The following is a 57,671-nucleotide window of genomic DNA, read 5'->3' on the forward strand; positions in this document are numbered from 1 at the left end:
GTCATATTTGCTCCTTCAAATAGAACAGGTATTAAGTGAAATTGGTATTAACTGGTTTATCCAGAAGACACCGTTTTCCAAAAAGAAGAAAAGGCACTATTGCGCCTTTTCGTCCTTACTGTGTAGCAGTTTTATGATGGCCTTAAAGTTTCGCCGGGAGGTTTCACTTTGCAGCGCCTGACGCAGTATGGGCTTAATTCCCTCTTTATGCTGTTGAGTGGCTAAGGCATTAATCGCAGCCAGTCGAATCGCATCGTCCTGCTCATTGACCGCCATATTCAGCACGGTATCACTGGTTCTGGCACTCATCTGATAATGCCCTAACGCACTGAGCAGCGCTTTTTTATTGCGCTCTGGTGATTTAAAAAAGTGCTGCTCAAGATGTTTGTAGGCCGTGTCAGTTTGCATCATACCCAGTGCACGGATAGATGCTTTTTCAATACGGGCACTGGTGTCCGACAAATGGGTATTGATCAGGGTTTCATGCTGTGGATCGCGACTGTTCCCCAATGCGGTGATCAGACTGGCCGTTTTGCCTTCACTTTCACCCAGCGTGATCTGTTCAGTAATGGCCAGACTTAACTGTGTGGCGGTGTCAGATCCGCTACGATTGTTGAGCAAGATCCCCAATGTCATGTAGAAACTGGATTCGACTTCTGAGTCAAGAGTACTAAAGCCATCGGTCAGCATCCCCAATAGCATGTCCGCAGCCTGCTGTGACAAGGGGGCATTACCCTGAGTCAGCGCGCGCAGCGCACGAAACTGAGTTAAAGGTTGCTTTTCAGCCAGTAATAACTGGCTAAGTAATTGCTGGCTGGTATCCGAGTCGAGTTGTCCTAGTGCATTGAACAGGCGCATCTGAGCTTTATCGTTTAACTCCCCCGAGAGTATGAGCGGCGCCAGAGTGCCAATCACAGCATTGTATTTTTGCAGCAGAATAGACAGGGTATGGGCGTCTATCTGAGTAATATCTTGCGTGGTAATCAACTGGTTTAGCTCAGCCGCCAGCCGTGCTTTCTCAGCGTCACTGAGTTCTGCCTCAGTTGTCTGCCAAGCCGCCAGGTCGTTGTCCAGCTCGTATAAAGTACTCTTAAATGGCTGAGGGGCCAGTGTCAGCGTATAGCTTTGTTGTGAACCAAAGCGCAGATCTGTGCCTGTCAGAGCGAGGGCTTCCTGACCTTCTCTGTGTTTAATAAAGCAAGCTGAGGGCGTAATGAGGTGTGCGGAGTCGAGCACCTCAACACGGTTAAAAGTGGCAAGCTGAGTACGGTCAAAGTCGCTATAGTGCTGTTTGACCATTTTTAACTGTTTACCAGTTTGTTGATATGCTGGCTGATACTGCCCCAGAGTGTCGGGCTCTTTGCTTACCTGACTTATATCGTGTTGATATTGAAGATAATAAGCCAGCCCTTTTAGCTTGTCCTGGGTTTGTTGATCCAGTTTGGTCGCAAAGTAAAAATCACTGATGAGGCCATTTTCCGTCACTTTAAAAGCAAATGCATGCTCATAGCTGGGCAATGGCATGCGCTCTTTGCCCACAGCGGCGGTGACTTGATCCGCTTTAATCGCCCACCAGTTTTTTTCTTGTTCTTTTTTTGCAGGCTTCAGGGAGAGCAGCCCCTGCAAATGCACCATAGACGTTTGTGGGGCACTTTGTAACTTTATATAGTCGAAGGAAGTCTGGGTTTTAATATCAAAGGTGTATTGTGGCTGGCACTGAGTGCCAGCCATCACCTGAAAGCTTGTCAGCGCCGCAAAGGGCGCTGCAAGCAGAGTCAATCGACAAAGATTGATCATAGTTCGATTTCGTCCTCTTTGGAGTACAAAGTCCAGGACTTGTTGAACACGCTGGGTGTTTGATACAACCACAGGTCGTAACGGTGGGTTTTCTTGCCACAAGGGTACGGAATACCCCATTTCTTACACCATTTGACTCCAACGGTTTCCGCATACAAGCCAAACTTTCCAGAGATCACATCCAGATCGTTTTTCAATTCAAGTGCATAGTAAATATGAGGTTTGTTGTTACCAGTAGACACTAGCGCAAAACCAGCGTTAGATTCCATTGCAAAGGTATTATCAATCAAGGTCAAAATAGCCTGAATACCGGCTGATACCAGACCCAAATTAACACCACCGCGCCCAAATGCACCAAAGTCTACATGGAAGAGGTCGCCTTCTGCATATAACTCTGCGTTGTAACCGACAGTGAGTTCAAAACCCAGGTTACCAGTGACACCAGCTTCAACACTCATAGGGACCGGACCTATGGTAAAGCGAGCCTGGGCCAGTACTTTTTCCTCTTCCCAGGATTTTTCCCAGGATTTTTCATATTTCGTGGTGTACTTCTCATCCTCAAACGCAACGTTATTAAAGATGATCATTTCCGATGCATAGCCGGTATTTTGCCCACTGATATAGGCACTGCCGTCATAAGAAATACTGAATAAGGTATTCTGCGCGTTAAAGAAGTAGGCTTCAACCACACCTTCGCCGGCAATACGTCCGCCAGGATCGCCCGTTGGTACAATAAACAATTGACCACTTAAATCCACGCCGACGCTGAATTTAGACTTATCGCCGTAAGATTTATCAAACTCTTTTTCTAATTTGATATTTGCAAGGCCAACTGAGTACTGGGCATCACGTTTAGCCAGGCTTTGTTCAGTATCGGTGCTCTCGCCAGCAAAGAAATAGAAAGGAAGCTGAGCTTCGATCACGTTATTGTCTGTGATGGTTTCAGCATTTTGGGCCAGATCGGTTAACGTGAAACGCACCTGCAATGATTGCTCCTGCGTTGCATCGTATCCCTGATAAATCTGGGTGAGCAGGGCATCATCCAGCGCTATGTCAAAGCCAATGTGCTCATCATGCAAACCAGCTGTGAAGCTGTGAGTGATCTGTGCCTCGTAGGCTTTGGTTTCAGCATTCCAGAAGTGAGTGGTTTGCCAGTTACCATTCACCAAAACTTCTGCAGTAATAACCGTATTGCCCAGGTTGGCACCTTCGTAGTCTGCGGTCAGATAGCCGACCAGATCGGAATGATGTTCACTGGTACCATCGTTGGTGTTGGGCACATCCAGGATCAGTGCCTCCTGACCAAATGTTGCGCTTACCAGTTTGTAGTCGTGACTTTCCAGGACACGCACGTGCACATCGGCAAACGGGAAGTCACCATCTGCAAAGGGTTCATGATCTACCGATGGGTGGTTGTCTTCTTCGACGTCTTCAACATGGTCATCATGAGGGTCTATTTGTGCTATCAGATGATAGTGACCACCCAATAGTGTGTCTGGAATGGTAATGTCAGTTTGGAAGTTGTGGCTGCCCTGTGAGACCTGCGTTAATTCCAATGCGCCAACTTTGTGCACTTCTTCAATTTCGGTTTCTTCACCGTCAGAGGTGTCCAGCTCAGCTGCGTGTACCAGATAAAAGTGTACGTCGACGTCAATATCCTTAAAGCCGGTGATATCAACATCGTAGAAGACCGTCACCGTTGTGTTCGGTTCCAGCGTTTCAAGCGGACCTGTGGATACTTTGGTGATGGCAATATTGCTTTGTGCGTCGTTACTGCCGAGTTCACAACCCGACAGCATGGTTAGCATCGCTCCGGCTAACATAGCACGTGTAAAATGGCGCATTGTATTTCCTACTCTATTCTTACCCAATGTTCAGTATATCGCAAAAATATGGAGGAATAATGAGTTTGGATGGAGTTTAGTTACAAATGCCATCTTGAAGTACTAACCGGGGTGTAGTTGAAGGTGCGAAAGCCAGTCTGATTGAATTATTTGTGCTGATATTTTCAATTATCGAGTCGGGCTTGTTTGCTCTTTCAGGTATCAGGTCAACGGCCAGGCACCTGAGTGAACCGCTCGGGTGCCTGGGCGTCAATGTCCGTTATTGAGTTGATGCTTCTGAGTTTTGTCTGACAGGCACCTTAGCGGCACCGTACCAGTTAACATGCCGGGTTGCGAGCATGACAACTGCGAGTACAACAAAGCATACGAGGCTGCCCATGAGCAACGCATAGTGTTCGGCACTCAGCATAGCGTAGAGCATGGCATACAATGCACTGAGTCCGGCAAAATAACTGATACTCAGTCGTGCACTTTGCAGGATCCCCCAAATGTAGCTCACAAGCAATATAATTGCCGCCAGTGCGGATAGGGTATAAGCCCAACTAAATCCAAGGTGTTCGCTCAGAGAAATCAGCAACAAGTAAAAAACCGCCAAAGATAAGCCGACAAAGCCATATTGTACTGGGTGGATGGCTATGGATTTACTCAGTTCCAGCAAAAAGAAGCTCGACATCACCAAAATAATCACCAACAGGGCATAGTTGGTGGCGCGATGACTCTTAAGGTAATGATCGACCGGGTCCACCAGGCGTACGCCCATATTACGTGCTTCTAATGCTTCACATTGGTTGCCAAAGAGACAACGTGAGAAAAGCTCTTTCATATTGGTCGCAAAGTAGCTGGTTTCCCAGCTGGCACTAAAGTGAGTGTCACTGATATCAGAGCGAACGGGCAGATAATCCCCCTGAAAACTGGGGTGTGGCCAGTTGGCTTCGAGCGAGACCTGAGTGTGCACTCCCAGAGGCGCGACAGCCAAAGTGCTCATGCCTTGCAAGTGCAGTTGGATATCAAATGTCACAGCTGTCTGCTCCAGTTCTGCCAGAGTCAGTGGAATATGCACGCCCTCGTCAATTGAGTTAAGTGTGGTCCCCGGAATAAGTGTGTGTGTCTGGCCATTTATTGAGACCTGCGTGTTTTGGCCAATCCCCCGGATATCACTGATCCCCATTACCATGCTCAGGCGGGTCAACGGCAGCTGAGTTAAATCATGCAATTGTTGCTTATCAAAATGGCCTGTCAGCTTCAAGTCTGCGCGATATAGCTGTGCTTTGTAGATGCTGCGGTATTTTTCAAAGGTGTCTAGCGTGCCCGATACCGTCAACTGTTCAGGAAGTATGACATGGCGATGCTTTTGCGGTGTTTGCACGCCGTCGATCATCTTGGTTACTTCGTATTCGGCGTAAAGAAATGGTGCTATTAAAGATTGGGTGCCACTGGTGCTGCGGGCTATTTCCTGTTGCACCTTGTGCTGAGTGGATGATCGCTCGTCGATTAGGTCGCTGATCATGGCGATGGGGATCATCAGCAATACGATGATTGCGGCGATGATGGCTAATTTAATCCCGGTTTTTTCTGTAATTTGTTGTGTCATAAGTGTCTCGGTTAAACCTGATGCAGATACAGGCTAACCGAGCTGATTGGTGTTTAGATGGCGCTTATGTGGGGATCTTATGGTGTTTTTATGGTGAAGGTGGCCATGACTCCCTGCTCATGATTACCGATAGCCAGCTTCCCCTGATGCAGCCTGGCAATTCTTTCGACAAAGTTGAGGCCCAGCCCGGTACTTTTTGTTCCATTCGCGCGTGCCAGGGAATAAAACCGTTCACATAACCTGGGCAGGGCATAATCCGGAATTGCCGGGCCCGTGTTATAAATGCTGAATGTGCAGGTGTCGCTGCTGTGTGTGACGGACAGGCGGATCTCGCCCTGTGGTGTGACAAAGTCCAGTGCGTTTTCAAGCAGGTTGAGCAAGGCTTGCTGTAACAGGAATGGATCGCCATTGACGCTTGTTATTTGACTGCACGAGGTATTGAAGGTTGCTGACTTTTGCATTAGTCGGTTTGTAAGTATTTGCTCATATTTGTTGAGCAGGGGCGCAATCGGCACCGTTTGTCGAGTGTTCAGAGCAGGTAATTGCTCCAGCCGGGCCAGCTCGAGCAATCTATCAATCAGTTGCTGCATACGGAGCGTTTCTCGCTCTATATTACCTGCAAACTGCTGGCGCTTGTCCTCGCTCAGGGGCATCTGTAATAGTTCACTGGCGCCTTTGATACCAGAAAGCGGACTTTTCAGTTCGTGGGTGAGCGTTTCGATATACTGCTCGATATACACTTTGCCGTCGAGCTGGTTTCGCATCTGTTCTAAGGCGTCACTCAGTTGACGATATTCGTAGAAGATCCGAAACTGGGGTTTAGCAGCCTGTTCACCCAGGCCCATTTTTCTGGCGTATTCAGCCAGCTTTGTGACTGCGGAATTGACGCGCCAGGCGATCAGGGCACCTATCAACAGGGCCAGTAAACTCAGCAGGCCGAGCCATTTTAAGATCCGCTGCTGGCTGTGCTCAATAAATGGCTGAACAGAACGATTGGCTTTGGCAACGGTGAGGCTGCCGATGATCTTACTTTGATATATCACAGGTGCGGCAACATGCATGACGGTTGATAAAGGATCCTTTGGGTCGGTGGCACTTGAGCGCGCACCGTACTCACCACGCAATGTCAGATAGACATCATTCCACTGAGAAAAGTCACTGCCGACGTCTTTTTGCCACGAGTCGGCAACCACAATGCCGTTGTGATCGGTGAGGTAAATGCGGTGCGACATGTTGGTTTTTTCTATTCCCCAGATTGCGGCATCCACTTTGCGTTGCCCATATACCCGCATCAATTCCACTAACCGGCTATTGTCTGCACTTCCCCGGGCCAAATCTTCCGCCACAACAACAGATAATAAGTTGGCCATATCCACCAGGGTTTCTTCTGTGGCTTGTCGAATGGTGGGTTTAATTTCACGCAGCATGGTGTTGCTGATCACATAGGTCGTCAGTAGTACCATGATGAGGTATAAAAAGAAAAACCTCAGCCCCAGAGGGATGCGAGGCCAGTGTAGTGACTTCACACAAACTCCTCGAAGTAATACCCAAATCCGCGCTTAGTTTTTAACGATTCAGAACAGCCTAATTGTTTCATTTTTATTCGTATTGCTTTGATATGGCTGTCAATATTCCGCTCATATCCGCAATCTGCCGGGGCTTGAGTGGCATCCAATAGCTGTGCTCGGCTTAGCACATTCGGTGAGTGTGTGATCAGGGCATGAACCACTTTAAACTCCAGTGCCGTCAGGCCAAGCGCCATTCCCTGGTAGTAATAATCAAAGTTTTTAGCCTCCCATTTCTTTACCGATTGAACGGGTGTAGTCGCAGCAGCTGGCTGAGGCTTTCTTAATCTGAGCTTCACCCGCGCGAGCATTTCTCTTGGACTAAAAGGTTTAGTGACATAATCGTCAGCACCAATTTCAAGACCTACCACGCGATCGATTTCATCACCCCGCGCGGTTAAAAAGATAATAGGCACCGTAGAAAACTGGCGCAGTTGCTTGCACAAGTCAAAGCCATTGCCATCGGGTAAGCCAACATCCAGGATCACTAAGTCGGCGGTCTGCTGTTGCAAGTACGTCAGCCCGTCGCCGGCGGTGGTAAACCATTGCACGTCAAACCCGTCCATCTCCAGAATATGAACCAGCGTATCGGCAATCGCAGGTTCATCTTCAATTATCACTATGCTCATCTGTTGTCGTTGTCTGTTTGTGTAAAGAGTCGCTAAACATATTACCCGTAAAGCAAAAAACGGTAAAACACTGAAAAAGTCATTGCGCGTTCAGTTAAGTCTCTATATTATGCGCGGCGCTCACAGAGTCGTGAGCAATACCGCTTTACTATATGGAAATAAAGGGTTTTTATGAAAAAGCTACTCACACTTGCGGCACTCGCCGTTATTACCGCCACATCCGCTCATGCCACAGAGACCAAGCAATGGTTTAACAGTGCAACCTATACTGATCAGGACCGTACCTTTGATAACGATGCGTTGATGCTAAGCAGCCGTTATTTCTTTGCTCCGCAACAGAACTCAGGTGTTTGGGATGATTATGGTTACCTGGATACAGACAGCAATGTGGGCCTGAGTTACTACAACGATGAGTATATGAACCGCTTTTCTTTTGCCGGTGAGGGATATTTCAGCAAAGAAGTATTCGTGGTTGGTCAAGTCAGCGACCTGGGTGAAATAGATGACCATTACACTTACGGTATCGGGTATCTGTACAACGACAAGCTGAAGCTGAGTGTTCGTCGCAATGAGTCTGACCTGGGATCAGACAGCACCTGGTTAAAAGCTGAGTATAATCATCAGCTCAATGACACCGATTATTTAGGTGTGACTATCGATACAGATGACGAGATGGACAACTACACAGTATCTGGCCGCTACTTTATGCACCTGGATGCTGAGCGTTATATCAGCGTGGATGTATCTCACCATGAGATCGATTTAGGTTACACCGATGAGTCGTATACCAATGCTTTGGTAAACTATTACTTTAACCGCAACATTGCTGTAGGCGTTGGCTCTTATGACTCCGATTTGGCGTTGCAGGGTAAGTACTTTTTCAACGACAGCTACTATCTGACTGCCGAATACATTGACCGTGATGCCGGTGAAGAGACCAGCTTAAAGTTTGTCGCTCAGTTTTAATTCATTTATGAAGCCTGGGGTTGCAGTGAAGCCTGCAACCCTGGGTTGTTATTCCCCATCTGGTTTAAAGGCCAGCAGATCGCCAGGCTGACACTCTAAATAATGACAGATCTGTGCCAGTGTTTCGAAGCGCACACCTTTGACCTTGCCGCGCTTGAGCAAGGATAGATTCGCTTCGGTGATCCCTATGGCTTTAGCCAGCTCCTTTGATGACACTTTACGCATTGCCATTACTACGTCTAAGTTGACAACAATTTCCATGGCTTAAATAAACTCCTTGTTTTCGTCTTCTATTTCTTTTGCCGCTTTGAGCAGGTAAGCCACCACAGCAAATAGTCCGAGTGTCATGAGTTCACCAAAAGGGATTTTTAACACCACCTGATTGGAGTGGTAAAGCGTGTGATACCAGTAATCCAGCGAGAAAGTCAGGCCCGATGAATACAGTTCCAGTGCGATTTTTGTCCAGATAAAGCCCAGATAGCAAGTGTAACAACTATTGTGAAAGAACAGCCCCGTGCTAAATAGTTTCATCAGCCGAATGATCCAGTACACACTCAAAAGCATTCCTGCCAGCAGTGGGACAGTAAGAGCAAACAAAACGCCGTTACCTACTTGCTCACTTTGCCACAGTAAGTCGAACGACTCGCTATCTAGATAACGCACTTGCCCGTTGACGATAAGCTGATAAGCCAGAAACGAAATTACGATGCCACTGATACCCAGCACAGCAGCACGGAAGGTACCGCACCAGCGCTGAATTTTGTCTGTTGATTTGACCATAAAGATCCCTTCTTTCTATGTTGTTCTTGATAAGAATCATATCATACAGAAACTAATTTCTGAAAAAAGAAAATAAATTATCGTTTTACAATAATAATAAATCGTGTAATGATGTTTTTCAACAAGCAGAAGGAGTGACATGATGACGAATAAAAATAAATTAACCAGACTGACGCTAAGTGTTGCACTAAGCACCATACTTGGTACTACGGCTGCGTTGTCGGGTTGTACGCTGAGCGATAAGCAGCCTATCCGCGAGACAGAGTCGGTTCAGCATGTGTCGGCATTTGTGGATGTTGAGAGTTTATTCAGTACCAGTGAGAAAAAGTCGATATCGATGTCAAAGGATGGCAAATGGATAGCATTTCTGAAAATGCACAATGGCGCACATAACTTGTTTGTGGTTGCTGCCGATGAGCCTGATATGACACCAGTGCCAGTCACCAACCTTATCGACTCGGTTGATAGTTTTATCTGGTCTGTCAATCACAATGAAATTATTTTTTCTAAGGATCATCAGGGTAATGAGAATAGCCAGATTTACAAACTGGCGCTGAACGATAAGGCGCCGACAGCCAGTACCATGACCCGGCTCACCCATGATGATAAGGTTGATTACAGCCTGCTGGGGCAATCGGAGCTGAATGCAGATGTGCTCGTTGTTGCAGCGAATCACCTTACACCCGAGCGGATCGATTACTTTCATCTGAGCGTGGATACAGGCAAGCTGACCCAAACCCAGACCAACAGTGTGAGCCTGTTCGAGGCGCAGTTGAGTAAATCCGGCCAGGTAGCATTAGGATTGGCGCTTAATGCGGACAATTCCAGAAGTATGTACAGATTCACTGATGGACGCTGGCTCAAGGTGATGACAACTGAGCCGGGCGAGATACTGGAGCTCATCAGTTTCGATGAACAAACCAATACTGCATTTGTGGCAGGTAGCATCGAAGGTCGTGATAAGCAGGAGCTCATTAAAGTGGACCTGGAGAGCAAATCTATTGAAACGGTGCACCTTGATCCAGAAAATAGCTCTGATCTGCATCATGTTGTGTTTGATGAGCAAGGACAGCCACTGATCGTCTCGTATTATGGTGGTCGGTTGCGTAATTACCCACTGACAGACGCCGCGGCTAAAGCGCTGAAACAAATAAAAAGTCGCTTCACTCAGGATATTGAAGTAAAAGTAGACAAGATTAATCATAAGGAAGACCAGTGGCTCCTGACCGTGTCATTTGCCGACCAGCCAGATCAAAAATATGCTTATTATCCGGCTCAGGATGAGCTGACAGGTTTGTTGAATGAAGCGCCCGGATTTGACCCAACCCTTTTGGGAGACAGAAAGTCGATTACCTATACGGCATCTGATGGGGTTGAAATCCAGGCATATCTGACCTTACCTAAGAATTTAAATAAGAATCTGCCAACCATAGTGCTGCCACATGGCGGACCTTGGGCGAGAGATCAGTGGGGCTACAGTAGCGGTTATTTTGTACCCGTAGCTCATTATTTTGCAAACCGTGGTTATGCCGTGCTGCAACCTAACTTTCGCGGGTCTCTCGGGTTTGGTAAGCGCTTTGTTCAGCTTGGCGAGAAAAACTGGGGCACCGGCACCATGCAGCATGATCTGACAGATGGCGTAAATTATCTGATAGAGCAGGGCATTGCAGACAAACAGCGCGTTGGTATTATGGGGGCTTCGTATGGCGGGTATGCTGCGCTGGCCGGTGCGACATTTACGCCAGATGTATATAAAGCCGTGATTTCTTATGTTGGTCCATCCAGCCTGGTGACTTTGATGGAATCTTTCCCAGCGCATTACCGCCCTTATCTGGGCACCTGGTATGTTTCAGTGGGAGACCCAGAGGTAGCCCAGGACAGAGCCGATATGGAATCGCGCTCGCCGATTAACTTTGTCGACCAAATCAAAGCGCCTTTGATGTTGGTGCAAGGTGCAAATGACCCTCGAGTTACCCAGGTTGAGTCGGATAATATTGCCAGAGCGCTGGCAGCTAAAAACCATCCCGTCGAGTACATTCTCGCGAAAGATGAAGGTCACGGCTTTATGAAGCAAAGCAATAAACTGGCGTCGATTGTTGCGATGGAACGGTTTTTTGCCAAACACCTGGGTGGTGGTACTTCGAACAAGGTAGACCCGGCGATTAGTGCACATTTGGAAACACTGCGTGTTGATATCAAAAAACTATAGAAGCGCTAATCGGTTTTTATGAAAGTAAAACAGGGCGATTAAATCGCCCTGCTTTTTATGATCTTGTAAGTACTCGAAATTAAATAGAGATGGGCCCTTCAGACATAACTGAGAGCAGAAAAGGTGTATAGCCCACGATGCCGATTAGCATAAGTAAGGTCAATACACACAAAGTGATACTGACACCTAGTTTTACTGATGTCTTGCGGTTTGCCTGAGCATAAAAGTATAGCTGCGCTGTTAATAGCGGGATCAGAAAGCAGCCAAAAGTCCACATTGAGAAAAAGGGATCGCCAAATGCGGGGTTAAGGCCCAATGTGGTGCCTGTGATCAGGTAACTGAATACTCCCACTCTCAGAAACCATTGCGCATTAGAAACCAGAAACAAACAGATGGCCCACTTTCTGTGACTTGTCATGTCTTTCTTTATCGCACTGTGTACTGTTAAATAGGCGAACCCCAGGATCAACGACCCATTGATACTGGTGCCTATGTCGCCCAATTGGACAGGGCTTGTGTCTCTGAACCACACCAGATAATAACCTGAGAGGGCCAGCAAGATGACGGTAAACAGATAAACGTAACCATTGATTCTGTGGAAAACTGGAAAGCGGCTGCGCATTTTGGGAATAAGTTGAAATACACCACCAAACGCGACAATGCCTGCACCGATTGCGTGGGCAGCAAAAGCCAGGTTACCTGCAAAGTCTCCGGCATGATAGGGGGTCGCCCCCATCACCTCCCAGCGATTCCAGATCTCCATATTGTCGTTGATCACTGAAAATCCGTAGAACTTGATGATGTAATAAAAGAAAAACCATTGCCCGAGCAGCACGGATAGAAACCAGAATATCACACTGTAACTGAGTGCGTTCCGTGCGGCCTGTAATGACAGAGGCTGGCGCGACTTTATTGTGGTTGTTTTTTTAATCGCTTCTGCTGCAGAAGCATTTTCGAGTGTTTTGTCCATTTTGACGTCCCCTTAATTGTGAATATGTTGGCAAGTTTGCTGAAAGGGAAATGTTCTGTCGTTCGAATGGGCCTTTTAGAACCTAATTTATAAGACAAGGTACAAGAAAGCAGGCGCTTAAAGCGATGCTCAGTAGGCGAGGTGCCGGTTGGAAAACAGCTTTAAAAGAAGGGGGATGGTATCAAAATAAAAAATTATAACCATACTAATCAAATGATTAGTGTTTTTCTATCGTGTTTTTACTGATAGCAGGTAGCACCTCATCTACCTGCTTTTACATCGTCTAAATAAATTGCTTAGTGTACGTCGCCCAGCGATCAGTTAACCGGGTTTATAGTTATGAAATGGGCGTAGCTTGTTGCTGGGAGCGGGCTGTTTTAACCCTTTTTCCGTTGAGCAAGACACCTATCAAGGTGTGTCTGACCAGTAGTTGATAGCTTAGCAGACCGAGTGCCATGGTCGCAGACACGGCAACGAACATTTTAAGCCAGGGCGACAAAGTGGTATTACTCAGTGGGAACTGGATATAAATTAGTATCGGTACATGGATAAGGTATATCCAGTAAGAGGCATCCGATAAATACTTGTTTAGCTGACTGAATTGGTTGAGCCATTTATAGCCTGCCAAAAAGGCAACCCCAGTCCAGGCCACAATCGCAATCGACTGAGCAATAACAACAAAGATATCGATATGCTCAGGTGTTGTTACGCCTGTATTGGCCGCGCGAATTATGGCTTCCAACGAGGGGGAAGATGGCATGAGATAAAAATAAGGCACTAATGACAGGCATGCCATTATTAACAAAGGAATAAAGTAACGGGCATACTGCTGCACACGGATATGATGGTGGTAAAGTCCGGCACCGACCAGGAATAGGACACCGTAAAAGTCATAGGACCAAAGCTCCGGATAGAGTTTATCAGGTGCCGGAAACGGTACCAGCTGCTGATATAGTGCGACCGTAAGCAAAATGGGTAAAGCCACAAGCAGAAAAGCCGGGCGGACAACTACTGCCAATATCGACTGATAGAGACTGGCGTGTTTTTGCAACAGCCAACATAGTAAACAGAACTGGGTCAGATTCCATAAAAACCATAAATGCATGGTCGAGATAATCGGCTCTTTCACAGACTGAAAAACCGTAAACAGGGCTGGTTTTTCGTGAGCGATTTCAGCTCCCCAGCCAAGCGCATGGTACAGTACCAGCATGGTCAGAGGAAAAAACACCACAAATGGCAGCAATACGCGTTTAAGGCGATTAATAATAAAGCCATTGCCACCACGTTTGCTGATTAACAGGGCCGCACAAAATCCGGCGATGACAAAAAACAGCGGCATTCTGAATAAGTGTGACCAGATTGCAAAGTAGTCAAATGCGACGTGGTTGGTTGGATCGGCGGTAAACCAGATATTTGAAAAGTAAGGGCCATAGGCCAGCGCAGCATGAAACACGACACCCAGTAACAGAGCCAGACTACGCAGGTTGTCTATATAGTGAAAACGAGGAGATGATTGCATAACGTTTATCCTTAAAAACTGCAACTTTGCACAGATTATCACCAAATGTCTTGAGGGAACAACTATATGGGAACAATCGTGTGATTCTATCAACGCTGTAATTAAGTAAATTCGTTGCTTTGCTATTCAGCAGGGTGTCCGGCGCCTAAAAAAGCGCTCTTTAGTGTTTAGTTCACAACATTCTTTGCAATATTGCTCGTCCATCAAGCTGATGCTTTATCACTGCCACAATATGTAAAGTGATCATGGACAGCAACAGAACATTGCTGAGCACGTGCATTCGGGCAAATACGTCCTGCAGGCTCGTGTTACTGAGCAAAGGCGGCACAGTAAACAGGCCAAACACGCAGAACGAACGCTGCATCATTAATACACCGGAGCACATCACAATAGTCGTAAGCAAGTAAATGAATTTATGCGCTGCACAGGCGAGGTTTGCGTGGCGTAAGCTGAGTTGTTCGAGTTGGGTCGGTGGTGTGCAGGTAATTCTGTGTACCAGACGCCAGAGGAATAGCGGAAAATAGACGAAGGTCAAAGAGACATTGAAGGTACTGAGTGTTCTTTTGGTTGTGCTGTCGACTTCAAATAAAGCCATGTAAAAACCAGACAGCATCGCCCACAGGATCACGGCGGCTGAGATCCAGTGCAGCGCACGTGCCGTGCGGTCAAACTTATCTGTTGAAGTTGTGTACGTCATTTTTGCAGTCCTTTTTTTACTCACGCTACGCTGTGGAGAGTTAAAACACGGTTAACACTCCGATGCAGTGAACCTTTTACCTTGGCTGTCGAAACGGACAGTGTGTCTGTGTCACCATTACATCATCCATAGATCAGCCTGAGTCAGCATACTTGCCCTTTTCGTACTAAAGTTTAGAAGGTCACTGCGCGAAATTGGGATGTCTGAATATGAAAAAAAATAAAGTACTAAGTGTTATCGGATCAACGCCTTGCGCCACACTCGAAGCGTTCAAAACCGAGTGTCAGGCTGCAGTAAAAGTAGCAGGTGGCCGCGCATGACTGGCTATTTTATACAGGCCTTTGTTTATCTGGCAGCCGCCGTCATTATGGTGCCGCTGGCAAAAAAACTGGGGCTGGGCTCGGTACTTGGCTACCTCATTGCTGGGGTGATAATTGGCCCTTTGTCTGGCATGGTGGGCGAAGAAACTCTGACAATTCAGCATTTTGCCGAGTTTGGGGTGGTTATGATGTTGTTTCTGGTCGGACTGGAGCTGCATCCTCAAATGCTTTGGCAAATGCGCCATCGGCTACTAGGCTTGGGCGGGTTGCAGGTCACCGGCAGCGCAGTTCTTTTGGCGTTCATTGCCTGGTTACTGGGGCAGCCTGTGAGCGTTGCAGTGGCAATCGGCTTGGTATTCTCTTTATCTTCTACAGCGATTGTACTGCAAACCTTTAATGAAAAAGGCCTGACAAAGACAGAAGGCGGGCACAATGCCTTTTCAGTGTTGCTGATGCAAGATATTGCCGTGATCCCCATACTGGCATTTATTCCGGTTTTGGCACTGCCCGAGTTGGTCAGTGCTGCACAGACGATGCAAGCCACGGCGCAGCACCATGAATCACTGAGCTTAGTGGCTGGGTTGCCAACCTGGGCCTATGCCGGAGCGATTTTTGCCAGCATCGCAGGGGTTGTCGTGATAGGGCACTACCTGAGTCGCCCCTTGTTTCATTATGTTGCTAACTCAGGGTTACGGGAGATCTTTGTTGCAACCGCCTTGTTGCTTGTCATTGGTATTGCCGCTCTGATGAGCCTGGTGGGGTTATCTCCGGCTTTAGGCACCTTTCTGGCGGGGGTGGTACTGGCCAACAGTGAATTTCGTCATGAGCTGGAATCAAATATTGAGCCCTTCAAGGGCTTATTGCTGGGGCTGTTTTTCATTACGGTTGGGGCTGGTATTAACTTTGCCATACTGTCTGAGCACCTGCTTCTGATCATCACACTCACGCTGACGGTGATGCTGGTTAAAGCTGGCGTACTGTGGGCGCTGGCGATGCTGTTCAAAATCCACAACAGTGACCGTTGGTTATTTGCTCTGAGTTTGTCTCAGGCTGGCGAGTTTGGTTTTGTACTTTTGAGTTACGCATTGCAAAATCATGTTATTCCGGCCTCGACTGTGAGCTTGCTACAACTCGTTGTGGCCTTATCCATGTTCCTGACACCTATGCTGTTTATTCTCTACGACAAAGTCATATTACCGCGCTATCAGCAGACCACCAATCCACAGGCATATGATGATATCCAGGAGCAGGGTCAGGTGATTATTGCGGGAATTGGTCGGTTTGGTCAGATTGTCAATCGATTACTGATCGCCAATGGCGTACACACAGTGGTTATGGATCTCGATGTGAATCAGGTTGAGTCAATGCGTCGGATACAGGTCAAAGCCTACTTTGGAGATGCGACACGGCCTGAGCTATTGCACACAGCCGGTATTGAACAGGCCGCGTTACTGGTTGTCGCCATTGATGATAGGGAAAGTGCCAGAGCACTGGTGCATGCGGTTAAGCAAAGCCACCCGGGCGTAACCGTGCTGGCCAGGGCGTTCGACAGGGGGCATCACTATGAATTAAAACACGCTGGTGCCGATGTGATTGTCAGTGAGACGTATCATTCAGCATTGGATCTGGGTGCTAGTGCACTGACTTGCCTTGGTTTTGAGCCTGCACTTGCCGAGCAGAAAAAACAGGCTTTCTGGGAAACCGAAAAAGCAGCATCAGAGCAACTGTATGATACCTGGCAACATGGCAGTGAAGGACAGCAGTACGATCACGATTATCGTAAGCTCTTTATCCAGACTGAAGAGGCCATCAAACAAGCCATGCAATCCGACATCGCCGATGAACAGGGGCACGGAGGTAAAAGGCGCTGAGTAGGATCTACAGCACCAATACTGGCGCAGACAATGGCAGAGCTGATATGCTACGCGCTTTTAGCGACAACTGAGTAAAAAACATGATTGACGACAAAGAACTGATCAGCACGCTGGATGAACTGGAAGCCTTTTTGAGGTTGGTGGAAAGTGGCGGCCTGGGCCTGAATAATGCCGCAGGTGTTGCACTGGCGACCAATAATAGCAATGGCCGACCGTTTGTAGCGGTACTGGATGACAATCATCAGCTGATCCTCGGCCGCTGGGTCACTCAGGACGTGTTTGACAATGGTAAGGACCTGGTACGCCAGGGGCCGAAAAAAAGCCACTAAAATTCCACAGCTCAGATGTATCGGGTCGCTTTGATTTGTTTGTGACGAACTCAATACGGGTAAATTTGAGTATAGTTTTATTCGCGAATACCAACCGAGCAGCCGCTAAGATAAGCGGCTCTCATCCAGATGGAAAAATGCGACCTGATCGGTCAGTACTCGTGCCTGGTTTTCCATGGTTTTGCCCGACTTTGACGTGGTTTCCACCAAAGAGACATTTTGCTGGGTAATGCCATCCATTTGCGCAATGGTTGAACATACAGCGGCGATACCGGATGCTTGCTCCTTACTGGCATCGTCAATGTTGGCGACCATGTCGCTGACCTGTGCAATCGACTCCGTCAACTCATCGAAAGTTGTACCAGAATCGTAAACCAGTTTGCTGCCTTCGCTCACAGCATCGACGCTGTTTTTGATGAGTGTTTTTATCTCTTTGGCTGCGCTGGCACTGCGTTGTGCCAGGTTGCGCACTTCACTGGCCACGACGGCAAACCCTCTGCCTGCCTCACCCGCTCTGGCAGCTTCAACGGATGCATTCAGTGCCAGCAGGTTGGTTTGAAAGGCAATTTCATCAATCACGCCAACGATATCGGAGATTTTTCGGCTGTAGTCTTCAATATTGCCTACTGCACTGATGGCATCCTCAATGGTGTGCTTACCGCTGACGGCTTTTTCTCGGACAACCGCTGCCCGTTCAGATGCAGTGGTTGCGCTGATCGCATTGTTTTTCACGGTTGCGGTAAGTTGCTCCATGGTGGCCGCCGTCTCCTCCAGGCTGGCAGCCTGACTTTCAACACGGCTATTGAGCTCTTCATTATTGCTGGCGATTTGTCTGGCGATGTCAAACACTTGTGCAGCACCGTTGTTAATTGTCTGCACCAGCTCACTGAGTTTATCAAACAATCCATTCATCGCCTTGGTCAGGACAGAGAAATCCTCTCCCAGTTCTGCCGTGATACGGTGGGTTAAATCGCCTTGCTCAAGCGCAAAAATAGCATCTTTGATATGCTGTACGGCTTGCTTTTGCGCCGTGATATCCGTGGCATACTTAACGACTTTGACCGGGCGACCATGCTGGTCCAGGATGGGGTTATAGGTTGCCTGTATCCAGACCTCAGTCCCATCTTTGGCAATTCGCATGTACTGTCCTGAGTCAAATTCACCACGATTGAGCTGCGCCCAGAACCTTTGATATTCGTCACTTTGCGCCTGTTCCGCGGTGGCAAACATACGGTGATGCTGGCCTTTCACCTCGTCGAGTGCATACCCCATGGTGGCCAAAAACAGGTCATTGGCCCAGACAATAGTGCCGTCCATTTCAAACTCAATCACCGCCTGAGATTTATGAATAGCCTGTACTTGTCCCTCCAGATCTGCCGCTATCTGTTTCTGACGCGTGATATCCATGGCGTATTTAACGACTTTTAGGGGGTTACCTTCATCATCACGGATGAGATTATAAGTTGCGCTGATCCAGATTTCTTTGCCCCCTTTGCGATATCGACAAAACTCACCAGCGTTAAAGCGGCCAGCTCTCAATTCAGCCCAAAACTGCTGATACTCTTCGCTTTGCGCATATCCGGACTCAACAAACAGTCGGTGGTGTTGCCCGATGAGCTCCTCTTTTTGGTAGCCCATCGCTTCAAGAAAATTGTCATTGGCGTCTAAAATGGTGCCATCTAACTCGAACTGGATGACTGCCTGGGAGCGGTTTATGGCATCTATCTGGCCCTGGGCTTCAAAAGCCCTGAGTTTGTCTGCGGTGATGTCAGAGGCGAACTTCATGATCTTCCAGAGCCGGCCATTTTCATCGTAGAGAGGAGTATAGTGTGCCTGGATCCAGACGGGATCGCCGTGCTTATTGACTCTCTTGAATTCACCAGACTGCAGCTCGCCCCGTCCCAACGCTTGCCAAAAAGCGGTGTACTCTTCACTGGCAGCATCTGCCGCTGTGACAAACATACGATGGTGCTGCCCCTGGACCTCCGTCAGCTGATAGCCCATGACATCGAGAAAATTCTGGTTTGCGGTCACTATGGTGCCATCCAGGGTGAACTCAATAACCGCCTGTGCATGGTGGATCCCGTCAATCTGGCTGGTCAGGTTGATCAGGGTTTGGCGCTGCTTTGAAATATCGCTGGCATATAGCAGGATTTTCGATATCTGTTGCCGGCTGTTTGCCACGGGAACGAGCTTAGCATGTAACCAGGTGAACGTTTGTTCATCAATTTGCCAGTTAAGGTCACATTCAACATACTCGCCCGCACAAAGTGCTTCCCAGTGGGTTTCATCAAGCGGCTTGTTGACCACAAACTGCTGATAATGCTCATTGAGCAAATGCTGTTTTGGGGTTCCCACCAGGTTTGAAAAATGGTTATTGGCATTGAGTATGGTGCCCCGCAGGTCCAGCTCTGCTAAGGCTTGCGCGTCTGACAGCGCCTGAGTGATTAACGCGCTGTCCATCAAAGGCTGATACTGTGCGGTAACATCCTGTAGCACGGCAAAGGACTGTGCGTTATCTGCCAAACAAAATTGCACAGAGACATTGTACAGAGACCCTTCGGTATTGTGCATGGTACAAATCAGGGTTGTATGTTGTTGTTGGCTTTGCAGTGCTTCATAAAGTGTCTGATAGTCGCGTTGATCATTGCACAGAGCCGACAGCGTTTTAGGGACCGCGCTGTTTGCAAAGGCCAGCATAGTTCTGAAAGCCTGACTGGTAGCGAGTATATTGCCCTGCTGGTCGAGTTTTAGCCAAGGTAATGTTTGCGGTAAGGTGATTTGTGGTTCCGAAGTTTTTGTTTTAGCAAAGCCGAAGAGCGCCATATCACGTCCCAGTATGTTGTCATTTATCTATAAATACTATAGACAAGGAATAACAGTGCACCAAAGTTTGGCGGTTAGATTCTGTTTATATGGGGCAAGCATTTGGTATGCTGCCCCAGTACATGAGTCTCAGGCGTCACTTTCGTTGACCAGAATAACCTTACGATGGGGGAAGGGGATCTCGATGTTGGCCTCATCGAGTGCTTTTTTTATCTGTTCAGGCACGGAATAAAGTACATCAAAGTAATGTGCTCCTTGGCAAAATGGCCTGACCAAAAAGTCGACAGAGCTATTGTTGAGTGACTCCACTTCAACAAAAGGCGCAGGCTCCGATAAAATATGAGGATGAGCCTGCAATACGGATTGGATCACAGCTCTTGCATCATCAATACTCTCACTGTACGCAATGCCAAACCGCATATCGACACCACGGATACTGTGATGGGAATGATTAACAATTTTGCTGCCCCAGATATGACTGTTCGGGATCACTATCTGCTGGTTGTCAAAGGTCTGCAATATTGTAGTAAACATATCAATTTCAGTCACTTTACCAAACTGGCCTGCGGTGTCGATAAAGTCGTTGACCTTGTAGGGGCGGAAAATGAGCAGCATGACGCCCGCTGCGAGGTTGGATAAAGTGCCTTGCAGTGCCAGCCCTACTGCAAGCCCGGCGGCACCAAGCAATGCAATGATCGACGCGGTTTGCACGCCAAAACGGTTAAGCACTGCGATGCCGACAAAGGCCAGTACAGTGTATTTGGCGACACTACCAAAGAATTTAAATAATGTGTCATCCAGCTTATCGTAGCGGTTTGCAACAGACACCACGGCTTTATAAGCTTTGCCCGCCAGCCAGATGCCAATGAGCAGAATAAACAATGCCAGTACTAAGTTAGTCGCCCAGTCAACGGCCACAGGTAAATATTGATTGATATCGATTTTTTCTAGAAAGCTGTCCATAGACCAACCTCGGTATAAGAGTTTAATGAATCGCCTTTGTGCGCTTAAAAACTAGTTGCTGATCCGAGATTGTTCAACCTGAATGGGATTAGATTGCAAAGAAGGAGAGTATGCATCCCCTCCTGCGTAGCACTAAACCAGCCCCATAGTCACGCCAGCCAGCATAAAGGTGATCACCAGCCAGACAATATGCAGCTTCAGTTGTTTTAACAGGTAAAAACCCACCAGGACCAGGGCTATGTCCTGTGTTGATTGCACTGCACTGGTAAAAACTGGCTGATAGAGGGCAGCCACCAACAGGCCAACCACGGCGGCATTGACGCCGCTCAATGCGCCTGCAATAGCGGGGCGTGAGGACAGTAATTGCCAGTTTTTGAGCACCCCCAGCAATAACAAAAAGCCAGGCAGAAACACGGCCAAAGTTGCCAGTAGTGCACCTGTGATTGGGTTTGCAGGCATCAATGCATAGCCGAGGTAAGTCGCAAATGTGAACATCGGGCCGGGAACAGCCTGAGCAGCGGCATAGCCAGTTAAAAATGCATCCTGACTGAGGCCGTCGCCGAGGATATTTTGCAACAGTGGCAGAACCACATGACCGCCGCCAAATACCAGGCTGCCAGCCTGATAAAAATCATTAAACAGGGCAACAGACGGGGTCAGATGGGCAACAAAAGGCAGGCCTATGAATAAACCAACAAATATAGCCAAAGGCAGCCAGTTTGCCTTAAAAGGTGAACCGGGGTGTGTCGTCTGGGAGTTCCCTTTCAGGAAAAGCATACCAACCAGAGCCGCCACGATCAGTACACCCATTTGAGTCATAATCCCCGGCAGCAGCAACAGGGCTATTGCCGTGATCAGACACAGGCTGACTGTGAGCGTGCTTTTGCAAAAGTTTTTATACATTCCCCAGGCCGCATCAGCAACGACCACAACGGCAAGCAGTTTCAGACCATGCACCAGGTTCTGAAACACATCCGTGTCTGTGACATGGCTGGCCATCAGGGCAAGGAGCACCATGATAATGACCGAGGGTAAAGTGAAACCAACGAAGGCCGCACAGGCGCCTCCCAGACCACCGCGTTTGTAGCCAAGCGCAAAGCCGACCTGGCTTGAGCCCGGGCCAGGTAAGAACTGGCTTAATGCTACCAGCTGAGCATAGTCAGCATCATCCAGCCACTTGAGTTTCTCCACAAAGGTTTGGCGAAAATAACCAATGTGGGCAGCCGGGCCACCAAAGCTTATCCAGCCGAGTAAAAAGAAGGTTTTAAAAATAGCGAACATAGTAGCGTGTGCTCTGTTATCAGGACTGCCGATAGAGTAAAAAATGACGTAGAATGATTCAAATTAATAGTTTTGATTCACACTATGAACCATATAGGATTGAGAGTATGAGCTTCAATGATGTGCCATGGCGCCAGATAGATCTCAATTTACTGGTCGCATTTGCCTATTTATATCGTTGTCGCAGTGTCAGTCAGGCGGCCGAGCAAAGTTGTGTCAGTCAGTCGGCAATGAGCCACAGCCTGGCAAGACTAAGACGCTTGTTTGACGACGAGCTGTTTGAGCGCAAAGGACATGTCATGGAGCCCACCGAATATGCCCATCAGATCGCTCCTGCTCTGGAGCAACTGCTGGATACTTTGTCCGAGACGTTGCTCAATAAAGCTCAGTTTGTGCCGCAAAAGTATGACGGGGTTTGTCGCATCGGCCTGACTGATTATGCTGAACTAAACTTTGCGCCTGTGATTTACGATCGCATTCGTGCAGAGGCGCCTAAAGCGCAGATCAGTTTTGTCAACGTCAATCGCAGCAACTACATAACCCTGACCGAGAAAGAGAAGTTGGATCTGGTTATTGGCAGCATTACCGAACCAGACGAGTCTTTTGACAACCTTATCTTGTACACAGAGCGCCATGTTTGCCTGGTTGACCCCGCACAGTTTGCAACGCAAATGCCCTTGGAACTGGCGGCCTTCGCTGAGACTGAGCATGCCTTGGTCAGTCCGGATGGGCGTTTAACTACTCAGGTGGACCAGTTGCTGGCCAGAGCGGGATTAACTCGCCGGGTAACTGTGGCAAGCCGTAATTTCCTGACGATACAGCGCTTGCTCAGACAGCGCCGCCTGGTTGCCATTGTGCCACTAAAAATGGCGCAGCTGGCATGCGAAGATGCTGGCCTGAAGTATTTTACGCCACCATTACCGGTACCGGACTTCGATATAGCTATGTTGTGGCTGAAGAAACGTCAGCTGGATGACAAAAGTTTATGGCTCAGAGGGTTAATAGGGAATGTGCTGACAGAGCCGACTGTGGGTGATGACACAGGAAAGCAAGCGGGCTCTGGCTAGTACCTAATAACTAAGGTGGCTATGGCGCGAGTCCATAGCCTGGTCGGCTAACGGCCGTTGCACTCCTTGGTAGGGCAATCTTCCGTGTAGGAATCATCACATTCACCCGTCCCGCTGGTGTTTTGGCACTGATCTACAATGGAGAAATGACCTCCTGCAATCTGGCGAGTGGCGGCTTTGTTGAGATGCGTGCTGTCTAGCGTTAGTGACTTCAACTTTTTCTTAACTAAACTTATTTTCATTAAAATTTTCCTTATACAATTTAAAGCACATTAAAACTACAATCATAATCACACTAGAAACCCAAAAAAGAAACAATATTTCAATATATGTTACGTTTTTATGGCATTGCGCGATGTCATATCAAGAAATAACCTAAACTACGGGTGTATTAACGAGCCATGGCGACGGAATCCGACGAGGTTCCATCTGCACGACACGCCTCCAGCAAATGTTCACTGAAAACCCCTGCTGCAACGACTATCTCTGTAGTTTTATTCTGGATCTCCTTCAGGCGTTCGGCAAAGTGCTGCATGCGCTGTGTTGAGACGGATGGCCTGACTGTACAACTGCGAATAATCGCCAGGCTTATTTCATTGATGGCACTGGCTTGTGTCAGAGTTGTCTGCAGTCCATGCAACGTCGGAGTTTTGGCAATAAGAGGCGCTAATAAGCGGTAATCAGTATGCCAGGCTTTAAGCGTGGCGGTAATGTGCTGCAACGCGTTGCCATCGCCTTGTCTGAACTGTGCCAGTTTTTGATAGAGCATTAGCATGGTTTGATTCTCTACTGGCAGGAAGTCCACCAGCTGATCCAAGGGGGCATTCTGATGATACAGCCCCTGCTGATATTTTATGTGATGGCGGGTATAGTAGCTGGCAGGCTCCAGCTGTTCGGCAAAACGTGCCAGCACTGCCAGGTCTGCATCACTGGACTGGGAGCTGAGCAGTGATTGCAGACCCCGGCGAAATTGCTTGTCATGGTGCAAGCCAATGGCATCGGCAAAACTATATAATGCATAAAGGCGCTGATACATGGCCGCTTCATGACTCACTTTTCGCTCGGACCAGAGACGTTCAGCAATTGTAAACAGGCGCGGCCAGCTGCGTATATCGAGGTTTTGCTCCGTCACCAGCTCACTCCACAGCGTCGCCTCGCCGCCTAAAATATTGCCTTTCGCCTCTGCGTTCATGGCACTCAGGAAGGGCATATTTACAAAGTCAGCATGAGAAAAATGCGCAGCCAACTTACCTGTCACCGGATAGACTGCGTTACCAATGAGGATCCGTCCTGAAATACCCGTTTTCGCATCAAGCGTCAGCTCGGCGCGGGTCGGCCCCATCCAACTGTCAATAGTGGCATTGAGTCGCGACAGACCCGCATCGGGTGATATCAAGTGACTATCGAGTCGGGCTTGCTTAAACGGCCTGTCATTAAGTTGTATGTAGGCGTGGCGGACCGATTGCTGGTGTGCCACCAGTACCAGTTTACCCCTGACTGCACTGCCTTTGAGCCTTGGCATGGTAAAGTCCCAGGCCTGAATCGCGTCCTGAGTGTTTAACGCGTGTGGTTGCTGCAGATCAGTATCGAACGGTTCATTACGATAATGGTAGCTGGCAGGCTGTGGCTGGTCGATATAAAAGCCGGCTGATAACAACGCCGGGTATCCCTGAGCCGCAATTTGGCTGAGGCTGGCTTTACCACGCCAGGATTGAACCATTACATCTTTATCCAGCGCGGGATGAAATATCTCGTCCCAGCCCATCATTTTTTTGTTGTGACTACGCAAGATGACCTGTACTTTGTGGTTAAAATGAGCCTGAAGATCGGCACTTGTATTTAGCTTATGCTGGTGCATATATGACTGCACACGCTCACTGTCCTGCCAATGTTTTGGATTTACTTCATCGCCTCCAATATGTAAATAAGGGTCAGGAAAGAGTTCGGCCAGTTCAGCGACAATGGCGTTAATAAAGGCATAGACCTCAGGTTTACTGGGGTCCAGCAAGGGTTCAAACACGCCCCAACCATCTTCCATCTGATAGGGTTTCACTTCTGTCATCAGCTCGGGATAGGCCACCGCAATAGCGGAGGCATGCCCGGGCACGTCAAATTCAGGGACTACTCGGATCCCAAGGTTGCTGGCGTATTCAACAACCTGCCTGATTTCGGCCCCGGTATAATACTGACCATCCGAGGCAAGCTGGTGTAGCCTGGGATACGTTTTTGACGCGAAGCGCCAGCCCTGATCATCCGTCAGGTGCCAGTGGAAGACATTCAGCTTAGCTGCGGCCATACCACGCAACTGACGCTTAATTGCCGGAATCGAAATAAAATGGCGGACGCTGTCGAGCAGCAGTCCACGCCAGGGAAATCGGGGGCTATCTTCTATGTGCAGAAGCGCCAGTTCTCGGCTGTCGCGGGCAACATAGAGTAGCTGGCTGAGAGTGGCCAACGCGTGCAATGCGCCAAAATCATTCGGCGCGCTAATCGTTATGCCAGTTTGGGTGATACTGAGTTGATAGTGTTCATTCTGCCCGAGTTGTGGATGCTGATGAGAGGCACCTTGTGGAGTCTGTACAGTCACAACTAAGGGCAATGAGGGCTCGGAGGCGGCAGCCGACACCTGATAACCAAACTCAGTGAATTGCTCTCGATAGTAAGCCTGAACAAATGCGCTGCGCTGAGCTGACAGACCATTTAGCGACAGTACCAACGGCCGATCTAATGTAAGTGTTTGTGCCGACTGCACGAGCGAGGTGGGCGCAGGCATCAAAATTGGCGTGTGGTTATGCGCCTGAACCTGCCCAGTAGTAAGCACCATTAAGCAAATAAACACGCCATAAAGCAAAGCCTTAAGATGAGTCATCATAGTGATCATGTCCCTGAAAACATCGAGCAAAAAGAGGTCTATAAAATCGTGTTTATGGGAACAGTGCAAATGAGAGATTTTCAATCAGTCAGGTAATGCTGCCTAAGCGTTGTAATCCTGCGTACAGTTTTTTTGCACAAATCCGGATTAGTACCTGTAAAGCGTTTCACAAAGCCAGCTCAGGACTTTTGCAATGCCCGGACCTTAAGTGTTAACTGGCCATTGCCGAATTCAAAGAACCTGCACAAAAGCCGGAGCTGATTAACATGTCAAACAGCGGGGTGATCGAAAACCAAGATTATGACGGTAAAACTAATGTGTTAGAGGAAGCGACTCGCTACCCATGCCGATTCCCAGAGTAGGGTTGGTGTACCTCCAATGAGAACGCTGGTTGACCTGTTTAATAAACAGTGAGCCTCAGCCGGTATGACCACCGGCTGAGACCATGATTAGAGTTCATTAAAGACTTTGGCTCGCAGTGCTTCGCGAAACGCGTTAACCATATTGTGCTTGTCTTGCTCTGTTTGGCGGTTAAATACGCGGTTGTAGAATATGCTGATGCTGACGTCTTCTTTCGGGTAGTAATAGCTCCTTGATATATAGCCATTGTTGTAACCGCCATGCATATAAGCCACTTTACCTGACAAAGACGAAAAAGTGCTTTCTTCTGTTTTGCGCACAATCCCGGCACCGTACTCCCTGGTTGCATCCATGGTGTTCAGGTTTTCGAGCATTTGCGTTTTAATCGCCGCGTTAAACGGTGCCTGGGTTTTACCAAAGGCGCTGAAAAACAAGCTAAGATTTTTTGGTGTGCTCACCATTCCCCCATCTGCAGCGCGATACCCCAGCTTGATGTGGCGGTAGCTAGTGAGGCCGTCCTCTTCCATTTCATAGCCATGTACCAGTTCGCCACCCGAAGCTTCCCTCTGATTGTAATAGGTTTCGGTCATCCCCAGTGGCTCCAGGATCTGCTGGCGAATCGCAATAGCAAGATCGTAGCCCAGTAAGTCATCCAGTATTATCCCAAGCAACAGGTAGTTTGTGTTGGAGTAGTCGAAACGACTATCGACTTCAAACTGTGCTGGCTCATCATAAATATAGCTCAACATTTCAGTGACTTGCCAATCGTGATTAGGCTCTGCTTTGATTTTATGCCAGAACTGCGGAACACTCAGGTAGTCCTTCAGGCCGCTAGTATGACGCAGCAGGTGACGGACTCTGATGGTACTGGTATTAGGCAAACGAGCGTTAATCTCTTCGGGCAGGTAAGTGTTGATAGGGCTGTCCAGATTAATCTGGCCTTGCTGGGCCATGAGGTGTGCCAGCGTCGAGACAAAGCTCTTAGTATTACTAGCAATACGGAACAGATGCGCCGGTTTGAGTGGTTCATTGGTGTCTTTATTGGCCAGGCCACTGGTGTAGGTTGAAGACCACCCAGGTGTATCTATATAAACCGATACACCAGTTAATCCTGCCTCAACGACCTGATCAAGCAAGCTTTGATAATCAGCATGGATATCAAACTGAATAGGCTGACTGGAATCACTGGGCGTGATGGGTATATCAGCCGACTTAGGCTTTGAGGAATGGGTCACGTTATTATCACTGCCGCAGCCACTGAGCATCAGACAGGCGGTACAAACCATCATTGAAGGAACTTTCATAGCTTTGCCTCTTGTTGTTTTATTCCGGTTATATCAGCCGCTTTGCAGGTGAGTGTCCTGATCGATAAGGAAACACAAGCGTAAAGTTCAGAAGAGGCGAAGGTATTAATTTAAGGTTTTGAATTTAAAGGTTAACTTATTTCCTGTGGCTATGGTTTAAGTGGCGGAGTCAACGCGTGATGTAGCGCTGACCCGAAACAGGTAAGTGGAAGGCGAGCACAATTACAGGCGCTTTATTTCTATCATACCAATATAGTCACCTGACTGGGCATGCACCCCTTGTGAAAAATCGCTGTCACTGGGGTCGCTGGTAAGTAACATAATCGGCTCAGCGGGGCTGGTGGCCTGGTTCGCTGAACTAAACCGCGGCCCGCTGTCGCTGCCTGCATCATACACCATAAGCTGAATGGTCTGACTATCAATCCACTGGTTGTCTGTAAACAAAGGGAAGCTTTCTAGGCCTATAAACCAGTCCGGACTCGGGGCGACCATAGAAACGACACTCAACAGAGGGAATTGCTGACTGGCTTCAAAGGTAAATGTGACGCTTTTGGCACTGCCTGAGACACCAGACTCATCAATGAGGTAATTTGAGTTACCTGCGTTCTGAATGGTGCTGATTTCGTCTTTTAGTGCGGATTTAGACCCTGTTTCAGCCATACTGATCATGCCGGCAGAGGCTGTGGTATCCGGTTTGAAGATAAACCCATCTTGATTATGGGTGAGCCCGACCAAAGGAGAAAAGTGAGAATTTCCTGGGAAGTTAGTAGGAAAATTCTCGGCTTCCCAGGTCCGGGTAAAGGTGAGTTGATAAGTCACGGTTTCTGCAGCCTGATCACCGTCATTGGCATTGGTGTTAGTACTATCGCTGTTGCCAGAATTCGAGCTTGTATCCGTGCTGCTTTGTGTATTTGTGCTGGTTGTTGCACTGGTTTCAGTGTTACTGGTGCTGGTTGGTTCTCCACCACTCCCTCCACCACAAGCACTCAGAGTAAATAATACCAGTGCGCAAAAAGGTATACTTGCTATGTTCATATTGGCCTCGTGTTAGTGAGTCAGAATGTCGACAAGAAGACCTGACAACCGGCAAGGTCATTTCACTTATTTGTACAATAAATGTACTTTTTTGCGGCAGGTTATTAAAGACGCCAGTGGTGTATGCGTTCAGTATCTTCAGTTTGTACCTACATGAGAGATCCTCAACTGTTTTTCTACAACGAGTATGTAACACTCTTAAGGCATTTCGTTTTTCAAGGAACCTATATGAAATCTCTAATTTTAACGGCACTTTTGAGTGGCACAGCCATGGCTAATCCTTTACTGGGCAGCTGGGAATTCGTCGAGGGGCAGTACGCAACGGAATCGGGTATTGTCTCTGCTAAGGCGCCCGAGCTAACCTCAGTTAAATTGATCACACCCACGCACCATAGCTACATCACCCAAAGCCAGGGGAAATTCAAATACGCGGGTGGAGGAACCTATGTACTCAAAGGTAACCAATTTATTGAGACCTACGAGTATGGCAATGTCAGTACTCTGTTGGGCAGAGAGATGGCCTTTACTTATAAGGTTGAAGGAGAGCTGTGGCACCATGAATTGTATGAAAATGGCAAGTTTGTGGAGCGGGAGATTTGGAAGAAAATAAAATAGCTTGGCTGTATCGTCAAAAAGTATGAAACTTTACGCGCTATGTTTAATTTTGTTGAGTAAATTGCAATTATTTCTGTGCCCCCTAGACTAACAGTAAGGTAATTTTGGTACCGGGGGCGTGGTGAAACTTTTTGCAGTTATGGGTATGGTGCTTTGGCTTTTCACTGTATTACCAGTCAGAGCGGCCACGCTACAGGTCGTGACCGAGTACTTATATCCTTATCAAATCAAAAATGAGGATGGCAGTTTAGGTGGGTTTATGACCGAAGTTGTTCATGCTCTGTGCCAGCAGGCCGGCGATATACCCGACATAAGGGTGATGCCCTGGGCGCGTGCCTACCAAACAGCCTTGACGACACAGAATGTACTTATCTATTCGATTGTACATACCGAAGCGAGAAGCCCTTATTTTAACTGGATCGGTGAAGTCAAAACGGATCCTATCTATTTATGGGGCCTGGCCCGACGCTTCCCCGCACAATCTGACTCGCTGATGTTACTTAAAAAATATCGCGTGGCGGTCCTGCGAGGTTCTAACGTTGCCCAGTATCTGGCAAAACACCAGTTTTCAAACCTCAAACCCCTCAGCTATGAAGATCAGCTGTTGCGGATGTTGGAAAAAGACCGCCTCGATCTGGTGGTAGGGACTGAGCAAACCATCTGGCAACGAGCGACTAAGGCAGGTATGGATTTCAATACCCTGGCCAAAGTTGTAGAGTTGACAGAGCTTAATACAAACCTCAGCATTGCCTTCAATATTACCTCTGACCCTAAGCTGGTTGCCCGCTACCGTGATGCGTTTTCGACTATCAGTAGTAACGGCAAGTTAGCTGGGATACAGCAAAAATGGTTTGACTATATTCAGTTTGCAAAACACTAAGCCAGACCCGGTTTAGTCCCGGGTCTGGCTGCGCTATTTACTATTGAATTTTACTCACTAGAGAGTGTCACCCAAAGACACAGGTGCTGAGGTTTGTGCTTTGATGGCATCGAGGACACCGACCAGCGTTGCATGCTGACTATCCGGGTGTGCACGAAGACTGATACTGGTAAGTTCGCCTTGCGCACCAAGACGGGCAATATTGATACTGACAGTATCTATATCGATTTTTCTGTTGTTTAGATAAATCTGGTTTTTTGCGTCAATCGTAAAGACGGGTGTCAGGCTCGGCACAATTGAGGTTACGGCCTGATCGGTTCGATTGATTGGCAGGGCAGTTTCCCGCATAAAACTTGCGGTAACGATAAAGAAGATCAGTAGAATAAAGACAATATCCAACATGGGGTTCATGTCTACGGTTACGTCAGAAGCGCCTGAATGATGTGCAGATTTAGTCATAATGTTAGGTCCTTTTTTGTTATTTCCTTTTCAGCATAGACCCTATATGTTAGTTTAGGTTTAATGTACCGTTAATGTTTACAAACTTTTACTTTGGCTTGAGTTTGACGCTGTGTACGGGCATATATCAATTAAACATCACCGATTTTGGGACTAAGGGCTCAATTGCATTTAGATCGTCATTTAGTACTAAAGTTTAACGGTTATGGGTCGATTACGATTATAATGTAAGCCATTGTTGTTAGTTTAAGCGTTTGGCTTAAGCGACAAGTTAAGACATCTATAAGGAAAATAGCATGAAAGTGAACACGCACAGTGGCGGGCCTGCAGCGCAACTTGATCTGCAAAGCAAGGTGGCCTCTTCAGGTAACCTTAAAGACGCAAAACAGCCCGTTTCCAGCTCACCCGACTCAGCACAAAGTACACTTGCCAAAGATGTATATCACGGCGCACAAGCACCATCACCGGCACTCGTTTATGATCGGCCTCTGGCTATCACCTCATCTGAAAACCAAGAAACACCAGAGCAATACAGTGAGCGAATGGATGCTGCAACTGGACTATTGTTTGCCGTTTCGATCCCTAAAATTGCAGAGGATATGAGTGCTGAGTTTGCCAAAGTAACTAAGGAAATTGAGCAACTATCTCCGGGGCTGAGTGACAAAGACTGGGGCTTTTCCGTCAATGAAGATGGGGCACTGGTGGTCAGCGGTGATGACCTGACAGACAGTGAAAAGCAACTGCTCGAAGAGAAGCTGAATGAAAACGAAGAGCTCGTGGCTTTGGCAAAAACCTTTCAGGATACAATGATGGAAGGGATTGATTTACTTAAAGGCCCCAATGAAAGTGGGGACTACTGGGCCAAATACGATATTAATCGCAGCAACTTTGCCGACATTATCGACTTTAAAGCGCTGATGGAAGAAAGTAGCCAGAGTGATGCGCAAGTTAAACTGGGTGATGCGAGACTTAACCAGTTTACACTCGTAGATAGTATTGGTGGTCAGTTGCAGCGTAATGCCAGACAGCTATAACTGCTTTTGATACGGAACAGGCCAGCAGACTGGCCTGTTTTGATGTTGGATTAATTACGAGTGCTCGATACTAAATCCTGATCACACAAGTGACCAATGTAGACATATGGGTGCTGAGTACCACCGATGCCAATGACTTTCTCTTCATAAGAATCGATTTCAATCCGCCATGCACCGACCAGGAAGTCTGTGCGCCAGGTATTTCTGTAGCCCATGCTGTATGACGAGTGCTCTACGGTGTAATCACTAAAGCAACGGCCTAAGTTAACACCACCAGATGCTTTACCATTTGCATCAGATGTTACGACAAAATCTTCATATGGGTTTCTGACGTCATCAATTGAGTCAAAATCTCGGATCAGCTTAAACGTGGCTTCAGCGCCTTCGACAGGGTGGCCTTTGGAGTCATTCAACGTGACTGTCCAGTTCAGATCCCGGTATGCCTGAGTGGTCAGGTAGGGGGCTTTAAATGCTGAATATGGGATCCGCTCTACCCCATGTTCGCCACTGACCGAGTCATGGGAAAACGACGCGACCACTGAGCCCAATACGAGAGTATATTGATTAGCCGGGTTATTTTGTAGATTTGGGTTGCCACTCACCCGAACTACAACACTTTGGTTTTCCTGCAGCTGAGAAATAGTCTCGGCTTTGTTTACGGCGACGGGTTGCCAGTTACCACCATTGTATATTTCCAGTACAAACTCATCCGTTTTCGCTTCGTCCTCGAGTTTTACAATGAGGTCCTGGCCCCGCACGGCGGTGAAGGCGAAATAGTCATAGTCGAATACGTTGTCTATGTTTCCTTTCACACGGTTTTGTTTGTCGGGCAACATGGTGACAGTCGCAATTGAGTCATTCGCTTCAAAGTCGTCAAGCTGAGCCTGAGTAGATGATATGGCGCCAAACTTGATATCGGAGCTATCCGTTGCTATCACATCCATCAGCCAATAGTAATGACCAGGCTCCGTCAGAGCGGCGGCCAACTCATCGGCATTCGCTGCATTGGCAGAATTGGCCATCAGGGTAAAGGTATTGTCCGGGTTGTGACGCACTATGCTGAGATTAATATTGGTGTCGGCTGACTGACCGAATAGAAACGCTGTCGTTTTACCAGGCTCTGTGACTTCAAAGTGAAAACAAGGTTGCTGTCCTACCGTCATACCGCCGAAAGGGTAAACGGTGTTGAGTGACAAAGTCTGACACATGGGGGTGATAGTACTGGCTGCAGGGGTATCTGCCTGGGCCGCACGTATAACCGAGTTAAATAAGTGTGTTTTGGGTGTCATGTCCAGTGTTGACGACTGAGCTGTGACTTTGGCTCCTGTGCTAAGGTGATACAGTGCATCTGTGGGTAATTGTGATGCAAGAGCTAGGGTAGGCATGCATGCTAAAACACTCAATGTTTGCATTAATTTCATAATCAAATATTTCCTTTTTGTTTTTTATGTCGTTCATCGACGGTTCCAAAAGTGGAACCTTTTGCATTATGCATATCCCTATTTTAAATACAATATAATGAGTTTAATTGTTTGATTTAAGACAAAAATAGTAATTGATCAGTCGCTAAAGTGGTCGATAACATGCTCAGAGGATCGCGGGGAAAGCAGCCAGTGTAAAGCACACTGGCTCTATTAAGAGGATAGACTTAGCGCTTTTTCTTCTTTTTGCCCTGCACGGCTTTGAAGCGCGGGTTATCTTTGCAGATCACATACACGCGACCGCGGCGTTTGACGACCTGACAACCCGGGCGGGATTTGGCACTTTTTAATGAACTGAGTACTTTCATGGTGATTATCCCTTTTTGCCTGCCAGATTCTTAAAGCGGCGATTGAATTGTGCAACCCGACCATCGCTGGCAACCAGTTTCTGCTTACCGGTATAGAAAGGGTGAGATTCACTGGAAACGTCAATAGGGACATACGGATAAGTCACGCCGTCTACTTCTACTGTGCGATCGGTTTTAATCGTGGAACCAACGATAAAATACTTGTCTACCGAGGTATCGTGAAAGGCAACTAAGTGGTAATCAGGATGGATATCTGGCTTCATTTTCTTCTCCAATAATTCAGTGCGTGTGTTATATCATAACAAAACTGCAATGAAAACAGTAAATGCAAATAATTCGCAATTGTATCTCTAGGTGGGGAAGAATTGGTTTATACCAATTTGCTTAATCAAGTGTTCTATTTTGAGGCGAGAAAATAGGCTCGATAACAAGGCGAAAATTTTGCTATTTAGTTGTTCTAAATGAGAAATTTTTAACGCCGTTAGCGCCCTATTTGCTCCTTCAAATTGAACAGGTATTAAGTGAAATTGGTATTAGGTGTGGCTACCCGAGGTGACATTTGAGTATGTCATCTCAAGTAACCAAGCGCGGGTCAGGGCAAGGCGTTAACGGGTAAGTTTACGGGCTCTGAAATTGCGTCCTTTCATTTTTCCGTCGCTGATGACCTTGACAGCCTGATTGGCGTACTTACGCTCCACGGCAACATATGAGGACATAGCTGTGACCTTTATCTTACCTATTTGATCGCCACGCAATGCCTGGTTAGCGGTCAGTGCACCCAGAATATCACCAGGACGCAGTTTGGCTTTTTTGCCGCCATCAATTTGTATGGTGACCATAGGGGCGCGTTTAACTTGATTCGCAAGCACCTGCTCGCCAGGCACTGGGGTTGGCTCAATCTCCAGGCTCAGGTAATCTTCCAGCATATTCACTTTATGGGACTCTTTATAGCTCATTAGTGAACAGGCGACGCCGGTTTTGCCTGCCCGGCCGGTGCGTCCGATACGATGGACATGTACTTCGGGGTCATGGGCAATATGGTAATTGATAACCATATCGACGTGGTCAACATCTATACCTCGCGCCGCCACATCGGTTGCAACCAGGATGGTTAAACTGCGATTCGCAAAGCGTACCAGTGTTTTATCACGGTCTTTCTGATCCAAATCGCCATGCAGGGCCGCGCTGTCAAAGCCAGAGCTCTGCAACATATCACTGACGTCCTGACATTGCGCTTTGGTATTACAAAACACCACCGCTGCCTCGGGCTGAAACTGACACAGTAGCTTATGGAGTGCAGCATCCCTCGCTTCATTGTCGGCCACTTCATAGAAGTGCTGCTCTATGGTGCTGTGATCATGCTGTGCAACTACTTCCACTTTAACCGGGTCGCGCATAATATGACCCACCAGTTGTTCAATTTTGGCCGGGTAGGTGGCGCTGAATAACAGGTTCTGACGCTGGGTTGGGCAGTGCGACACAATACAGTCCAGCGCTTCTTCAAAGCCCATTTCCAGCATGCGGTCTGCTTCGTCCAGGACAAAGGTATTGACCTCATCCAATGACAGACGGCCCTTACGCAGGTGTTCCTCGATGCGACCTGGTGTCCCAACCACGATATGGGCGCCATGCTCCAGTGAGCCAATTTGTGGCCCCATGGGAGCGCCGCCGCACAAGGTCAGTACTTTGATATTATGGATGGCACGCGCCAGCTTTCTAATCTCTACGGCAACCTGATCCGCCAGCTCGCGGGTAGGGCAAACCACCAGGGCTTGTACTCTAAAGCGTTTTACTCTCAGGTTACTGAGCAAGCCAAGGGCAAATGCTGCAGTTTTACCGGAGCCGGTTTTTCCCTGACCAATGACATCTTTGCCAGCCAGGATCTGTGGCAAGGTCTGAGCCTGAATTTCTGTCATGGTGTGATAGCCAAGCGACGTCAGGTTGTCTAACAAAGAAGGTGATAGATTGATACTGGAAAATGGCGTAGCGGTGCTCATAGCGGGCTTCTTTTTAATTGAAAGGGTGAGTATAACATGACACGCAGGCAGAGCGCGCAATACCGTGCCTGCCTGGTGACATAGGGTGTTGAGATTCAGAGTGCTTCAGGAGGCTCTCTCTAGTTTGGCTTTATCTGTGCCGCAGGCTTATTACCGCCTGGTTTGCCCTGGCTATTGGCAGGACGTCTTCTGCGGCGTTTTGGCGCAGCGGTTTTATCATTCCCGGATTGTGGCTTTTGGCCGTTTTTGGGCTTGTCCGCCTGTTTGCGCTGTGCGGATTGCTCCGCTGTGGCTGCTTTGGGTTTCTTAGGCTTTTTCGGTTTCTTTGGCTTAATTGGACGAGTGTCCAGTTTCGACTCAGGCACCGGGTTTTGAGGCTCGAACCCAGGCTCTACAACGCGTGGGATCAGTTGCTGGATCAAGCGTTCAATGCCGAACAGATCGCTGGCAACATCTTCACTGACAAACGAGACAGCTTCGCCGGTGGCACCGGCGCGACCGGTACGGCCGATACGATGTACATAGTCCTCGTACACATTGGGCAGGTCGAAGTTGACAACGTGGGGTAATTCCTGAATATCCAGACCTCGTGCCACAATATCAGTGGCCACTAAGACCCGTAACTTACCACTCTTAAAGCCTGCAAGTGCCTTCATTCGCGCACTCTGGCTCTTATTGCCGTGTATGGCTGCGGCGTTAATTTTACTCTTTTCTAGGTCGCGTACCAGGCGATTAGCGCCATGTTTGGTGCGGGTAAAGACCAGTACCTGCTGCCAGCCATGTGTGTTAATCAGGTGTTTGAGCAAGGCGGTACGACGGCTTTTATCTACCGGGTAGGCCCACTGAGTGACGCTTTTGGCGGTGCTGTTGGCCGGTGCCACGGAAATCTCAACGGGATCCTGAATAAGTCCCTTGGCGAGGGAGCGGATCTCATCAGAAAATGTGGCTGAAAATAATAAATTCTGCCGCTGCGGTGGCAGTAACTTAATAAGGCGTTTAATGTCGTGAATAAACCCCATATCCAGCATTCTGTCTGCTTCGTCGAGCACAAAAATGTCTAACTGATCGAACTTCACCGCATTTTGTTGGTATAAGTCGAGCAACCGGCCCGGTGTCGCCACCAGTACATCGGCCCCTTTGCGTAGCTTCATCATTTGTGGGTTGATCTTCACGCCACCGTAGACAACCTGGCAGGACAAAGTCAGGTGTTTACTATACAGTTCAACACTTTGCCAGACCTGATCCGCCAGCTCGCGGGTCGGTGTCAGGATCAGTGCTCTGACCTGATTGGCTTTTACTTTTGGTTTGCTGCTCAACAGCTCCAGCATGGGCAGGGTAAAGCCTGCTGTTTTGCCTGTGCCTGTCTGGGCTGCGGCCATAATATCCCGGCCTTGTAAGATGGCGGGGATGGCTTGCTCCTGAATAGGGGTTGGTGTTGAGTAACCCTGATCGGCTACGGCTTGATTAATTTCGGGAGATAAGCCAAGACTGCTGAAGCTCATGTTTGTGTACTCTGAAGAATGCGGGCCGGAAGAGTACAAGATTTACCCCAACATAGCAATTTTTGTCATCAGTTTGAGTGGATATATGCGTGCGATATACGCACATTATGAGTGTCTTTGAAGATCAGTCTCGGCTTAGTTTAACGATGACTCAATCCGGTGAATTAAAGCGTGTAAGTGAGCAAATACGTCAAATGCAAACCCGACACCAGAGATGAACATGATCACGTCTTTTAGATATAGGTGAAGCCTGGACTCGGGAGGCGTGATCACGCTCGAAATGCCAGGCATTTCATTTTATGACTGGAGTTCATTGTTCGGTCAACAGTTCAGCAACGGGGATCTGGTAAAAGCGTGCCAGGTCGCCTGCTGTGCGGTAATATACCCGGTTGCCGCACTCGGCACGTTTCAGCGTGGCAATTGACACACATAAAGCCTGATCCTGGCAAGCGCATGCCAGTTTCTCCTGACTCAAGCCCAGGCTTTTTCTTAGCTCCTTGAGCCGATGACAATTGAGTTTGACTCTACCGTCCATTGAAATGCTCCTGACTGGTTTGGATGCTAAGGCTAGCAGCCTTGAACGCTTTTTGCCAAATTGTTAACGCCAATTAAAGTGTCCACTTTTTACTACACACTGTCAGCATTTTTTCACCCTAATGTCTTAGGTTTGGGGGCAGAGAAACTGATACCGAACTGATACTAAACTGATACCAACAAGCATGTGATTCGCATCTACACTGAGTGCCAGTTGAATAAGCCCCGCATGGTGCGGGATTACTGGAAATAATAAGGAAACAATTATGTCTCAGACAGTTCATAACCTTGGTGCCTATGGTTCAGTTGTACTGGCGAAAGATTTCAGCAAAGACTTTATCAATGCGTTTGAGCACATTAATCAGCGCGATGGTGTAAAAATCACCCCACTGGCAGGTCAGTCTCAGGTGGTTAATGGTATAAACTATGCGTTCTACTGTTTGGTTGAGCCAGTTGTTGCACCGAACGTGGCAAAAGTGAACAAACTAGAGCTTATCGTGATCCATGCGCTGGATGACAAATACACCGAAACTGCAGAGCGCGTGTTGAGCCGTCCGGTTCTTGTTCCACCTATCGGTTCGTTCGATGGTGTAGCACTGCGTGATGAGTTCACTGAAGCTGAGAAAGCAGCGGCTGAGCAGATTGAATCACTGGTTGGTGTACGCTATGACATTCTGGCGGCTCAGCAACAGGTTGTTGCAGGTCTTAACTTTGTATTCTATACGGTGGCTACGCCAGCGACACGCAATGGTCAGGCTTTCTTCGCTGAAATTGAAGCGCACCGAAACCTGGACGGCAGACTTGAAAACTTCAATCTGATCCCGGTTCAGCCATAACCTTAACTTTTGGCAACGTTGATGTTTTGCCGCCCGGTTGACCCCGGGCGGCTTTTTCGTTTTTGCCTGCCAGTAAAGGGTAAGTGTAACCTCAAGGCCGGTTGGTTTATAAAGTCATGATGGGCTGTGTCGCCAGAGGCCAACAAAGTAAGTTTTAAGGGGCTCATGCTCCAGCACACTTGTACCCGGATGTCTTAATCATTGCTTGCTATACTGAGTGGAAACACTCAGAGGGAACCAACAATGAGAGTCATTCTGCTCGCTATTTTACTGTTTACAGCACAGGCTTCAGCCGATGAAAAACAAGCCCCACCACTGAACCCCGCTTACAAAGGGGAGCATGGCATGGCATTGATGAACCGAGGTTCACGTATTTATGCGACCAACTTTCCGTCGTACAGCTTACCCAATGATATTCATGTCGTATACCGACTGGAGAACCCGGATGTGGCTTTTCTGAGTCTGGTTCGTGATGCCAAACTAATCACCATTAAACCGGAGCCGTTTAATTTGCAACGACTGGAGCGGGGAGAGGAAGTTATGATCACCGCAGATGTTTATGAGGGACATTATGCGCGTGGAGGCAGGCTGGTATACCCACAAAGACAGTTGGTGCTCAGTGATAAACTTTTTGCCCGAAAGCTCAGCAAGCTGGAGCCTGCGTCTCAGTGGCATGAGTATGACATGATTGAAATCAACAAAACGGAACGTATTTACGTTCACAAAATACAGCAAAGACCCAGTTTTAACCACCTGATTTTTGTAGACTTAACGGGGGCGTGCCTGCAAAAATTTCGGGCTTCTAAACGGGTACCCAGCGAAGGTGAATTGGCCTATAAGTTTATTAACTGCGGGACACTGAAACAGCTTTTCTATGATGCTGAGAGTTATATGTAGGCGCTATCTGGTTGAGAAAAAGTGTGAATAAAAAGGGCTGCACAGGCAGCCCTTTTTGGTTGGGTCGAGTTAAAGCGGATTGCCGTTTTTGTCTATGGCATCAAACTGGTGGCCATCAGGTCCGCCATCTCGGGGCGGGATGAGCACATCTATCGCGTTGCTGCCAGCCACCGCATTGGGGTCGGTGAGTGAGCGCAAGAAGGTGGCCAGGTAATGTATTTCATCACTGGTGAAGTGTTTGATAATGGCATCATCGCCTCTGTCTGAATTTGCTCTGTTCTCGGCGTTAAGTGCCAGAACAAATGCTTCGCCCCCACCAACAATCTGGCGGCACTGCTCTGTTGTCAGGTGCTGAAATTGTGGCAGCTGGCAGGTTTCAACATTGTGATAAAAGTCTTCCAGGGAACCAGTTACGTCGTTGTAGTGTTCGATAACGCGCTCTAGTGTGGGGAAAACGCCCTTATCACCATAAGGTGCAGTGATCCCAACATTGAGCAGGCTCGGCATGCGGAACTGGTTTTTGGCATTACCATCGGCGACGGCGTTAGGCCCAATCTGGGGGTAAAGCGGGCCGCGGGTTTTTTCCGGGGTAAACATTACGCCATCGTGGCAGTTAGCGCATCCTGCTGAGGTGTAAAACAGTAATGCTCCGCGTTTTTCTGTATTGTTCAGGCGAGCCATGTCACCTTCGATGTAGTTGAAAAAAGGGTTGTCGATAAACAAGAATGAGGCCTGATAAGCCGCAAGTGCTCTGGCGATACGCAAGAAATCAACTTGCTCGTCGCCGTAGGCTGCTGCGAAGTGGCTTTTCCATTCATCGGTCAGCCGGCTGGCAATAAATTCACGATAGACTTGTGGGGACTCAAAACTGGTTGGATCGCCCATTTCAGCGGCTGCGGTGACAGGGAAATGAGCCTGAGCCATTAACAGACGCAAGGGATCTGTATTGGCAACCTGGCTGTTCATCAGTCGGGTTACGTCATCTTCAGGGGTCATAATCGGGGCCGTGGATACCAGGCCCACTTCACTTTCACGGTTGCTCTGACGCAGTTTTACCCTTTGATCCCAGAACATACTGTTGACCCACAGGGCCGTGTTGCAGATCTGTGGCGAACTGCGTCCAACAGAAGGGATAGTGCTGCCGTCGGTGCGGCCCAGTCCGATGACATCTGGGTTCTCAGCATTGACGCCGATGGATAAAGACAGGCCATCGCCTCCACAACCTTGTGCAGGGTGGTGGCAAGAAGCGCAGGAGGTATCATAGTTTTGACTCAGCGCCTTACTAAAGAACAGTCGTTTACCCAGATCAATCAGTTTCGGGTCTTCCTGTCGACGATAGCGGGCCACATAGGCTTGCATATCTTCCAGCCCCTGCTGCAACTCATAATGTTCAATGACTTTGCCCATGCAGGTATCGAGCTGCTCATCCGTTACGGCATTGAGGTCGTTAGTACCGCACAAATCGACCAAACGCGCAATGCCAATATTTATTACTGAACCATTGCGCATGCCATCATTGCTATCACTTGCCAGCGTAGTCACCGTTTCGGTGTTTGACGGTTCACTGGTGAGCTTGTTTTTATCTTTACCCTTGGCAAAAGCTTGCACAAAGTAGCTGTATTCAGTACCCGCCATCGCACTGTCATCCTGGTAAAAGGTGAGTGTGGTTCGGGCAATGCGTTTGCCATCCCGATAGATGCGATAGCCTTTAATGTTGCTGGTATCTTCCGGTGCCTGCCAGCTTAGCGCAACTTGATTGCTGCTGTGTACTTTTGCTGTGAACTGTTGTGGGGTGGGGAGTAGGTTGGTGTCTGCCTGAACGAATGTTGACCATAAGCTCATAGGCAGCAACCATAGCCCGAATATTCTTGCTTTCATAGGTATGATCCTTAACAACAGTGTGTGGTTGGGTAGCGTTTGCACACTGCTGTCTGTAACGTAACTGAGAGTGTGTATTGCCCCCGCGGCATATCGCCGGGAAGCTCATTATTGTGTGGAATATAAAATTGCGATTCCAACATTAGTGTAGGAATGAAATAAGGAATAAATGTGTATATTTTGACTTTTTAGTCATCCTTTATTCTGTTTTTTGCCATTTTGTATCTAGAGCATTTATTCAAAAGTGGCGTTTTGTCCTTGAGATATAAAACTTATCTAGATCAGCGTGTTACCTTGTTCCTGTACTTGGTATGCATAAGCAAAATGAGTCAGCCCGCACTAGGTGTGGGCTCATCATTTAGAATGAAGCTGATAAGGGATGTTAAAAATTCTAAAGTGGGATCTTTTGTATCACCAAATTGAACAGGTAATGATTTTCACGTTTAGTTCGTTTGACCGTCATAAGCGCCTGCTCCTGTGCACTTTTTCGTTTAAACAGGCCATCTTTGTGATTAAGCGGGTGATCCGGAAAGTACAGTTGAGTCAGTAGTGTATCGTAACCCAGCTTAGACACTTTAAGGTGAATATGCGGTGTGCGTTGACTATTGGCATTGAGCGGGTAGGCACCCGGGAACACGGTTTTGAAACGAAACCGTCCTTGTTCGCCACTTTGTATGATGGCCCAGGCCTGAAAGTGTTCATCGATAGGTGCCTCGCAGGTATCGTGAGGGTGATGATACTTGCCAAAAGCATTCGCCTGCCACAAGTCTAACGTGACACCTTCAACGGTATTTCCCTCATGATCAAATACTTGTCCGGCTATTTCTATATGCGTTCCCTGAGCCACACCGGACTTGCCGGCCACCCGGGTGAGATCAGCATCCTGGTCTTTTTGTGGGGTAATGGGGTAATAAGGTCCTTCCATTTCTCTGGGAGTCAGCATTGTTTGAGCCTGTGCGGCGGAGGCAAAAGCACCTGCCAGCGTGCCTGCTGCGAGATTTTTAATAAAGTGACGTCTGGAATTGTGCGACATAAAACACCTGAATTTACGTTGTTGTCTGTTATTCAGCTTAGGATGCGGTGTATTCTGCTGTCTTATTAAAAAGCTATTTTTTACTTAAATAGTTTTATGTTTGGTGCAAAGAAGTCTATAACAAATTGTAATATATAGTTTTATTTTCTATCTGCGTCACTTTTACCAATGAATGAGCCTTTGGAACAGTTTGGGCTTAGCCTGGGTTAAATGTGCCTCCATATGCTTTTGGGTTCTTGAGTTGATGTACAGATCACGGTTTTTCTACAACCAGATAAGTGTGAACCTCTGGGTACTGGTCGAACTCTAAATGTCTGATAATGCAGCCCATGTCGATGAATAGTTGTAAGAACCCGGTTACACCAAGTGACGAATAGTAAACCTCTGGCCCCATAGCATTGTTAGTGTGGCAACCAGCCTGCGTTGTGCCACCAAATGAAAATATAAACACGCCTCCGGGGTTGAGGCTGTTGATGATCTTAGCGAGTACCGGCTTTTGCTCCGATAAAGGTATGTGCCAGATGCTGTCCCATGCTGTTATAAAGTCATATTTATCTGGCAACTCGTAAGTGCAAATATCACCTTGCACAAAAGAAATATCTGGATGCTTACGCCTTGCCAGAGCAAGCATTTCTTCTGAAATATCTAAACCAGTTGGCTTAAAGCCTTCATTGACCAGCAACTCGATAAAACGACCTGTGCAACCGCAGCCAATATCCAGCGCATTGCCGCGATATTTAACAAAACGAATCGCCCTCTGGTGTTGTGCAATGCCATTGGTCATATCAAACTCCTCATGCTCCCAGAGGTGGGTAATTTGATTGTAGGCTTTTCCTATTTCTTTTGGCTTCATGGCTAGTTTTCTGAAGTTAAAACACCTGTAGGTTTACTTACAACGAGTGCCGTTATCAACGAACCGATACGCCACAAATTGATTCTTTCCATTATTGGGCTGATTCGGAAAAACTGGAGCATGCTCAAAGCGGCCATTTAAAACATCATGCCAAAAACACCTTACTTGTTTTTGGGGGTGACTTTCTGAAATCGTCTCTAACTTTGACCGAATATCCTCGTCATCCAACAGCAGCTCTGCAAATGTAAAAGTAACATCTATCTCATATGCGCTCATGTTATTGTTGTCCAACATATCGAGTATGACAGGCTTAAATTCTGTTTTGTTTTCCATAAATATCTGTACAGCACCATCATCCCAACCTGAGCCCATTAAGTTCATCTTATGTAATAGAAAGATTTGCACAGTCTTGCTCGTCAAAACAGCGATATAAAGCAATAACAGTAAGAGTAATAAGTTTCTAAAAAACTTGACTAAAGCCACGGTATTCCTTTGTTGTATAAAGCTAAGTAGAGCATTTTATAAAGGTTGAACCTTTGATCAAGTGCTGTGTCCAATTACCAAGCTAAACTAAATGCTGAAGTATCAGCCTTGTAAGTCATTTAGGGTGTGAAGAAATAGAGCGATTGGGGATGGTACTTTGTTAAGCACCATCTGCTGGTTCTGGCATCAACTTCCCTCCGGGCGTCATTTTGGAAAGATCATTGAGCTGTGTTGTTAGGTACTCGCCTTGAACACTGTGGCTTAATCAGTCACCGCCGCCGCCATCAGAGCTTCCACCGCCGCCAGAATCGTCGTTACTCAGCTCTATACAAACTCTGGTTTTACCTTTTGATGTGCTGAAGGAGCTCAGAATGAAAACACCTCCACCAGCGACCAACAGCCAGCCTACTTGTTCCGGTGGCGCTGAAGTCAGTTTTTCATATCCGATATAAGTAAGCGCACAGCCTGCAATAAATGGTATTAATTTCATCAGATTACTCTTCCAGTTGAAGCCCTGTATTATTGATAAAACACCCACTCCAAAAATTGTGCGTTATACCAAAGCAGGTGATATTGACATAAGTACTTTCGGGCAACTCCCTCAAGCTGAGTGTCTTTTATTTCAGAATTAACGCCCTCATTTTGGGTTTTGACGATATAGAGTTGTCATTTTTCCATTGCTACTCTTAAAAGTAAAAACTTTGTCATTTAGTTTAATGATTTCATCGCACCAATGCGTACCAGTAGGTATAAATTCAGGGTGAGATGTTTTGCTGATGGTTAAACAGCTACTAAGTTTAAACTTATGTTTTACTTGATAGGTTCCCTCGAGCTTGTACTTTACTGGTGTCTCGGGAATTTGCCCCCAAGATTTAAGGCTGCCATCAGCGAAGTACTGATCATATCCCCAAAATGTTTTCCCTCCATCTTCTGAGTTTCCCCAAATTTCAATCAAGTCTTTTGGATTTATTTCACTCGCATTCGATGAAGATATACCAATAAATAAAGCTGTTAAAAAGATAAGTTTTTTCACCGTTCCTTCCTAAAAATTATAGTTGTGCACTCACCACAATTAATCTGTTTGTCCACCGTCTGACTATATTGAAAGTCAGCCATTTAAGGCTATATGCGATTTTAACTTATCAACAATCATAGGGCTTCTCAAGCGGCTTTACTTTGTGCAAAGCAAGCTCATCGGTAAAGGATGCAAACTAGATCCCGCATGTCAATCGCTACTTTCATGTTTTAGTTAGTGCTTAAAAAAAGAGCTCGCAGCAGTTTGGCCTTATCTTCCATATAGGCCAGGTAGGTGTGCCCATTGTTATCTAGCCACGTTCGGCTATTCCTTGTTCCAGACACTCAGAATTTAGTCTGCCCTGCGGGCTAATCACACTACGTATGGCAATAAACAAGCATGCGGTAATTGACACACTCATCATGACCCAGACGGCTATCATGATCATCACCTGATATTTGATGGCGACCATGGGGCTGGCACCGCCGAGGATCTGGCCGGTCATCATGCCGGGCAGTGATACCAGGCCTGTAGTGGCCATGGTTGCCAGAATCGGCGCAAGCGCCTTTTGCAGCGCGTTTTGTGCAAAGGGCAAAGTGGCCTCGCGCACCTGTGCACCCAGCGATAGTGCGGCCTCATACTCGGGCCAGCGGGTTGTAAAGGCATCGAAGAAGTGTTGCAGGCAAACGATGTTGGCATTGAGGCTGTTGCCCAGCAACATGCCTGCCAGCGGGATCAAGTACTGGGCGTGGTAATAGGGCGTTGGCTGGATAATCACCAAAGTGACAAAACTTAACAGGGGTAAGAGTCCGGCGCACAGTCCGATAAACACGGCCACAAAGAGCGGGCGCCTTGGCAGGCGGGCTTTACTGAGAATCGCGCTGCTGCCAATGAGCAGCATCACCAATAACCAGGCCAGATTCACCCAGAGATTATTGAGAGTAAACAGATATTCCAGATACAGGCCAACCAGCAATAACTGTACGACCATGCGGATCAGTCCAATCACGGCTTCTTTGCCAATATTGAGCTGATACAGCGCGTTGATAGCAAAGGGCAGCAGCAGGGTCAGGCTGAACAAGCCCAGCTGCCACCACTTGATGTCGATTACCTGTTGCATCTGGGTGTCTGGCTAATATAAGTGTTTTAATTACAGTCGATTATTACACAGACGGTCATTTAAAATCACCCTGTGGCCTTACTTGCGAAATAAGCTGTTATTGCAAATCACTCATCCAGTAGCTTGCTTACCCGGGCATGCTCGGCTTTCGCTTCAGCCATGATTCGTTCGATCAAGACCTCAACGGGTTCGATGTCGCGGATCATCCCCTGTGACTGGCCAATAAACTGGACGCCGTGTTCCAGGTCGCCCCTGATGGTGGCGGCTTCCAACTTTTCGGTGGCGGCGCCAAAAAGGGTCAGCATACGGATTTTGTCGAACTGAGCCAGTAAGCCCAGTAGTAATTTCCACAGCGGCATATCGACCATTTTTGAAGCTTTAAAGGACTTAAAAACGGCCACTATAGGGTTCATCGGGCGGCGGGTGGCTTTTTCTGCCATCGGAGTTTTCATTACCCGGGCGTAGAGGCCATCGAAGTTTTTAGAGTAAATGGTGTCGGCGACCTTTTTATCGACCACCGCCTGCTTTACATTCTGGTGGACCGGGCTTTGTGTGCTGGTTGCCAGACGGGAGCCCATGGCAACGGCATCGGCTCCCAGTGCAAGAGCTGCCAGCAAGCCTTTGCCATCGGAAAATCCACCTGCTGCAATCACCGGAATGTCGACCAGCTCAACAATGTTGGGTACCAGGCACAGGGATGTGACCTCACCGCCATGTGCGGCGGCTTCATGGCCGGTTACCAGCAGGGCATCCGCGCCGCTTTTTTGCGCGGCCAGAGCATGCTTTTCGGTCACGACTGTGGCGATGGTTTTGCCGCCGTAACGTTTAACGCCTTCCACTATCCAGTCGCCTTTACCCAGCGAAAAGTTAATCACCGGCACTTGCTCAGCCAGCGCGACCTTGGCGTTTTCTTTCGCGCCGGGCATCAGCAAAGTGATCCCTACGCCAAAGGGCTTGTCGGTGAGGGTGCGAATTTTGGCAATGGCCTGACGGGTTTGCTCCTGCGATAACGGTCCGGTGGCTAAGATCCCCAGGCCGCCGGCATTGGATACTGCCGCAACCAGCTCGGGAACTGAGATCCAGCTCATGCCAGGTAAGACGATGGGTTTTTCTATGCCCAGTAAGTCGGTAATAGGTGTTTTCATGTTGATGATTTTAACTGGTCTGATGTGTTGCTAAGCATACCGATAAAATTGCTCAGAAGAAAAGTGAATATTGCGCCAAAGCGCACATTTAATGGTTAGGGCGTTTCCTCTTGCAAGGATAGTTGTACTTCTTTTTGTGTATCCGCTTTTTTCTTGCGCTTCTTTTTAAGCCGTTTGAGTTCGGCCCTTTTTACGTGTTTGGCAATCCACTTGGCCATTTTTCCCATCAGTATGGGCGGAAAGTCATGCCCGAGGCCCTCTACCACTTTGAGCCGTGCCTTGCGGATCTCGGCCGCGGTTTGCTCACCCGCCGTGAGCGGAAAAATCGGGTCGTGGGTGCCGTGGATCACTAAAGTGGGCGCTTTGATCCGGGTTAATAAATGACGTCTGTCGCCGCTGGCAGTGATGGCCGCCAGCTGGCGTTTAAACCCAGCCGGATTATGGGCACGGCTGATATGCATGGTGGCCTGCTCGCGGAGGGTTTGCTCATCTCTGGGGTAGGCCGGGCTGCCAATTAGCTGATTGAGTCTGACATTATAAGAAATCGCGGCCTGTGGGCTGTTGTTTCGGGGGGTGAGCCGTGCCAGCTTGATCAGAACCCCCAGGCTTTTCCCAGAGATCAACTGGTTGTTTGAGTTAGACATAATTGAGGTCAGGCTGAGCACTTTTTTACGCTGCTTGGCTGCCAGAATTTGCGCTATCATGCCACCCATTGAGGCGCCGACCAGGTGGGCTTTTTTAATTTTTAGCGCTTTCATTAGCGCCAGCACATCGTCTGCCATATCCTCTAGCGAGTAGGGGGCTTGTTTACCAAATGGCACTTTGCGGCGCAACCAGGTTTTGAACAGGTTGGGCGTGCCATGTTCGTCAAGGTGACTCGATAGCCCGGTATCCCGGTTATCAAAGCGAATGACTCTAAATCCTCTGTCGACCAGGCCAAAATACAGCTCGTCAGGCCACACCGTCATTTGTGCGCCCAGTCCCATGATCAGAATGATGGCCGGGGCATGTCGGTTACCGCAATCCTGATAGCTCAGGGTAATGCCGTTTGAGGTTTTAATGCTGCGCATAGGGTTTTTTAGTGCGACTCTACGGTTAAGAAAAAAGTATAGCGCATAGAGAGTTACAATCTTGAGCTGAAGGCGAAATGAACAAAAAAATTTTTACGAAAAAAGTAAAAAATTGACTTGCGTACGAGGGGGAATACATCAATAATCAGCGCGCCACAACTGGTGGTTATTTAAACTAAATTCAGGAGCAAAAAGAGTATGGCAAGCAAACGCAGCCAGTCCCACGAACATTTACGTGGCGACATAAAAGACAACGCTTTAAAAGCATTGGTAACCAGCCCGCTGTTTAGAAGCAAAGTAGAGAAAAGCAAAAAAGGCAAAGGCAGCTACCGTCGTAAGGACAAACACCAGGGCCGAGAGCCTTACCTTATGGCAGCTTAGGCGAGCAATAAGATAAGGCTTTCGACAAACAGCGGTTATATTACTAAGCTTGTGGCTGATTAAATAAAAAGGAGCAACCAGATGGGACTATTAAGTGGGTTACTAGGCAATGCCAGCGAAGTAGACAGCGATGAGCTGGATAAGCTACTCAACGACACCCTGATTGAAGGGGAAAGTGTAGCGCAGGCGTACAAAGTGATCCGGGATATGTTTGTATTCACGAACAAACGCCTGATCCTGATAGACAAGCAGGGAGTCACCGGCTCGAAAGTCGAAATGCTGAGCATTCCGTACGGTAAAATCACCAAATTTAGCAAAGAGTCGGCGGGTCATTTCGATCTCGACGCGGAGCTGAAAATTTGGATTGGTTCAGAGCCCGAGCCGCTTACCAAAGAGTTTAAAGCGGGCGATAACATCAATCAGGTGTATAAAATCATTTCTCAGTATTGCCTGTAAACGCAATACCATAGGTTTTTGCAAAGAGGTTGCCGCGGGTTTTATCCAGGATAAGTGCCCGGGAGTCCGGTACTCTTTGCAGCCACCCTCGCTCAAGTGCATCATTTAAAATCCAGTGTCCCAGGCTACCTGCCAGGTGGTTGCGCCGTTCACTCCAGTCCAGGCAAGATTTACAGATCGGGCGCTTTTTTTTCCTAAGTGTTTGAACGCAGACACCCAGTTGCTCAAAAAAGGCGATCCCCTTTGGAGTCAGCAGGGTTTCAGCTTGTTTGTCTTCGATGTAGTTAGCTTCAGCCAGCGCGTCATAAAGCTGTATACCCAGCTCACCTGCAATATGGTCATAACAGACGCGTGCTTGTCGTAAGTAGGGATCCGCTGGCCCTGTGTGTGTTTTCAGAGTTATTTCACTACTGAGCGTCAGGAGTTGCTCAATTAACCCTGCAACCTTCTGGTTTTTAAGCTGGAAGTATTTGTGCCTGCCTTGTTTTCTGACCGCCAGTAGCGAGCCTTCAACCAATTTCGCCAAATGACTGCTGGCAGTCTGGGCAGTTATATCCGCTTCCAGTGACAGCTCCGTTGCTGTCAGCGCTTTACCCGACATGAGAGCGATGAGCATACGGGCTCTGGCGGGCTCGCCAATTAAGCTGGCAATCAGGGTGATATCGGGTTCGTGCATAGGAATAGTTCGATACAGGCCGAAGCATAGGTATTGAGTGGTCTGTATAGTGCCTAAAAACACTAACGGAGACAATGTACTATGATCACTTGCTTTATCGAATATCAGTTAGACCCGAGCAAACTGGCGCTGTTTGAGCAATATGCCCGCAATTGGGGGGAGATCATCCCAAGGTGTGGAGGAGAGCTGATTGGCTACTTTTTGCCACACGAAGGCACCAATTTTGTGGCTTATGGCTTGATCAATTTTGCCAGCCTGGCCGAATACGAGGCGTATCGGGTTTGGCTCAAGGCAGATCAGCAAGGCCGGGATAATTTTAACTTTGCTCTTAAAGAGCGGTTTATTTTGCAGGAAAAACGCAGCTTTTTATCTTGTGTTCCGCAGACGTTTTTGCAGGGAGTGAACGCACAGTGATAGCCGTTATTTTTGAAGTGACCCCGCACAGAGAAAAGCGGCAGGTTTATCTGGATGTTGCGGCTGACCTAAAAACCAAACTGCAAGAAATAGACGGGTTTATATCTATAGAAAGGTATCAAAGCCTGAGCGACTCCGATCGGTTATTGTCACTCTCGTTCTGGCGGGATGAGACGGCAGTGCAGCAATGGCGAACGCAGGAAGAACATCGAGCAGCCCAGCAACAGGGGCGGGAGCACATCTTTGAGCATTACCGCATTCGTGTAGCATCGGTGCTGCGCGATTACGGCAGCCATGATCGGAAACAGGTGCCTTAGCCTACTGACAGAGGCAGTCTTATCACCATTTTCAACCCGCCCAGCTCACTGTGCTGGGCATAAATGGTGCCCTGATGCGCTTCAATCAGGCTTTTGCAAATAGCCAGGCCCAAACCAGAGCCGCCTGTGCGTCGGCTGCGAGACTTTTCTACCCTGAAGAGCCGTTCGAATATTTCGCTCAGGTACTCATCTGCAACACCGGGTGCGGTATCTTCCAGAGTAATGTGGATGTGTTTTTGCTGCTGCCAGACCGTCAGCCTTTGTTTACCTGGCTTATCTGTGTATAAAGTACTGTTGGCGATTAAGTTCGTGAGCACCTGCTTGATGCGATCGACATCCCAGCTGACCGTGATCTCACCAGTGAGCTGAATCTGGGCTTCCCAGTCAAAGCCTTTGCCGTGCGTAAACAGAGCAAACTCCTGCTCCCACAGTGTCATCACTTCGGTCAGGTTACATTGCACCAGATTTAGGTGCAAACTTTGTGAGTCGGCCATCGCCAGCTGGTGTATGTCTGAAATAAGACGGTTGATATCCGACAGCTTACGATTGATGGTGTTGTAAGAGGCGTCTACGTCCTGAGCGATGTTGAATTGTAACGCCTCAACCTGTAACTGTAAGGCGGTCAGTGGTGTGCGGATCTCATGGGACACATCCGCCAGCATTGCATTCTTTTTATCCACCACCTCTTGTAGTAGCGCCGCCCGTTCAGCTGCAAGTTTACGCTTTTTTATTTGCCGGTATACTATGGCCAGAACCAGCATAAAAATCCCCGCAGTGCCGAACCACCAGGCTTTGAGCTGCCACTCCCGTTCCCTCAATTGGGTGTCTTTTAAGGCTTTGTCGAGATTCAGCGTTTCGATTTCTTGTTGCTTACGGATGAATTCAACCCGACTTTGTAATGCCGCCAGAGTTAAGTTGTGCTGGCTGTTGCCCAGTTCATCTCTGAGTTGGGTGTATCTGAGATGGGAATTTAGCGCTTTTTGCGGATCTTCAATGGTTTGATAGGTATCTGACAAGAGTTTGTAGGATTTGATCTGCCCATCTTTGTCGTTGATGCGTGTTGCGGTATCGAGCGCAGCATGGGCCAGCTGTAACGTGGTTTCATGATCTTGTTGAGCTGCCGCAATGTTTGCCTGAGTGAGCTGCGATGCCACCAGATACCCTGTCAGATTGTAGGTATTGGCAATCTCTACCGAACGCGCTACGTAGTCACTGGCAAGTGCTAACTGCTCGGATGCCAAAGCGATTCGCGCTTGCAGATTGTAGCTACGGGTCAGACCGCTCTTTGAGTCAACCTGAAGGTATAATTGTTCGGATTTTTTGGCAAAATGCTCGGCTTCTTTGAGGTCACCCGTTTCCAGTGCCATAAAACCACTGCGCATAGCACTGTTGCCAATGTCAATCAGGTTGCCTGACTTTTCATCCAGCTCATGCGCCATCTTGAAGTGCTTTAGCGCCGCAGGGTAGTTTTCCATCCTCTGATATACCACACCCGACTCATAAATGGAGTCGGCAATGCCTTTGTCAAAACTTAACTCACGACTGAGTTCAAAAGAGCGGGTAAAGGTATCAAGTGCACTTTCGTGGTCGCCAAGTGCGGTCTGAATAATTCCCAGATTGACCAAGGCTTTTACGTAAACTTCAGTCTCACCCAAAATGCTCAGTACATTAATCGATTTTTGGGCTACTTTTAAGGCGTCAATATACTTATCCTGTCTGCGCAGCACTGCGGAAATCCGCTCGTAGGACTGCGCAATCATTTCATTGTCGTTTGCATCTATTGAGGTCTCAAGTGCATCGTTATAGTAGGTCTGTGCCTGCTCAAAGTGACTCTGGTTGTCGGCAATAAAGCCCAGCAGCAAAAAAGAGTAAGCTTGATGATATGCATTGTCCTGTGAGACGGCGAAACTTTGTAGTTGCTCGCTACGTTGTTGTGCTTTGTTGTAGTCGCCTTGACTTATCAAGGTATGAGCCAGCGTCACCAGGGTATCATAGTACTCAGCCGGATGAGTCTGCAGGGCGGGTTCATCCGCCAGCTGAGTCAATAGTATAATGGCTGACTGAGGTGCCGAACTTTTGATTGTATGCGCATTATCAAGTTGCTGTCGTGCCTCGGTTATAGAAAAGGCATGTGCTGACGATATACACATCAGGAAGCCTATTAAGGTACAGAGAATTACCTTCTGAATTTGTGGCCTGAGCAGGCAAGTTAAGCGCATCTTTAGCATCGAACGTCCAGCAATACTACCCGCATTATTTCGCGCCGTGAGTGAGAGGCGAGGGGTTATTATGAATGATTGAATAATAACCCGTCTTCGGCAGATTGCCAATTACAGATACTTTCACTCAGTCAGAATTGGCTGTTCTATCGTTTTCCAGCCGCGCAACCAGCTCCCTGGCTGGTACATAGCCTGGTAACGCTTCCCCATTTGGCAGCAAAATGGTCGGTGTTGATTGAAAACCAAAAGTCTGGGCCAACTTAACCTGCAGCTCAAGTGAGTGTTTACACGCTGCGTTTTCAGTTGGTGCTGGCGTGCTGCGCATGGCTGCGTCCATTGCCTCGTTAGGCCTTTTAGCACAAAGCGTTGCTGCAGTTTTCTCGTAGGCTGGACTGCCTGCGCGACCTCTTGGGATCATAACGTAATGCACGGTGACGCCCAGCTGATTCAATGCAGGCAACTCCTTATGGAACTTGCGACAGTAGGGGCAATCGATGTCTGTAAAAACGGTAATGCTATACTTTTCATCTGTTGCAGGGTAAGTAAGTAGTTGCTCGAAGGGGATGTTTGCCATACCTTGCCGGTTAGCAATTTGCTGTATTTTACGAATGTGATCCACCCTGTTTCGTACATCGATGACACGACCGCTGAACAGGTAATTACCATCTTTTGACAGCAGTAAGTGTTCATTGCCCAGGGTGAGACGATAGAAGTCGTCCGAGTAGGGGTGCAGTTCAAAGTCAATGTCTGTCCCCGTCAGCGCCCGCAATTTATTTTTTGCTTTTTCCATTGGGGTAACAGGTGTCTCAGAGGCTGGGCTTAGCGACTGGGCAGCCAGAGGTGGGGCGCTTAGCAGGGCTGTGCCAAGCAGTAAGGTTGTAAACTTACAAGACAAACTCATGGTGATTATTTCCGGTTGTGATTAAGTTACACCGGTTATAACGTGTGTTGCCACACAGGACTTATAAATTCGTCTTAAGCTACCTATAATATTCTATCAAACTAATAAAATCAGCAACTTAAGCCAATCTCTCGCGACCTGTCTGAACGTCATGGTTTGCAGGACATAAGCGCATAGAGGTCGGTCCCGGCTGGGTAAGCTGCTTGCACAGGGTAGCCTGCTGCGGGTGTGAGTCTGGTGTTGTGACCAGTTGTACCGTAGCGTTTTGTAATTTGGGTGAGTGCAAAGGTGTAGGTTGCGCCAGGATCAAGTCGGCGATCCGCTGTTGCATGACCACAGCACTGCAAATTGCCTGTTCATCTATGGCCTGTTGTCCCTGAATGGCAAAATCCAGTGCTTCAGTAAATCGGGCCTGGCTGGCAGATAGACGGCTCAGCACGTCGGATGCCTGAGAAAAATAATAGCTATTGGCCAAAGTATGTTTAACAACATTATTGGCATAATGTTGTGCCTGTGCAGTGTCTTTGAGTTGCAGCAGGGTTTCAGCCATCAGTAACTGAGCTTCGATTGAGTCCGGGTTTTCCTGAAGGCTGAATGTCAGCCATTGCTGTGCGTGTGCGTAGTCCTGTTGCTCAAAGGCAATGATGGCCTTGTGATAGGCCGTCAGCGCGGGCAGAAAGGTTGGTGTTGTGGTTGCACTATGCTGACTGTTTAGATAGGCGGTGCTGACGGTACCCAGAGACAATACCACTGAGGCCGCCAGAGCCGCTAGCTGGCGCATTGGACGAGTCGACACTCGTTTGGTCTTTACCTGCCAGCAGTAACCCTGATTTGGGTAGGTGCGGATCAATTCCTGCTCAGGTGCCAGTTTTCTGAGCTCGCTGATCAGCTGAAATAAACGGTGGTCTTGTACATAGGTATGGCCCCAGACCGCTTCAATGATCTGCTGTTTGGTGACAAGAATATTGGCATGTTGCAACAGGTAGCCTAACACCTGGGCGGCTTTTGGGCGCAGTTCCAGCGTCTGTTTTCCTTGCTTAAGCGTATGGGTCTGGCAGTCGAAACGGTATGATAAAAAGCGGTACTCGGCCATGTCAGTTCTTCGGGAATGTCCACAATATAGGCCTAACCTTATCATAAAGATGAGAAAAAACGAGTACAGTGGCAGGATTTGTTTTCGCCTGTTAATAAGGTATAAAAAAGACACTTTTGCTTTCAAACCGAGCGCTTACTATGCTGCGTCTTGTCATTCAACTGTTCCCCGTATGGGCCATTGCACTAAGTGTGTGCGCGTTCTATTCACCGGCGCCATTTGTCTCCTTAAAGGCCGCCATTATTCCTCTGCTGGCGTTCATCATGCTGACCATGGGATTAACCCTGACACCTGGAGACTTTCGCCATGTTCTCAGCCAGCCTAAAGCTGTATTGACGGGACTTGTCTTGCAGTTTAGCGTGATGCCGGTGGTGGCCCTGTTGATTGCTATGTTGTTTCAGTTTGATGCTGATCTGACTCTGGGCATGGTGCTGGTTGGGTGTGTCGCCGGAGGCACGGCCAGCAATGTGATGTGTTTTCTGGCCAAAGGTGATGTCGCTTTATCTATTTCCATGACAGCCATGAGTACCTTGGCTGGCGTGATCCTGACTCCTTTGCTGGTTGAGTTACTGGCCGGTCAGGTGGTGGATATCCCGCTGGCCGGAATGATGCTGAACTTACTCAAAATCGTGTTGTTCCCGGTACTGGCAGGTGTGTTGATTAATCATTTTTTCAGCGATGTAGTGAAAAGGTTCACACCTTTATTACCCCTGTTTTCTGTGGCTGCTATCGTGCTGATCATCGCGATTGTGGTGGCGTTAAATGCTGCTACCTTGCCAACCATAGGGCCAATTGTGGCGTTGGCTGTGGTGCTGCACAATACGACAGGGTTGTCACTTGGGTACCTGGTTGCCAGACAGCTGGGTTTACCTGAAAAGAGTTGCCGAACGATAGCACTGGAAGTGGGGTTACAAAACTCGGGTCTGGCGGTTGCGCTGGCGATGAAGTTTTTTGCCCCGGCCAGCGCGCTGGCCGGGACTTTGTTTTCGATTTGGCACAATGTCAGTGGCTCGGTGCTGGCTGCCTGGTGGCGCAAGCGCAGCCGTGGCGCTCAACCTCTACCAGCCCAGCCGCCACATGAAATGCCCGATGCTTAGATAGAAATCATGATCAGGCCCAGAGCACAGAGAATGGTCAGACCGATAAACAGATTCGCAATGTTACTGGTGTCACCAACTGGCTCAACACGAATTTCTGGTTCTGGCATCTCTTTGTGGGTCATGTTGTAAAAGTCGGGATGACCCACCTGCTCCTCCAGCTCCTGATCTTCCGCCCAGTCAAAGTGCAGGTTTAAAAACACCAGGACTTCTATATCCAGTGGAGTGACCTCTGCTCGCTCCGACTTTTGATAGTTCAGTATGGCGTAAAATATCCGGTGCGAGGCCGCTCGACGGTTTTGCACATCCACGCAGGCAGGGTGTTCAATCAGTAACTGCCAGGCACCTTGCTGATTGCGGCGATAGGAGTTATCCAGCAGCTCCGCCAGTTCTTTTTCAAACTCCTGCATTTCCTGATTGTTAGCAGGTATGCTCGGTTCAACATGGCTTACGTGTTGTTCCTGGGCGGAAAAATCGGGTTGCTCGGTTGCTTCGGGCAAAGTGGCTGGGGGCGCAGTTTCTGGCTCAGCCTGAGTATCAGGCTGGCTGTGCAGCGCATCTGTTGAGCCCAGTTTTACGCGTTGCTGTGGTTGCTCATCCAGATAAGCTAAAGCTGCATCGTAGGCGGCACGCAGTTGCTGAAACCCTTCGGGATCTTCATCGGGTTTACACAACTTAAGTTTACTTGTGTAGGCACGTTTTATGGTCTTTTTATCGGCACCGGGGTCGATGCCCAGTACTTCCCAGGGATTGTCTGTCACTTTTATTCACCTAATTCATCTAAAAACTGCGCAATTTCCTGATATGCCTGATCGATACGCTGGCTGTCCTGACTGCTTAATGCGGCTTCCCAATATGTGATTAATTCTGCGATTTGCTCACGATATTGGGCACGGCTTTGTTCGTAGATGCGCTCCAGTTTTGCCATCAGCAGTCGGTTACGTTGCTGCGCTCTTGGGTGCACTTTGAGCTTTTGCATTTTCTCTTTTAGCTGGCTCTTTTCCCTGTCCGTCAGCGTGGACGATGATTGCTCAAAGGTCTGGCTGAAAGTTTGCTGTGTGCTTTCTACCGTAATGTCTACGTCCAGCAGGCCACTGATATCGTAAGTAAAGCGTACCCGGATCATTTTGTCACCAATGTCGCCTGACTTGGGCAGCGGCACATCAATTTCACCCAGTTTGATATTGTTTTTGACATAGCGGCTTTCACCCTGAAACACCGTCACCAACAGCTGCTTTTGATCTTTGTGGACAGGAAAAAAAGTACGCTCTTTGCTGCATGGTAAGACCGTGTTGCGCTCGATAATAGGGGTAAAGTATCCACCGACCTTGCCATCGGTATCGTGTTCATTGTGGGTATCAGTGCCCAGACTGAATGCAGAAACGTCGGTCAGCACCACATCATCCAGGGCTTCATTTTTATCTACCAGACCTGCCTGAATACCCGCGCCAAGAGCAACTACCAGATCAGGGTCGAGCTGGGTGGTTGGAAAGCACTTGAGTGCTTTGATAAGGCATTGTTTATAGATATTCATGCGCGATGCGCCGCCAACCATCACAATGTGGTCTATGTCTGAAGGGCTCAGACCTGCGTCATTAAATGCCCGCTCAATGGGTGAGAGTAAGCGGTTTAGCAGCGGCTGACAGATGTCGCGCATTTTCTCTTCAGTGAGCTCGTAGCTCAAGGTTTGTCCGCTTAGTTCTATGTCAAAGCTTGATTGCTTTTCGCCACTCAAACGACATTTACACTCGTCAATCAAACGGGTCAGATTTTGTTGCTGATGTTCGTTAAGTTGCTGGGGCTCCAGCTGGTGCTGGCGCAAAAAATCTGAAATCAGCAAGCCGGTAAAGTCTTCACCACCGAGATGGTTGTCGCCTGCGGATGCTTTGACTTCCATCACCCGGTCGAAGTATTCCAAAATGGTCACATCAAAGGTGCCGCCGCCCAGGTCCAGGATCAGATAATGGGTGTCATCTTCTTCAGATCGCAGGCCATAGGCCAGCGCCGCCGCAGTGGGTTCATTGATCAACCGTAACACTTCCAGTCCGGCGAGTTCGGCTGCCAGTTTGGTGGCCTTGCGCTGATAATCGTTAAAGTAGGCTGGCACACTGATCACGGCTTGCGTCACAGGCTGTGACAACTGGGCTTCGGCATCTGCTTTAAGAGATTTGAGCACCAG

53 protein-coding genes (1 of these 53 running past the window's edge) are annotated in these 57,671 nt (G+C 48.1%); 15 read left to right on the top strand and 38 right to left on the bottom strand.

The window, feature by feature from the left end; genetic code table 11:
* Positions 1-96: 96 nt before the first annotated feature.
* From CWB99_RS01040 to CWB99_RS01060, 5 genes are all read right to left on the bottom strand, one after another.
* Entirely contained in the window at positions 97-1,797 is a 1,701-nt protein-coding gene (locus CWB99_RS01040; RefSeq protein ID WP_138553233.1) for a HEAT repeat domain-containing protein, read from the bottom strand.
* Complete coding sequence (locus tag CWB99_RS01045; RefSeq protein WP_138553234.1) at positions 1,794-3,641, bottom strand: hypothetical protein; 1,848 nt, start codon at positions 3,639-3,641, stop codon at positions 1,794-1,796. Before CWB99_RS01045 ends, CWB99_RS01040 begins: the two co-directional genes overlap by 4 nt.
* 259 nt (positions 3,642-3,900) lie before the next feature.
* Positions 3,901-5,232: a cell envelope integrity protein CreD gene (gene creD / locus CWB99_RS01050; RefSeq protein WP_138553235.1), complete on the bottom strand. Its 1,332-nt coding sequence runs from the start codon at positions 5,230-5,232 to the stop codon at positions 3,901-3,903.
* A gap of 77 nt (positions 5,233-5,309) precedes the next feature.
* Entirely contained in the window at positions 5,310-6,758 is a 1,449-nt protein-coding gene (creC, locus tag CWB99_RS01055) for a two-component system sensor histidine kinase CreC (protein WP_138553236.1), read from the bottom strand.
* A complete protein-coding gene (locus CWB99_RS01060; protein WP_138553237.1) occupies positions 6,755-7,426 on the bottom strand; it encodes a response regulator in 672 nt (223 codons plus the stop codon). Before CWB99_RS01060 ends, creC begins: the two co-directional genes overlap by 4 nt.
* A 171-nt stretch (positions 7,427-7,597) precedes the next feature.
* Between CWB99_RS01060 and CWB99_RS01065 the strand changes: the two genes are divergently transcribed.
* Positions 7,598-8,392: a putative porin gene (locus tag CWB99_RS01065; RefSeq protein WP_138553238.1), complete on the top strand. Its 795-nt coding sequence runs from the start codon at positions 7,598-7,600 to the stop codon at positions 8,390-8,392.
* 48 nt (positions 8,393-8,440) lie between these two features.
* On the opposite strand, the gene CWB99_RS01070 is transcribed toward CWB99_RS01065, so the two are convergent.
* Together CWB99_RS01070 and CWB99_RS01075 are read right to left on the bottom strand one after the other, a co-directional pair.
* Positions 8,441-8,653: a helix-turn-helix domain-containing protein gene (locus tag CWB99_RS01070; protein WP_138553239.1), complete on the bottom strand. Its 213-nt coding sequence runs from the start codon at positions 8,651-8,653 to the stop codon at positions 8,441-8,443.
* A gap of 3 nt (positions 8,654-8,656) precedes the next feature.
* Positions 8,657-9,172 (bottom strand): hypothetical protein, encoded by a 516-nt coding sequence (locus CWB99_RS01075; protein WP_138553240.1) that lies wholly within the window; start codon positions 9,170-9,172, stop codon positions 8,657-8,659.
* A 139-nt stretch (positions 9,173-9,311) separates the two neighbouring features.
* Here CWB99_RS01075 and CWB99_RS01080 point away from each other — a divergent pair, with 139 nt between their 5' ends.
* A complete protein-coding gene (locus CWB99_RS01080) occupies positions 9,312-11,381 on the top strand; it encodes a S9 family peptidase (RefSeq protein ID WP_249331588.1) in 2,070 nt (689 codons plus the stop codon).
* 79 nt (positions 11,382-11,460) lie between these two features.
* Here the strand turns inward: CWB99_RS01080 and CWB99_RS01085 are convergent, their stop codons facing one another.
* The 3 genes from CWB99_RS01085 to CWB99_RS01095 form a co-directional block, all read right to left on the bottom strand.
* Positions 11,461-12,351, bottom strand: a complete 891-nt coding sequence (locus tag CWB99_RS01085; RefSeq protein WP_138553241.1) for a DUF2306 domain-containing protein — start codon at positions 12,349-12,351, stop codon at positions 11,461-11,463.
* Between the two features lie 337 nt (positions 12,352-12,688).
* On the bottom strand, positions 12,689-13,870 hold the full coding sequence (locus tag CWB99_RS01090; RefSeq protein ID WP_138553242.1) for an acyltransferase family protein: 1,182 nt from the start codon (positions 13,868-13,870) through the stop codon (positions 12,689-12,691).
* 172 nt (positions 13,871-14,042) lie between these two features.
* Complete coding sequence (locus tag CWB99_RS01095) at positions 14,043-14,567, bottom strand: cytochrome b (RefSeq protein ID WP_138553243.1); 525 nt, start codon at positions 14,565-14,567, stop codon at positions 14,043-14,045.
* Between the two features lie 316 nt (positions 14,568-14,883).
* On the opposite strand from CWB99_RS01095, the gene CWB99_RS01100 reads away from it, so the two are divergent.
* Both CWB99_RS01100 and CWB99_RS01105 read left to right on the top strand, forming a co-directional pair.
* Positions 14,884-16,758 (top strand): monovalent cation:proton antiporter-2 (CPA2) family protein, encoded by a 1,875-nt coding sequence (locus CWB99_RS01100; protein WP_138553244.1) that lies wholly within the window; start codon positions 14,884-14,886, stop codon positions 16,756-16,758.
* 83 nt (positions 16,759-16,841) lie between these two features.
* Positions 16,842-17,090 (top strand): hypothetical protein, encoded by a 249-nt coding sequence (locus CWB99_RS01105; RefSeq protein WP_138553245.1) that lies wholly within the window; start codon positions 16,842-16,844, stop codon positions 17,088-17,090.
* Positions 17,091-17,195: 105 nt separating this feature from the next.
* On the opposite strand, the gene CWB99_RS01110 is transcribed toward CWB99_RS01105, so the two are convergent.
* The 3 genes from CWB99_RS01110 to chrA form a co-directional block, all read right to left on the bottom strand.
* Positions 17,196-19,916 (bottom strand): methyl-accepting chemotaxis protein, encoded by a 2,721-nt coding sequence (locus CWB99_RS01110; protein ID WP_138553246.1) that lies wholly within the window; start codon positions 19,914-19,916, stop codon positions 17,196-17,198.
* 129 nt (positions 19,917-20,045) lie between these two features.
* The gene (locus tag CWB99_RS01115) at positions 20,046-20,879 is read right to left on the bottom strand and encodes a mechanosensitive ion channel family protein (protein WP_138553247.1); all 834 of its coding nucleotides are present in this window, start codon (positions 20,877-20,879) and stop codon (positions 20,046-20,048) included.
* 132 nt (positions 20,880-21,011) lie between these two features.
* Positions 21,012-22,160 (bottom strand): chromate efflux transporter, encoded by a 1,149-nt coding sequence (gene chrA, locus CWB99_RS01120; protein ID WP_138553248.1) that lies wholly within the window; start codon positions 22,158-22,160, stop codon positions 21,012-21,014.
* Between the two features lie 107 nt (positions 22,161-22,267).
* On the opposite strand from chrA, the gene CWB99_RS01125 reads away from it, so the two are divergent.
* On the top strand, positions 22,268-23,227 hold the full coding sequence (locus tag CWB99_RS01125; RefSeq protein WP_138553249.1) for a LysR family transcriptional regulator: 960 nt from the start codon (positions 22,268-22,270) through the stop codon (positions 23,225-23,227).
* Positions 23,228-23,618: 391 nt separating this feature from the next.
* Here the strand turns inward: CWB99_RS01125 and CWB99_RS01130 are convergent, their stop codons facing one another.
* From CWB99_RS01130 to CWB99_RS01140, 3 genes are all read right to left on the bottom strand, one after another.
* On the bottom strand, positions 23,619-26,099 hold the full coding sequence (locus CWB99_RS01130) for a beta-N-acetylhexosaminidase (RefSeq protein ID WP_171045228.1): 2,481 nt from the start codon (positions 26,097-26,099) through the stop codon (positions 23,619-23,621).
* A gap of 449 nt (positions 26,100-26,548) precedes the next feature.
* Positions 26,549-27,763: a serine hydrolase domain-containing protein gene (locus CWB99_RS01135; RefSeq protein WP_138553251.1), complete on the bottom strand. Its 1,215-nt coding sequence runs from the start codon at positions 27,761-27,763 to the stop codon at positions 26,549-26,551.
* Between the two features lie 222 nt (positions 27,764-27,985).
* On the bottom strand, positions 27,986-28,798 hold the full coding sequence (locus tag CWB99_RS01140; RefSeq protein WP_138553252.1) for a spondin domain-containing protein: 813 nt from the start codon (positions 28,796-28,798) through the stop codon (positions 27,986-27,988).
* A gap of 228 nt (positions 28,799-29,026) precedes the next feature.
* On the opposite strand from CWB99_RS01140, the gene CWB99_RS01145 reads away from it, so the two are divergent.
* Positions 29,027-29,413, top strand: coding sequence for a hypothetical protein (locus CWB99_RS01145; RefSeq protein WP_138553253.1), 387 nt, complete (start codon positions 29,027-29,029; stop codon positions 29,411-29,413).
* A 121-nt stretch (positions 29,414-29,534) separates the two neighbouring features.
* On the top strand, positions 29,535-30,293 hold the full coding sequence (locus CWB99_RS01150; protein WP_138553254.1) for a substrate-binding periplasmic protein: 759 nt from the start codon (positions 29,535-29,537) through the stop codon (positions 30,291-30,293).
* 57 nt (positions 30,294-30,350) lie between these two features.
* Here the strand turns inward: CWB99_RS01150 and CWB99_RS01155 are convergent, their stop codons facing one another.
* Positions 30,351-30,752 carry an ExbD/TolR family protein gene (locus tag CWB99_RS01155; RefSeq protein WP_138553255.1) on the bottom strand — a complete coding sequence of 134 codons (402 nt, stop codon included), beginning with the start codon at positions 30,750-30,752 and terminating at the stop codon, positions 30,351-30,353.
* Between the two features lie 296 nt (positions 30,753-31,048).
* Between CWB99_RS01155 and CWB99_RS01160 the strand changes: the two genes are divergently transcribed.
* Positions 31,049-31,786: a hypothetical protein gene (locus tag CWB99_RS01160; protein ID WP_138553256.1), complete on the top strand. Its 738-nt coding sequence runs from the start codon at positions 31,049-31,051 to the stop codon at positions 31,784-31,786.
* A gap of 50 nt (positions 31,787-31,836) precedes the next feature.
* Here the strand turns inward: CWB99_RS01160 and CWB99_RS01165 are convergent, their stop codons facing one another.
* The 6 genes from CWB99_RS01165 to CWB99_RS01190 all read right to left on the bottom strand — a co-directional run bounded on the left by CWB99_RS01165 (position 31,837) and on the right by CWB99_RS01190 (position 37,609).
* The gene (locus CWB99_RS01165; RefSeq protein WP_138553257.1) at positions 31,837-33,207 is read right to left on the bottom strand and encodes a hypothetical protein; all 1,371 of its coding nucleotides are present in this window, start codon (positions 33,205-33,207) and stop codon (positions 31,837-31,839) included.
* Between the two features lie 227 nt (positions 33,208-33,434).
* Positions 33,435-33,575, bottom strand: coding sequence for a type B 50S ribosomal protein L36 (gene ykgO, locus CWB99_RS01170; protein ID WP_138553258.1), 141 nt, complete (start codon positions 33,573-33,575; stop codon positions 33,435-33,437).
* A gap of 5 nt (positions 33,576-33,580) precedes the next feature.
* Positions 33,581-33,838 carry a type B 50S ribosomal protein L31 gene (locus CWB99_RS01175; protein WP_010384175.1) on the bottom strand — a complete coding sequence of 86 codons (258 nt, stop codon included), beginning with the start codon at positions 33,836-33,838 and terminating at the stop codon, positions 33,581-33,583.
* A 342-nt stretch (positions 33,839-34,180) separates the two neighbouring features.
* The gene (gene dbpA, locus CWB99_RS01180; protein ID WP_138553259.1) at positions 34,181-35,572 is read right to left on the bottom strand and encodes an ATP-dependent RNA helicase DbpA; all 1,392 of its coding nucleotides are present in this window, start codon (positions 35,570-35,572) and stop codon (positions 34,181-34,183) included.
* A 119-nt stretch (positions 35,573-35,691) separates the two neighbouring features.
* The gene (locus tag CWB99_RS01185; RefSeq protein ID WP_138553260.1) at positions 35,692-37,074 is read right to left on the bottom strand and encodes a DEAD/DEAH box helicase; all 1,383 of its coding nucleotides are present in this window, start codon (positions 37,072-37,074) and stop codon (positions 35,692-35,694) included.
* A 310-nt stretch (positions 37,075-37,384) separates the two neighbouring features.
* The gene (locus tag CWB99_RS01190) at positions 37,385-37,609 is read right to left on the bottom strand and encodes a helix-turn-helix domain-containing protein (RefSeq protein ID WP_138553261.1); all 225 of its coding nucleotides are present in this window, start codon (positions 37,607-37,609) and stop codon (positions 37,385-37,387) included.
* 265 nt (positions 37,610-37,874) lie between these two features.
* Between CWB99_RS01190 and CWB99_RS01195 the strand changes: the two genes are divergently transcribed.
* Together CWB99_RS01195 and CWB99_RS01200 are read left to right on the top strand one after the other, a co-directional pair.
* Positions 37,875-38,444 carry a hypothetical protein gene (locus CWB99_RS01195; protein WP_138553262.1) on the top strand — a complete coding sequence of 190 codons (570 nt, stop codon included), beginning with the start codon at positions 37,875-37,877 and terminating at the stop codon, positions 38,442-38,444.
* Between the two features lie 243 nt (positions 38,445-38,687).
* Positions 38,688-39,341, top strand: a complete 654-nt coding sequence (locus CWB99_RS01200; RefSeq protein ID WP_138553263.1) for a hypothetical protein — start codon at positions 38,688-38,690, stop codon at positions 39,339-39,341.
* A 69-nt stretch (positions 39,342-39,410) separates the two neighbouring features.
* Here the strand turns inward: CWB99_RS01200 and CWB99_RS01205 are convergent, their stop codons facing one another.
* From CWB99_RS01205 to CWB99_RS01245, 9 genes are all read right to left on the bottom strand, one after another.
* On the bottom strand, positions 39,411-41,219 hold the full coding sequence (locus CWB99_RS01205; RefSeq protein WP_138553264.1) for a cytochrome-c peroxidase: 1,809 nt from the start codon (positions 41,217-41,219) through the stop codon (positions 39,411-39,413).
* Between the two features lie 391 nt (positions 41,220-41,610).
* Positions 41,611-42,252, bottom strand: coding sequence for a twin-arginine translocation signal domain-containing protein (locus tag CWB99_RS01210; RefSeq protein ID WP_138553265.1), 642 nt, complete (start codon positions 42,250-42,252; stop codon positions 41,611-41,613).
* A 253-nt stretch (positions 42,253-42,505) separates the two neighbouring features.
* On the bottom strand, positions 42,506-43,105 hold the full coding sequence (locus tag CWB99_RS01215) for a class I SAM-dependent DNA methyltransferase (protein WP_138553266.1): 600 nt from the start codon (positions 43,103-43,105) through the stop codon (positions 42,506-42,508).
* A 33-nt stretch (positions 43,106-43,138) separates the two neighbouring features.
* Positions 43,139-43,588 (bottom strand): hypothetical protein, encoded by a 450-nt coding sequence (locus tag CWB99_RS01220; protein ID WP_138553267.1) that lies wholly within the window; start codon positions 43,586-43,588, stop codon positions 43,139-43,141.
* Positions 43,589-43,853: 265 nt separating this feature from the next.
* Positions 43,854-44,078, bottom strand: coding sequence for a hypothetical protein (locus CWB99_RS01225; RefSeq protein WP_138553268.1), 225 nt, complete (start codon positions 44,076-44,078; stop codon positions 43,854-43,856).
* Positions 44,079-44,225: 147 nt separating this feature from the next.
* A complete protein-coding gene (locus CWB99_RS01230) occupies positions 44,226-44,621 on the bottom strand; it encodes a hypothetical protein (protein WP_138553269.1) in 396 nt (131 codons plus the stop codon).
* Between the two features lie 292 nt (positions 44,622-44,913).
* Positions 44,914-45,723 carry an ABC transporter permease gene (locus CWB99_RS01235; protein ID WP_138553270.1) on the bottom strand — a complete coding sequence of 270 codons (810 nt, stop codon included), beginning with the start codon at positions 45,721-45,723 and terminating at the stop codon, positions 44,914-44,916.
* Between the two features lie 107 nt (positions 45,724-45,830).
* On the bottom strand, positions 45,831-46,868 hold the full coding sequence (locus CWB99_RS01240; RefSeq protein WP_138553271.1) for an NAD(P)H-dependent flavin oxidoreductase: 1,038 nt from the start codon (positions 46,866-46,868) through the stop codon (positions 45,831-45,833).
* Positions 46,869-46,963: 95 nt separating this feature from the next.
* The gene (locus tag CWB99_RS01245; RefSeq protein ID WP_138553272.1) at positions 46,964-47,938 is read right to left on the bottom strand and encodes an alpha/beta fold hydrolase; all 975 of its coding nucleotides are present in this window, start codon (positions 47,936-47,938) and stop codon (positions 46,964-46,966) included.
* A 198-nt stretch (positions 47,939-48,136) separates the two neighbouring features.
* Between CWB99_RS01245 and CWB99_RS01250 the strand changes: the two genes are divergently transcribed.
* Together CWB99_RS01250 and CWB99_RS01255 are read left to right on the top strand one after the other, a co-directional pair.
* Entirely contained in the window at positions 48,137-48,319 is a 183-nt protein-coding gene (locus CWB99_RS01250; RefSeq protein WP_046003563.1) for an alternative ribosome-rescue factor A, read from the top strand.
* Between the two features lie 81 nt (positions 48,320-48,400).
* Positions 48,401-48,775, top strand: a complete 375-nt coding sequence (locus tag CWB99_RS01255; RefSeq protein WP_046003562.1) for a PH domain-containing protein — start codon at positions 48,401-48,403, stop codon at positions 48,773-48,775.
* On the opposite strand, the gene CWB99_RS01260 is transcribed toward CWB99_RS01255, so the two are convergent.
* Positions 48,753-49,451 carry an ArsR/SmtB family transcription factor gene (locus CWB99_RS01260; protein ID WP_138553273.1) on the bottom strand — a complete coding sequence of 233 codons (699 nt, stop codon included), beginning with the start codon at positions 49,449-49,451 and terminating at the stop codon, positions 48,753-48,755. The genes CWB99_RS01255 and CWB99_RS01260 overlap by 23 nt on opposite strands.
* A gap of 81 nt (positions 49,452-49,532) precedes the next feature.
* On the opposite strand from CWB99_RS01260, the gene CWB99_RS01265 reads away from it, so the two are divergent.
* Together CWB99_RS01265 and CWB99_RS01270 are read left to right on the top strand one after the other, a co-directional pair.
* Positions 49,533-49,865 (top strand): NIPSNAP family protein, encoded by a 333-nt coding sequence (locus CWB99_RS01265; protein WP_138553274.1) that lies wholly within the window; start codon positions 49,533-49,535, stop codon positions 49,863-49,865.
* Positions 49,862-50,182 carry an antibiotic biosynthesis monooxygenase family protein gene (locus tag CWB99_RS01270; protein ID WP_138553275.1) on the top strand — a complete coding sequence of 107 codons (321 nt, stop codon included), beginning with the start codon at positions 49,862-49,864 and terminating at the stop codon, positions 50,180-50,182. The genes CWB99_RS01265 and CWB99_RS01270 overlap by 4 nt, the downstream gene beginning before the upstream one ends.
* Here CWB99_RS01270 and CWB99_RS01275 read toward each other — a convergent pair.
* The 3 genes from CWB99_RS01275 to CWB99_RS01285 form a co-directional block, all read right to left on the bottom strand.
* Positions 50,179-52,332 (bottom strand): tetratricopeptide repeat protein, encoded by a 2,154-nt coding sequence (locus CWB99_RS01275; RefSeq protein ID WP_171045229.1) that lies wholly within the window; start codon positions 52,330-52,332, stop codon positions 50,179-50,181. The two genes, CWB99_RS01270 and CWB99_RS01275, sit on opposite strands and share 4 nt — an antisense overlap.
* A 196-nt stretch (positions 52,333-52,528) precedes the next feature.
* Positions 52,529-53,302, bottom strand: a complete 774-nt coding sequence (locus tag CWB99_RS01280; RefSeq protein ID WP_138553277.1) for a DsbC family protein — start codon at positions 53,300-53,302, stop codon at positions 52,529-52,531.
* Positions 53,303-53,420: 118 nt separating this feature from the next.
* A complete protein-coding gene (locus CWB99_RS01285) occupies positions 53,421-54,395 on the bottom strand; it encodes a winged helix-turn-helix domain-containing protein (protein WP_171045230.1) in 975 nt (324 codons plus the stop codon).
* A 140-nt stretch (positions 54,396-54,535) separates the two neighbouring features.
* Between CWB99_RS01285 and CWB99_RS01290 the strand changes: the two genes are divergently transcribed.
* A complete protein-coding gene (locus CWB99_RS01290; protein WP_138553279.1) occupies positions 54,536-55,492 on the top strand; it encodes a bile acid:sodium symporter family protein in 957 nt (318 codons plus the stop codon).
* Here the strand turns inward: CWB99_RS01290 and CWB99_RS01295 are convergent.
* Positions 55,489-56,253, bottom strand: a complete 765-nt coding sequence (locus tag CWB99_RS01295; protein WP_138553280.1) for a J domain-containing protein — start codon at positions 56,251-56,253, stop codon at positions 55,489-55,491. The two genes, CWB99_RS01290 and CWB99_RS01295, sit on opposite strands and share 4 nt — an antisense overlap.
* A 2-nt stretch (positions 56,254-56,255) precedes the next feature.
* On the bottom strand, positions 56,256-57,671 hold the 3' portion of the coding sequence (locus CWB99_RS01300; RefSeq protein WP_138553281.1) for a molecular chaperone HscC. It continues 276 nt past the right edge of the window; the window shows 1,416 of its 1,692 coding nt (coding positions 277-1,692); the start codon falls outside the window, past its right edge; its stop codon occupies positions 56,256-56,258.

This window comes from Pseudoalteromonas rubra, from assembly GCF_005887095.1.
Lineage (GTDB): Bacteria > Pseudomonadota > Gammaproteobacteria > Enterobacterales > Alteromonadaceae > Pseudoalteromonas > Pseudoalteromonas rubra_E.

What these genes read in the sequence shown, in the direction of transcription:
- CWB99_RS01040 (WP_138553233.1), bottom strand. Translation starts at nt 1,797, where the DNA reads ATGATCAATCTTTGTCGATTGACTCTGCTTGCAGCGCCCTTTGCGGCG.
- CWB99_RS01045 (WP_138553234.1), bottom strand. Translation starts at nt 3,641, where the DNA reads ATGCGCCATTTTACACGTGCTATGTTAGCCGGAGCGATGCTAACCATG.
- creD (WP_138553235.1), bottom strand. Translation starts at nt 5,232, where the DNA reads ATGACACAACAAATTACAGAAAAAACCGGGATTAAATTAGCCATCATC.
- CWB99_RS01060 (WP_138553237.1), bottom strand. Translation starts at nt 7,426, where the DNA reads ATGAGCATAGTGATAATTGAAGATGAACCTGCGATTGCCGATACGCTG.
- CWB99_RS01065 (WP_138553238.1), top strand. Translation starts at nt 7,598, where the DNA reads ATGAAAAAGCTACTCACACTTGCGGCACTCGCCGTTATTACCGCCACA.
- CWB99_RS01070 (WP_138553239.1), bottom strand. Translation starts at nt 8,653, where the DNA reads ATGGAAATTGTTGTCAACTTAGACGTAGTAATGGCAATGCGTAAAGTG.
- CWB99_RS01075 (WP_138553240.1), bottom strand. Translation starts at nt 9,172, where the DNA reads ATGGTCAAATCAACAGACAAAATTCAGCGCTGGTGCGGTACCTTCCGT.
- CWB99_RS01080 (WP_249331588.1), top strand. Translation starts at nt 9,312, where the DNA reads ATGATGACGAATAAAAATAAATTAACCAGACTGACGCTAAGTGTTGCA.
- CWB99_RS01085 (WP_138553241.1), bottom strand. Translation starts at nt 12,351, where the DNA reads ATGGACAAAACACTCGAAAATGCTTCTGCAGCAGAAGCGATTAAAAAA.
- CWB99_RS01090 (WP_138553242.1), bottom strand. Translation starts at nt 13,870, where the DNA reads ATGCAATCATCTCCTCGTTTTCACTATATAGACAACCTGCGTAGTCTG.
- CWB99_RS01095 (WP_138553243.1), bottom strand. Translation starts at nt 14,567, where the DNA reads ATGACGTACACAACTTCAACAGATAAGTTTGACCGCACGGCACGTGCG.
- CWB99_RS01100 (WP_138553244.1), top strand. Translation starts at nt 14,884, where the DNA reads ATGACTGGCTATTTTATACAGGCCTTTGTTTATCTGGCAGCCGCCGTC.
- CWB99_RS01105 (WP_138553245.1), top strand. Translation starts at nt 16,842, where the DNA reads ATGATTGACGACAAAGAACTGATCAGCACGCTGGATGAACTGGAAGCC.
- CWB99_RS01110 (WP_138553246.1), bottom strand. Translation starts at nt 19,916, where the DNA reads ATGGCGCTCTTCGGCTTTGCTAAAACAAAAACTTCGGAACCACAAATC.
- CWB99_RS01115 (WP_138553247.1), bottom strand. Translation starts at nt 20,879, where the DNA reads ATGGACAGCTTTCTAGAAAAAATCGATATCAATCAATATTTACCTGTG.
- chrA (WP_138553248.1), bottom strand. Translation starts at nt 22,160, where the DNA reads ATGTTCGCTATTTTTAAAACCTTCTTTTTACTCGGCTGGATAAGCTTT.
- CWB99_RS01125 (WP_138553249.1), top strand. Translation starts at nt 22,268, where the DNA reads ATGAGCTTCAATGATGTGCCATGGCGCCAGATAGATCTCAATTTACTG.
- CWB99_RS01130 (WP_171045228.1), bottom strand. Translation starts at nt 26,099, where the DNA reads ATGATGACTCATCTTAAGGCTTTGCTTTATGGCGTGTTTATTTGCTTA.
- CWB99_RS01135 (WP_138553251.1), bottom strand. Translation starts at nt 27,763, where the DNA reads ATGAAAGTTCCTTCAATGATGGTTTGTACCGCCTGTCTGATGCTCAGT.
- CWB99_RS01140 (WP_138553252.1), bottom strand. Translation starts at nt 28,798, where the DNA reads ATGAACATAGCAAGTATACCTTTTTGCGCACTGGTATTATTTACTCTG.
- CWB99_RS01145 (WP_138553253.1), top strand. Translation starts at nt 29,027, where the DNA reads ATGAAATCTCTAATTTTAACGGCACTTTTGAGTGGCACAGCCATGGCT.
- CWB99_RS01155 (WP_138553255.1), bottom strand. Translation starts at nt 30,752, where the DNA reads ATGACTAAATCTGCACATCATTCAGGCGCTTCTGACGTAACCGTAGAC.
- CWB99_RS01160 (WP_138553256.1), top strand. Translation starts at nt 31,049, where the DNA reads ATGAAAGTGAACACGCACAGTGGCGGGCCTGCAGCGCAACTTGATCTG.
- CWB99_RS01165 (WP_138553257.1), bottom strand. Translation starts at nt 33,207, where the DNA reads ATGAAATTAATGCAAACATTGAGTGTTTTAGCATGCATGCCTACCCTA.
- ykgO (WP_138553258.1), bottom strand. Translation starts at nt 33,575, where the DNA reads ATGAAAGTACTCAGTTCATTAAAAAGTGCCAAATCCCGCCCGGGTTGT.
- CWB99_RS01175 (WP_010384175.1), bottom strand. Translation starts at nt 33,838, where the DNA reads ATGAAGCCAGATATCCATCCTGATTACCACTTAGTTGCCTTTCACGAT.
- dbpA (WP_138553259.1), bottom strand. Translation starts at nt 35,572, where the DNA reads ATGAGCACCGCTACGCCATTTTCCAGTATCAATCTATCACCTTCTTTG.
- CWB99_RS01185 (WP_138553260.1), bottom strand. Translation starts at nt 37,074, where the DNA reads ATGAGCTTCAGCAGTCTTGGCTTATCTCCCGAAATTAATCAAGCCGTA.
- CWB99_RS01190 (WP_138553261.1), bottom strand. Translation starts at nt 37,609, where the DNA reads ATGGACGGTAGAGTCAAACTCAATTGTCATCGGCTCAAGGAGCTAAGA.
- CWB99_RS01195 (WP_138553262.1), top strand. Translation starts at nt 37,875, where the DNA reads ATGTCTCAGACAGTTCATAACCTTGGTGCCTATGGTTCAGTTGTACTG.
- CWB99_RS01200 (WP_138553263.1), top strand. Translation starts at nt 38,688, where the DNA reads ATGAGAGTCATTCTGCTCGCTATTTTACTGTTTACAGCACAGGCTTCA.
- CWB99_RS01205 (WP_138553264.1), bottom strand. Translation starts at nt 41,219, where the DNA reads ATGAAAGCAAGAATATTCGGGCTATGGTTGCTGCCTATGAGCTTATGG.
- CWB99_RS01210 (WP_138553265.1), bottom strand. Translation starts at nt 42,252, where the DNA reads ATGTCGCACAATTCCAGACGTCACTTTATTAAAAATCTCGCAGCAGGC.
- CWB99_RS01215 (WP_138553266.1), bottom strand. Translation starts at nt 43,105, where the DNA reads ATGAAGCCAAAAGAAATAGGAAAAGCCTACAATCAAATTACCCACCTC.
- CWB99_RS01225 (WP_138553268.1), bottom strand. Translation starts at nt 44,078, where the DNA reads ATGAAATTAATACCATTTATTGCAGGCTGTGCGCTTACTTATATCGGA.
- CWB99_RS01235 (WP_138553270.1), bottom strand. Translation starts at nt 45,723, where the DNA reads ATGCAACAGGTAATCGACATCAAGTGGTGGCAGCTGGGCTTGTTCAGC.
- CWB99_RS01240 (WP_138553271.1), bottom strand. Translation starts at nt 46,868, where the DNA reads ATGAAAACACCTATTACCGACTTACTGGGCATAGAAAAACCCATCGTC.
- CWB99_RS01245 (WP_138553272.1), bottom strand. Translation starts at nt 47,938, where the DNA reads ATGCGCAGCATTAAAACCTCAAACGGCATTACCCTGAGCTATCAGGAT.
- CWB99_RS01250 (WP_046003563.1), top strand. Translation starts at nt 48,137, where the DNA reads ATGGCAAGCAAACGCAGCCAGTCCCACGAACATTTACGTGGCGACATA.
- CWB99_RS01255 (WP_046003562.1), top strand. Translation starts at nt 48,401, where the DNA reads ATGGGACTATTAAGTGGGTTACTAGGCAATGCCAGCGAAGTAGACAGC.
- CWB99_RS01260 (WP_138553273.1), bottom strand. Translation starts at nt 49,451, where the DNA reads ATGCACGAACCCGATATCACCCTGATTGCCAGCTTAATTGGCGAGCCC.
- CWB99_RS01265 (WP_138553274.1), top strand. Translation starts at nt 49,533, where the DNA reads ATGATCACTTGCTTTATCGAATATCAGTTAGACCCGAGCAAACTGGCG.
- CWB99_RS01275 (WP_171045229.1), bottom strand. Translation starts at nt 52,332, where the DNA reads ATGTGTATATCGTCAGCACATGCCTTTTCTATAACCGAGGCACGACAG.
- CWB99_RS01280 (WP_138553277.1), bottom strand. Translation starts at nt 53,302, where the DNA reads ATGAGTTTGTCTTGTAAGTTTACAACCTTACTGCTTGGCACAGCCCTG.
- CWB99_RS01285 (WP_171045230.1), bottom strand. Translation starts at nt 54,395, where the DNA reads ATGGCCGAGTACCGCTTTTTATCATACCGTTTCGACTGCCAGACCCAT.
- CWB99_RS01290 (WP_138553279.1), top strand. Translation starts at nt 54,536, where the DNA reads ATGCTGCGTCTTGTCATTCAACTGTTCCCCGTATGGGCCATTGCACTA.